Consider the following 57,671-nt stretch of genomic DNA (forward strand, 5'->3'; position numbering starts at 1 on the left):
CGATAAATTTAAAAAAGCTGTAAGAGAGGCTTACTTGGAAAAAAAATCTCTTGAAGTATTACCTGATGAGTTAAATACGCCATCACCTGCAAACTTGCGGGAGTATAGTTTGATACGCTTACATGAGCAATTGTCTCAGGATGATATTAACGTCTTTAAAAATTATTTTTCTCGTCCAAATAAAGATGAAAGTATAGAAACTGCTATCAATAATGCTGACCTAAGTAAACTTAGATCTTTACAAAATTTTATCATAGGTGAAACGCTAAAACCTAGTGAAAGAATCGTCAAAATGGTCGCTATTTTAATCGATTTTCCAAAACGGCCTTATAAAAGTGCAGATTGGATAGAAACAAACATATCCGGCGACTCAGATGAATTAATCTTGTATGAAGGAGATGACGATACACAACAAATTGAGCAAGTAGATGGACCTGGTATTTCTGAAGAAAATAAAGATTGTGAAGAAACGGCTATTTCCCCAGAAGGTGAAATAAAACGTGAAGAAGAATTAATTAATCCAGATACTCTGGTAATACATAACAGGGATATGGGAGGGAAAACTATAGATATTGTTGATACAGTATCTAATCTGGTAAGTAACCAACCTATCGATAAAGATTCACCAATCATAAAAGATCAGAGAAAATATAGTAATGTTGATAATGGAAAAGCTGAAGATACACCACTATCAGGAGACAATTTATTTAGGATTAAAGGTCTTTATGGAGAATCAAATGGGGATAATAAACTATCAACTTCTAGCGATGGATCTGGAGGAGTTAATACTATAGCAGTTTCTAAACCAAATACTATAAAGGGTAAAACTTTTTTCAGGAACAAAGCAAATTATCCATATGGAGGTTTAATATTGGTTATTATTACAATCGCCATATTTTCATTTATAAATAAGGAGTGTATGTGCTGGAATGGGATTAAGTATATAAAGGTAGATTGTAGGGATAATACACAATCCAACCAGATCATAGGTTTAAATGAGGATAAGCTTAATAATTTTGAGAAAATCATGAAGCCAGATACTTTGACTAAAACAGATGTAGGTAAAGTTTGGTATTCAAAAATTGATAATGAAGTTGAGTTTTTTACTCATGCGGGGCATCACCCTATTCTAACCCGTAAATCATTAAAAGCGGCTACAGAACATATTATTAGAACTCATTCTGGTAACAAAAATTTAGATTAGTACCGTCAATAAATTAGTTAGTAATATGATTTAACATCAATAATAATAGCATGATAAAAAATCTAATTTTAATATTCACACTATCGCTAATTGTAGTGACTTTATTTGGTCAAAGCCAGTATGCTACTACAGCTAGTGGTCAGAAGGTGATTTTAAAATCGGATGGAACATGGGAGTATGTAAAATCTAATTCATCATCTATAAATAAACTATCTTCTGGAACTGGTAACTCCAATTTGAAAGAAAAATCTTCTAAGAAACAAAGAAATTCTTCAGCCAGATCATATATCAGAGGTCCACGTGGTGGGTGTTACTACATTAATGGTAATGGAGGGAAAACCTATGTAGATAGAAGCATGTGTGATTAAGAATTGGAAAAGGCTATATTTAATAAATCTGCTTTATTTATAATTAATTTGGTCATAGTTCCTGTAAGTTAACCTTTTCAGAAACTATGACTTTACTTTTTTAAAGTCCTATATTAGCACCTTCTTAAACACTCCGATCACTTTCAAATCTAACAGCTCTTCATCTCTTAATACAATTGGCTCATAAGATGTATCGGTAGATTTTGGTAAAAGCGTAATCTCTTGATGCTCCCAACCCTCTTCACTGATGGTTTTCTTGCTGCTATATTCTTTTATCGTGTAGTTGGATCCAAATTCCCGATCAACAAAATCATTGGACTCAACTAAACAGATCAATCCATTGCGGGAACCGCCTTGATATTTCTCGAATAGACATATAGCGCCATTCGAGATAATCTTGTTCATAGACTCCCCCACGACTTTACATGCAAAATAACTCGCTGGATCTACTGTGATTCCATTTACCTGAATATAACGAGTGTTTTCTGCTTGTTGGAGCTCAGAGAAACTCCCTGCTGCAATCTCAAGGTCATAGTATGGAACTGAATTTTCAGATTGGGTATCGGTAATGCTATATACTATTTCTCTTTTGTCCGCTATAGACTGCCTTTTAATGTACTGTGCCAGATACTTTCTTAGATTGTCATTACAGACGTACACATAACTTCCCTGAATACCTCGAAACAGGATGGTACGATAAATATTGAGGATATAATTTTTAAGAACTAATGGATCATTAATCGAGTTCTTACCATTTTTGTCTTTATATCGATCTTTATATACAACAAAAGCATTCGTATCGAAATCGTAATCCAATTCTGGACCGATAATAAGACCTGTAAAGTTGAGATCATAGCCTTGTGTGGTATGAATGCAGCCTACTTCATGAATTGCATTGACAGAGTTAACCCAATCAACATCGGTACTATTCCAGCGCAACTCATTATTGCCAATAACAATGTCGTAAAGTGACTTGTCTTTCTTGGAGATCCAATCCCAGGCGAAACCTGCGACCATACGACACAGGCCTTCAGAATCATCCTTACGCTTAATCTCCTTGACCATGGCATCCAGATCATCAAATAACTGAAAATCGTATTGCACGCTTTCAAAAGGTTTTGGTGATAGTGCATTGTTATCTGAGAAGAGCTGATGTACAAACTCCATATAATGTGCTCCTCCTTTTACTCGGAACTGAGAGCGCAAACGTTCAATCCGTGTACTTTCTAATGCCTGCAAATCGAGAAAACGTTGCTTATCCGCATCAGATGGCTTTACGGACTGGAACTCGTCATAAAAAATAATAGATTTATCGGACTGCAACTGCACCCAATCCAACTCCGTACAGGTTAATTCATCTAAACCCAATTGCTGTGATACTTTACGAAATGTACCATAATAAGCGGCAAGATTTTTCCATTGGCGTAAGCGATGGCCTTCATCTACGATCAAGAGATCATATTTCTGTTTAACCACTTCTGCTGGTCCAATGACCATCATTGGTGATAATCCTTTAATGTTTTTGAAGACCTTGCTGATAGTTTTACGAAATGACTGCATTGGAATAACGAGAGCCATTTCCAAGTCACCATATTTTTGACGGACATTTGCTACTAGCTGAAATAGCTCCTCATCTGACTCATCAAAATCTGCTTTATTGAAATCCTGTAAATCGGTCTTCAATAATTTAAAAAGAAATATAGCCAAGATGGACTTGCCTGTTCCTGCTCCACCGTGAATAAGGCTCACTTTAGCACGCTCATCAAGCAGGCATCTAAGAATCATCTTTAATCCATTGGTCTGTTCTCGCGATAAGCTTTTGTAGGGAGAATATTTAAAAAGATCTGAATTATCGATATGCTCAAGTGAATGACGAGCTATACCCATTTTTCTTAATTCTGACCAGATATCACGAAACAGTTCCCAATAAACTTCTTTCTGTTGATAGAACTTATGATTGGAGATCCCCAGATTACCATTTTGTAAATCAAACTGCCCATCGGCGGCGATATAGCGAATCAAATTGGATTCGATATCTAAAGTTGCTGACTTATTGAACAATTCACTCCGGATAAGGGCTACAGACTGTAACTGTTGTTTTCTGACAGTCTTAAGATGTGCTTTCATGCGGGTAACCATATCGGTGGTTTCACCAACATAAGCTTCCTTTTTATCCTGAAGAAAATAGACAATTGGCCATGACAGATAATCACGCTGCTGTTGCAATAAAGTAAGTTCCAACTGCGCATCAAATGGATAAGGAATAATCTGGAAAGGTTTGATCATTATAATTCGTTATACTTCTTGGCCGTTCCTTTTGCTTTCTCTACAGGGTACTTTTCATTATTAAGTTTCATCTTTTCCTCAACAATCTCTTTTATATCCAACCCATGCTTATCGGCAAGCAATAAAGCATACATCAAAACATCTGCTAGTTCTTTTTTTAGTTTATCGGGATCAGCATCTTCATTGCCTTTCCATAAGAAAAGCTCAAGAAGCTCAGAGGCTTCAATACTCAATGCCAAAGCTAAATCTTTGGAATTGTGAAACTGCTCCCAATCTCGGGCATCTCGAAACTGACGGATCTGATCTAATAAATGTTGAATGTCGGACATGATGAAATCTTTTAACTGCTAAGGGTTCTACCCAAATATCTGAAATATTGTTTGAAATACAATTAGGGAGAGGATTACTCCGACAAACTTATAATTGATAAATCTTATAAAATATTGGATCACGCTGCTCCGTGAGCTTTATTGCTAAATAAAACAATTATTAATAGAAGCCAAACCAACATCAAATGGCTACCATATTGGCATGATCTGTTGCGAAACCGTCGGTCAAATCGTTTTTCACTTCAATTATCATCTTATACACCGTTTTAGTGGATATATGGAAAATTACTAGAAGTGGCGTAAGATATGCCATAGCTCATAAGTGGAATTATTAATTAACATTACTCTTTAGCAATATCCCAAATTCATTATAGTAAAAAACTCACGCATTTATCAATGGTATGTGGGGCCCTAATAGTTATAGTTAAAATATCAATTATTTTTAATTAATAAAGCTCCAAATCGTCCAAAACTATCAATCGTTTCTGGAAGGTACACTAATCGGTATCCATTAATTTTGCTTTCTACATAATACCTATAGGGCAAAATGTGAAAGTCGTCAAGATAAATATATTTAGCTCCTAAAGAAAGTATTTGGGGGAAATTATAAATTCGATCTTCCAAATTTCCCAAATCATAAAAGATAAAATCATACTGATTATCCTTGATATCTCTTAAATTTGTATTTACATTAAATTGAATATTTAATAAATCACGGATAATTGCTTCTGTTTTATTAGCCCATTTAGGGTCGGTATCCATAGATCTAATATTATCATATTGGGATAAGAATAATAGGGTACTCACACCGCTCCCGAGATCTAAGATATTTGTCAAACCAAATGTATTAATTAATTTGACACAATAAGTTATCGATTCTAAACTACAAGCCATAGCTCTTTGACTATCATCAAAATTTCGCATATACTTCTCATATAGCTGTTTCATATATTTATTTTTTAAGTATTTTTTATTAAAACTATACTCCTATGCAAGGAGGAATATTTGAATTTTCTTTTGATCAGAATTTTAAACCCGGCAATCTTTTTTCTCTATCTGATATTAACATTTTATAAAGATTCTTCACCACTCTTTTGATTATAAGTATGCATATGCAAAAGAGAAATCTACTGTACAAATTGATGATCAAAATAATCAGGAAGAATTTTATAGATTTTCTTAATTCATTTAAGTTTATTGATTATTATAAGTAGAAGCATAAAATTAGCCTCATTAGAAAATGATAGATTTATCATAATTAAAAAAGTAATATTATCGCTCTGAAATTCTATTAAATTTATTTTGAAGGGCATTTCACAAATAAACACCCCCGAGAAATAAATATTTACAACTCAATAAACTAGGCATATATTCCCCAAAGTTTAAAAGAGCGCTAGAACGAATTTACAAAACATATTCTAAAATTAAAAATATTATTTTCCCATATAACATAAACACATTTTTTTAAAAAATTATAAAGTTTCACATACTAAATATTTTCATTAACATTAAACTAAGTTTTCGAATGGTTTTATGCTATTCATTTGTGCAATTATTTTTAATTTACTGAAAACATAATGAATACTTTTAGTATTTTAGATCAACGAAAAATTAATATCATTTACAGCTTATTTAGGAATAAATATTCTAAGATTTCGAAATCAATGAAAAAGTCTTCAATAAGTCATAAAGCAAAAATAACATATATAGACGTATAGCTGGCAAGCTTTAAATAAATCCATAAAATGAGAAATTTCTATAAAAACAACATATTAAAAGATCATAGAATCAATACCTTGGACAGAATTGATGATTTGGAATTATTAGAACCAATTACCCGACAAAAAATAATCAAGATTATTGCCGAAGCAAAACAAAATGGGGTTGAACTGATGATTTTTGAAACATTTCGAAGCACAGCGAGGCAACAGTTTTTATTTGAGCAAGGAGTGACAAAATTAAATGAAGTTGGAGTCCATCACTTTGGCCTAGCATGTGATTTGGTATTGAATATTAACGGAATTCCCTCATGGGAAGGTGATTTTTCAATCCTAGGAGAGCTTTCAAGAAAGCATGGGTTAATATGGGGAGGAGATTGGGGGAAACCATATGAGAAAAACGATTTTGTGGATGCTGCCCATTTACAAAGATGCTCTATAATTAGACAGCCATCATTATTTTCATTCGAATGGTATCCACAAAACGATTACAATCCATTTAAAGAGGTGTACTAATTTACATCTCTTATATAAAACTAATTTCGCGATTATATCCACTTATTAGTAAGAAAATATGAATATTTATTTTACAAATTTTTACGTATAAAGAGATGCAATACTAGGCTTAATAAGTCCAAATTCATTAAATAATATCGTATTATTATTTAGCAAGTAATATTTATTATTTAAGAGCCTAAAACCTTTGGACTCCCATTTTCTAAAAAAAACAAATCAACCCGGTTTTTCACCACATCTTTATCTAATAAAAAATGATACATACCATTCTTTAGATGCACATCAAAGTTCTCATCGTTAGTTTGATAAAATTCATATTTTGCCACCCTATCACGACTATTTTTCATACCATGATGCAATAATAGCAAATTAGATTTCGCGGTATTTTGTAAATAAGGAACAGCAGTAAAGTGCAATTTCTTATCAGCAATAATTTGCATTGGACCAATATTTTTAAAAATTCTCCATCTAAATATCGCTCCATCTCTCGAATTCATATTTCCATCTTGTATATCTGAACGATAATCATAATCACTATCCCATAAATTTACTAGATAAACTCCCCAAATATCTATTTCAGGCCGTTCCACAAGATCAAATAGGTTATTATAACGCTTATCTAGAACTTCGTCACCATCAATAAAAAAATAATACGAAGATCTAACAAATGATGCCAATCGGAGGAGTAGATTTCTATTACTCAAATCATTAAATCCATTTCGTCTTTTCTTTGCTTTGAATAAAACCTTTTCATCATCAATCAATTCATAAGTATTGTCATCGCTGGAATCATCAAGACAAATAATTCCATCAACAAACTTATACAGACTTCGGAGTGTTTCTTTAATATATTGTTCTTCATTATAGGTCTGAATTAAAGCAATAACTTTGTAAGTTCCTGTAAAAAAGTCACTATTTAATATTTGATAATCAATAAAATTGTCCAAATAACCCATTAAGCAATTGTACTTAATATCATTCCAAGACTCCCAGTCATACTGTATATTTACAGCTAACGAAGAGTTTGTTATTTTTAGATCTTTTGGAAATAATGCTTTCGCTATTTCAATATCATGCAGATTTAAACCCTCTCTGTAAAAAAAATGCTTAAACCTTCCTTCGAAATCGATACTAAATTCTCTAAATCCAAGAATATCGAACCTCGCTTTTATATTTTCAAAATAAAATTGATTGAATTTCTCATCAAAACCTCCAACATAACGAAAAGCTTTTCTTCGAATAGCAAATCCATATACATGTATGCATTTCTCGTTTTCATAAATGATAGAAAAATAATTTTTTTTATATTCTATCAAGATACTTTTTAAGCGAATCAAAAACTCTGTATGAATGTTGGCTCTTCGATCTAAAATGCATACATGCGTTTTCCGACATTTCAGAAGACAAAGATTAAGAACTGCACTATAAGAACTTGAAAAATCAAAACTTATAATACTAAGATTCAAAAACGGGAATTGCAATACCGACTCCTTTAGATCCGACCATGAAACTTGCTCAGGAATCGCGACTATAATCCTTAAGCCATTATTCGTGAAAATATGAGAATTTAAATACAAAAAATCAATCCAATCATGTAACGAATTAATTCCTGTAACAATTATATCTAAATCAATATTATTCCAAAGATCCGACATTCATTATCATTGTTAAGTCCAAAATTTTATTTTTCCATAATTCCTCGAGAAAGCCAACAGCTGACTCATAGCTTTCTTTATTAATTTCTACAAATTGCTTAATCGATTCGGACAGACTATTTTCAGATAGTAGCAATCTCAGAAAATTAGATTCCGCCACCTCTAAATAGTACAGGAGTTTATTATGACTTTTTAAAATAATATTTGCGGTACCTGTAGCAGTATATGTTAACTCCAAGCCTTCGACTAATCTAGCTGTTAAACTAGAATAGTCTCCTTCATGAAATTTAAAAAAAATCCAGTTTCGATATCGCACGTGGTCAATAACATTATCAAAAAGATTCTCTATTGAGACAAGCTGTCTAATTCTTTCAGAATTTTCATAAATTTCAGACTCAGATAATGCAAAAATTGAATTTATCTCTTGAAAAACTAAATTTCCCGGAATTTCCTCGCCCAAATATCCTCCTAATCTCCCACTTATTCCACTCTCAAGATGATCAAATAAATTATCCGCTAACAAAATGCCTCCAAATCCTTTATCCCCTACTATAATAACAGGAATTCCTGACACAGCAGCATGTAACGCATTTAAAGAACTACTTAAGAGAACACCATCATCCTGGAAATACAAATCTTCCTTTATAATATTAATAAAGGAAATATTACTATTAAAATATGGCTCTAGCTTTCTCCTATCGGAAGGCCTACCATACACATTTAACCTAAATTGTGGGAGAGTGTTGAATATCTTAACAATTTGATGCGCAAATTCCTTAGAAGTATGAAAAAGATCTAATCCTATGGATGGATTAAAAAAACGTTTTTTTGATGGTTGAAGATTTGAAAAATAAAATGTTTTTTTAAAAGGAAAAATAGCCGTTATTTTCTCTGTAGGATTTAAATAAAAAACACCAAAAACATTGTGTTTGTTATGCGCAATACCTGCAAGAAAATTTACGTGACCATTCTGGTTACAGAAAAATAAATAAATAGGAAGATTAAATCTCCTATTTAAAAAATCAATTTTAAAGTCACCTTTCCCTGACCCCAAAATAAAAACACAGTCCCACAGAGAAGAATCTATATCAGCAAGAGGCACAAGGGCCATATTTTCTGACAAGGAAGGACCTGTAGCATTAAGATGCAATATTTTGCATCGTTCAGCCTTTAATTTCTTTTCAAACGCGAAAAATAATTCACGCTCCTCAAAATTTGAACTTAAATGTAGTATCAGGATATTCATAGGCTAAAGCTGCAAGTCAGATATATTATAAAGAGTTTCAAATTTGACATCAATATTGTCTTCCCCACTCAAAAATGGAATGGAAACAATAATTTCTTCAGTATCATACTTTTTTTGAAGTTCAAGAAGTCTTGATTTACATTCAGATTTATTACCTATAATAAACCCCTCTTTATAGATGTAATTATTCTTAGACTTCCATCCCTCAAGATCCTTCTTATCTTCAAGACAGATACATTTAATAGCAATATTTTTGAGAGGAAGAAAACCATTTGTAGAGTAGAATTTTTCTGAAAAAATCCTTAAAAGATCCTTATTATCTTTTTGATATGATGTATCATGAAACAATGATAAACTAAAATTGGACTTGTGGGTTACAGCTTGTTCAAAAACTGCATCTGATGTTCCCAAAAACCAATAATCTGGGTAGGCTCCCCCCACTGGAGCAATGTACCCTCCTGTATCATTCCCATTTAAAAATTTTTGATCATTTTCAATAATTTTAAATACTTGGTTAATTTGGTTTATGAAGAAATCCATGGAATCAGATGCCGCCAATTTATGTATGTAATCCTTCACAAAGTCAGGCACCCCACCTCTGGCAAATCCCAATTCAATTCGATTAGGAAACAAAGTAGATAACATTTTAAAAGTCTGAATCATACGATAAGGATTATGATAATTTAAAAGAACCCCAGCAGCCCCAACTTTTATTGCTTTTGTTTTAGACACTATCAAACTTAGAATTACTTCTGGACTGGACCATGTTGAATACTCATTATAATGTTCACCAATCCATAACCTGGAAAATCCCAATTCTTCAATTTTTACAGAATTAAGGACCGTTTCTTCAATTACTTTTGTGCTATTAATCTTGTTTAGTGCGTAACCAAATTCTAGAATCCCAAGTTTAATCATAACAAATCTAAAAAGAAAATCTTATCCCAATTTCTAAGACCAGAATTTGGATATTTTAGGTTTAGATCAATTAAAGAGATACCAGTAACTCCCTCTAACAATCCTTGATTTTCAGACATTAAATATCCATTTTCTTTAAAATTATTTTTTGAAAAGTCAGCCCAATATTGATATGCATCAAATAATTCGTTATCTTGGAATACATGATAAAATTTATTTAAAATATAAGCGATCCCATAACCTCCGTGACAAAGAAATAAGTTTGGAGCACCATTTTCTTCGTTTGCGACACTATAGCCTGTCGTGTGCAACTGAGCGGATATTTTAATCATATCAAATGTTTTGCGAAGGAGCTCTTTATCACCTAAAGCTGTTGAGGCAACCAAACAGGCCGTTGCAATTGATAAAATTCCGTAACACCAAGAAAGCACATAAGGCTGTCTTATAGACTTTTTCCCATCAGGCCAAACGACAGATGGAAACACATAATTATCCGCATCTTGTTCTAACAGCCAATCAACACTCCCTCGAATCATCCGTAAACATTTATCGCGCTCGATATCGTACTGGACACACTTACTCAAAAAACAGATAATACTCGGAACACCATGAGCAAGACCTAAATTAAAATACGGATTTTTATCGCCATCTGGATTGTGAAGAGAAGTATAAAAATCTAACCACGAGACACTAGTATTCAATTTTAAAGATGTATCATCTAATCCATTTACTATGTCTCCCAACATTTTATGCATTTTGGCGTTATCCCCCGAATCCAATCGCTCAAATAAATAGTGAGCTTTTCCAATAGAACCTATAAACGGATCATAAATCTGGTCTTCTAAATCCCATTTTAAAGAGGCAGGAAGATTATCATCAATATCATCCAAAAATTCATCATAATCATCCCCTATTAAGTTATTATTTTTTAAAAATTGTATCAACCAAGCCAAACCTATTACTCCATATGCAAACTTAAAATTTAAAGGATATTCGGAAGCAAACTCAACATGTTTATACAGTAAATCTTCAGCTTGTTGTTTTACTTCTTCATCATTACCAATTTTATAAAGATTAAAAAGCAAAAGAACTTTACTTAATTCTCCCGTTAAAAGACCACAATTTTCAACTTTAACATCAAAGTTAACGAATGGAACAATAGGAGACATATTTTCATTAATTCGAAGCATAAAATTTTATCAACAAAAAAAGCATCATAGTTTTACGAATAGTGCACATAAAACCATGATGCAATTTTTAAAATTAATTCACTAGAAATTACTTAACATTTAATTGCAGAACAAAGGGCAGCGCTAGGATCAACAGTAACTAATGCAGCACCGGTTGCGACTCCTGCAAATGAAGACTTACTACATGAGTAGTCTCCTCCGCAACAGCTATCGTCTAAGGCTCCTAATCCAATACCCCCTCTTAAATTACTAAGGGCTTTCTCATCTAAGTTACTAATAGATTGTTTGTTTAATTTCAGTTTCTTTTTCATTTTAAAGAAAATTTAGGGTTTAAAAAATTGTTATTTATATAATTATTCGAATTATATCAGCTATTAATCACCAAATCACCACAGAAGTATCTTAATCTAATATACCAATTTTTTTTATACAAACAAAATTTAATAAACTTTTTTACAAAAAAACATTGTTAAATTACATTAAACAAAATGAATATCAATAAAAATAAGTAAATTAATATCAATTTGAAACACTTTATTTAATATTTAGCTACTTTTTTAAAACATATAAACTACCAAAAGCAGGTGCAAAATCTATTTTTAATCCAATATCTTTTATATAATCTAAATCCACAGCCTCTAATCCGACCTTTTTTAACCTATATATCACTGAATTAATATGTTTACCGAGATTTTCTATCAAAATAGGAGATTTTACTTTTAAAGCTTCCAAAAAATGATATGGTCGAGGAATAATATATATAAGAGTAATTATTTCTATTAAGTTTAGATCTTTCGAATTCTTTGAAAAATAAAATATCGCCCCACTTTCTATTCCTCTGATATTTGGTGCAAATTCGATTATATTTAAGTAAACTTCTAAAATTTTATCTTTAGATACGGATATGAGATTTTCTATAATAAGTGCTATAACTACTTCCTCAACCTTTCTATAAATATTTCTCTTATGATTTAAGAATAAATTTCTTGAAAGTTGCATAGTGATTGTACTGGCACCTCTCGATATTCTTTTGGAATTTATATTATTAGAAATTGCAAAACCAATATTCTCAAAATCAATACCACTATGCGTATAAAAAGAGGGATCTTCACACATAACTACAGCCTGTTTCAATAATGGAGTAAAATAATTACTTTCTTTATATAATTTATAATCACGCTCATCTATATTTAACCCAAATTCGTTTACCACATAAATTAGTGGGCCAATATTCCCAGAAATCTCAAATGAATTAAGGGAATTGATTTCAAATTCGGAATCCATAAAGTCTATATCTAAATTAAATCTGTCTCTGAATTTAAAATCGAGTTTGTATACTCCTGAAAACTCTAATTGTCCAACTAAATCAATTTCATATATAGAGCGATTTACAAAATTCCCAAAAAAAGCCTTTAAATGATCAATACTCATTTTATTCAATCCAAAATTTACTTCCAAAAAGTTCGAGTCAAACGTAATATTGCATTTTAGATTCATTCCATCTATAAAGAAAGTTTTAATGTTTATATTTTTATTATCATCATTTTCAATAATTGCTAGATCCGCATTAATCTTATTAGCATTTATCTTTTTATCAGCGAATAAATCCGACAATATCGATACATTGTGACATTCAAAATTTATTGTAAGTTCCCGCTCAAAAAAATGATAAAAAGTGACGACGTTATCAGCATTCATTGCAAAAATAGACTCACTGCTTTTTTGAATAAATATTGAAAATTCAGAAATTTCAGCTTTTCCATTTTCTAGTATATATTTTCCTTCACAGTTTATATTTAGATCCCGAAATCCAACAACTTCAAAATCAGAAATGATTATTTTATGAATGAACCTATAGCTTTTTGAAAGTATTAATTTAATTCTTTTCAGATAATTATCTTTTTTTTGAAATGTATTGTCCGATTCTTTCCTAAATCCAGCATTATGTAGAGAAAGAATTATAGATTCCAATTTTAGACTCTCAAACAATTTCCCTCTTTTAAAAGCCGCGCTCCGATGTACCTGTATGTAATCAATCGACAAATCTAGATTTCTTTGCCGATTACTAACACTAATTCCATAAATCTCTAATATATTTATATTTGTAATTCTAAAATTTTGGTAATGCAAATCGATATGATATTTCCCTGCTATTTTAGCTATGATATACGAAAAAATCTTCTTGGACAACGACGTGCTTGCAAAGACTTTTAAGCAAACAAAAAAAAGATAACAAATTATTTTCATTGGATTTAGGTATATTTTTTCAACATTTTTTCTGCTATCAACCGAATGGATTCTGATTTCTCCTCAAGGCTATGATAAGCATTCATCAATACAACTTCTTCAACATTTAAGGTATCTGCAATTTCTAAAATCCTATCATTAACTTCTGATGGCTTTCCACAAATAGCTTTATGGTTATTTTTCCAAGATTTTGAGGCCATTTCCTTGTTAAACTTGCTAATAATATAATCCGAATGAGAGCAATTAACCTGGAGTGCAATTGAAACTACTGGTAAATGACCATATCTCTTAAAAAACAACTCACGAAAACGTGATAGTGTTTCTGATAGCTCAGTAAGCTTTCGATCAGTATGAAACAAAGATAGACAGAAATTGGTTTTATAATCCACCGCCAATTGTATCAAACTGGGTGAAGAGCCTAAAAGCCAATAATCCGGCATTTTAGCACCATATGGTTGTATCTGAATATCTTTATATTTAAACTCTTCTGTCTGATCATGCTGCATAAAACCCATTAATTCCTTCACCTGAGAATAAAAATATTCTTCGTTAGGGTGTTTTTCAAAATCACCAAACGGTTTAAGATATATTTCCTGAATATCTCCTTTCGCCAATCCCAAATCAATTCTATCGGGATAAATTGAAGATATCATGGTAAATGCTTGAGCAATCCTAATGGGAGTATGATATTTCATTAACACACCTGCAACTCCAATTTTTATGGTACTACTATATCCTGCGAGCAAAGGTATAAGATGTTCGGGGGATGCCCATGCAATATTACTATCAAGATGTTCGCTCATCCAATACCTCTTATATCCTAAGTCCTCAAAAACTTGTATATTTTCGAATAGATGATTTATAACATCATGGGCATAAACGTTAGGAGGATAAATATTACCAAAATCTAACAGACTTAAACTAATCATAATTTACTATAATAAATACTTTAAATATCACTACTTGTCTTGAATTTTACGATTCATTATCAAGTTCATAAAAACTTCACTTTCTTGTTTAATTAAATACATATTAGTTTTCTTTATTTCCTTAGAAAAACTTGAATCGATATTCATTGATAAATATTGGTATGAACCGATACTATATATTGAATCAGTATTTCCAAAAAATGAGATATTCTTATCAAGCAATGAAACTATTTCAACTTTTTCTCCCGAATGGAATAATTTTAATGAATTTGTCTTTAAAGTAATTCGCAAGGAATCTACTCCCAAAATTTCTCGTCTTGATACAACTACCCATTCTGAAGTTGGAGTATATTTAATAAAAATCAAAATTAAAGTACTAATTATTAATATTGAAAGAACAAAAGGACCACCATATCGCACCCAAAAAGAAGGGCGCACTTTCAAAATGGATTGAGCACTCTCTGACAAAGCGCTATTGTTTATTAGAATAGATTTTTCACTTTCCAAATTCATAAATTGAGTTGATTTTTGACTAGATTAAAATAATATTTACTTTTTGAGATTAGTTCATTATGATTACCAATCTCAACAACACGCCCTTTGTCTAGGACTATAATTTGGTCAGCATCTTTAATCGTACTAAGCCGATGAGCAACAATTAAAACAGTTCTATCTTTAAAAAAAGATTTGAGATTTAAAAGTATTTCCCTTTCGTTAATTGAATCCAACGAACTTGTCGCCTCATCCAATATAAGAAAAGATGGATCCTTATATATTGAACGTGCAATCAACAACCTTTGCTTCTGCCCAGCACTCAGATTAACTCCTTCATTCCCGATTTTAGTAGATAATTTAATTTCCCCCCCTCCAACGAAATCTAATACATTCGAAAAATCTAATGCTTTAGCCAATCTAACTTTGTTTAATGCTCCATCACCACCAATGGTTATATTATTAAGTAGTGTATCGTTGAATATGAATCCATCTTGTAATACTGCACTACTCCTTTCTCTCCAAGACTTTTTATTAATTTTTATAAGTGAAACATCATTCACAAGTATCTCGCCCTCATAATCACTGTAAAAATTTAAAAGAAGTTTTATCAATGTGCTTTTTCCGCTGCCACTCGCACCCACTATTGCCGTTACTTTCTTATTGGGAATGTTAAAATTTACATTTTTTAAGATATAGTCATTCGCACCAAAATACTTAAAACTTAAATTTTTTAAAACTATATCACTTCTTTCCTCATTGATCACACAGGAATTGGACAAACCTTGTTCTTCATCTTCTATCTCATATACCTCATTTAATCTATTTAGACTTATTTTTGTATCTTGGAAAGATGTTATAAATGTTAATAATTGTAAAATAGGTCCACCCATTTGACCTATTAAAGATACAATTGCCAGCATCCCACCGAGGGAAATATTCCCTATAATAACTAAATAGGTCGCAATGCCTGTTATTAACATGTTTTTAATTTCATTAATTAATGACGATCCTAGATTTAAGGACTGTTCTAAACGAAGACTTTTTAAATTTACCTTATAAAGTTCATTTTGAATTTCTTCCCACTCCCATCTTTTTTTAGTTTCAGCATTATGAAGTTTCAATTCTTGCATACCATTTAAAATCTCGATTATTTTACTTTGATCTTGGACGGCGACTCCGAATCGTTCATAATCTATATTTTCTCTTTTTTTAAGGAAGAAAATTATCCATAATCCATAAAAAAAAGTGCCCACAAAAAAAACCACGAAAATAAACAAGCTATAATATAATAACACACTTCCCAAAACTAAAATTGAGATTACTGCGAAGAATGTGTTTAATGCATTCATCGTAACCAAGTTCTGTATTCTATAATTATCATTAACACGCTGAAGTGTATCTCCAGTTTTTCTACTATCGTAGTACGATAATGGTAGATTCATTAGTTTAATAAAAAAACCTGATAACATAGAAATATTGATTTTAGAACTTAAATGAAGTAAGATCCATTTCCTAATTGCTTCAATTGCAAAGCGGGAAAACAAAAAGAATAATTGAATAATCAAAATTATTAGTACAAAATTTATGTCTTTATTTTTGATACCAACATCGATTGTACTTTGTGTAAGAAAAGGAAAGAGAGTTTGAAAAAAAAGACTAGCTACCAACCCTATGAATAGCTGGAACAATAGTTTTTTGTGATCCTTGACATATTTTTTAAATAATGATAAGGTAGTTACAATATTAGTTTTATCTGTATGATAATTTTTTATACTTGAGGTTGGTTCCAAAACTAACAATGAACAAAATCCTTCATTGCTCATGCATTTTTCTTCAAATTCCTTTTTACTGTAGTCCAACAACCCTCTCGATGGATCAGAAATATAAACTCTGTTTCTCTTTATCTTATAAATCACAACAAAATGACTATCCATCCAATGAAGGATCGCTGGAAGGTGAACTTCGTTAAGCAATGTATCGTAATCTAAAGCAACACCATATGCGTGAAAACCGACTTCCTCCGCTGCCTTCCTTAGATTTAACATCGTAGTTCCATCTCTGGAAGTATTGCAAAGTCGTCTGATATCATCCAACTTACTCCATACTTTATAATGTAATAAAACTATTCTTAAACAAGTTGGACCACAATCCATCTCATTAACTTGTCTAATTGTAGGAAACCTATTCAACATTGGCTATTTGGGCATTTAAAGAAACATAATAATTTAATAATAAAGAATAACAAACAAATTCATGCGAACGCTGTTTGACGTTGAAAATTCTATTCATTGACATATGTAGCAGACTACTTTGTATACTACCCAAATCGTCCTCATCATTTTCTAGTATTTTTGTCTTAATGATCTTACATAATTCTAATTTTTCCTTCAGAAGCTCTTTTAATTGCACATTTTGCCCAATATTTTGCTTATACTGCGATAACTCAAATGAAATTATCTGCTTTTTTTCCCTATACATAGAAGAAAGCTGATGTCTTAATTGCTTGTCAGCAAAATGCTCATTAAAAAAATAGTCATAGAGCTTTCGAAGCATTTCTATTCTTTCTTTCAATGTTAACTCAAAACCTTCAAATGTTTGATCCAATACTATCAAAGAAATTAACCAACGCTCATCCTCATTTCCCGATTTAAATAGTCTTGACAATATTTTTTCACATATCTTCGTATCGTTGAAGAAGAAATCTTCAACAGTTTCTATAGCATACGGCTTATACCTTTGAATTTCTCTTTCATAAATATCGGTTTGAATTGTTCTGACGATCCCACTGTTGAGATAACTAGTTATTTTTTGATTAAGTAAATTTACTATATACGTCAAATCATCGCTGTTTTTCAAATGAAATCTTACTCTTAAATGCGTTTTTGGATCAGCATATCTTATGAAGAACCATTTATCAATCTTTTCTGTCTTTAAAAGCTTTTTCGCTAGTGGGAAAATTACTCTAATCAAAATCTCATCTGTTGCGCCTTCAGAACAATAAATTTTATAAAACAGCCATTCAGAACCGATAGAGAATTGCTTTTGGACAAACTTCTTACTAGATTTTTTTTTAACGAATGGAACTATTGATAAGTTTTTAACAGGCTTTTCTTTATATAAAAAAGTTAAAATCTGATTGGTATACGAAGCCAAGTTATTGTCGGTCACATAAGAATTTTTGGAATCAAATAAATACTCTGTAAAAGAAATATTACTTTTCGTCTTTATTTCCGAAAGGAATGTTAAGAAACTCAAATCGTTCTCAAAATCGATAAATAATTCATCATCTCCTCGGTCAAGAAGTATTATTCTAGTGGGAATATTAAAGGCTTTCAAAAATTCATTCAAGGCATTTTTGCCATGGTGTATCAAATTTAGAAAATCCTCCCTTTTAAGATTCCAACGTGCGGCTTGTAATATAAAACTCTTATATTGTACTCTTGGTAAATATGTTCGTCCTTTCAAAAAGTCTCCCCAACTAAAACCAATATATTTTCTGTAATTATAGTTTTGAACATCTCCTAAAAAACGATAAATAGGTGTCTTATCGAATCTATAATTGTGGGCACTTGTAATTCTTGGAACAATCTCTTTTTTTAAGGATTTACTGTAAAGAATAATTCGACTTTCACTTACGCCTACAAAAATGTCACTTAACATGATTTTGTTTTTAGCAACATTAACATTCCCCAATATCGAAGTTTGCCACTCTCTCATCAACGGTTTAACAAGAATATTAGAGACCTTATCGTTTGGAGAATAATCAATCTCCGCTATGATTTTTTCGGATAAAAGCTCTTTCTCAATAAAATTAAGATCATTTACAATTTTATTGATCGCATTTGATGAATTCGAAAACCTCGCTATAAGATTTCCACTAGAAGATCCCCCGACTGATTCCACTAAAATTTTACCGTCGCGGTTTAGCATCCTAAACACAAAATAAATCGTTTCGGGAATATCTGACCAATCTTCTAAAAGAAGATCAATATCTTTATCATCAATTTCAATACTATTCGCTCCAGTTTTTACCGCCTTCATATATTTTTCGAAAATAAATTCCTGAAGGGGATCCCATGAAAAATTTCCAGGTCCACGAACCACAGGAAAATCAAGTCCATCAAGTAATTCTGAAGTAATTTGATCCCTCTCCTGCCCATCAAAATAGCCTACTCCGTGTTGAGGATCAAGTGCAACAGATAGTGGAAGAAATTCGTCTTGAAACTTTTCAACAAACCTGACCTTAAATTCTTCTAGACTATTATTTTTTCTATGTGGACTTATTTTGTTCAATAACTTAAGTACCTGTATTAGCTCCTTCTGAATATTTGTTGAAATGGAAAACTCATCGAAATCAATGAATGTATCGATCTTCAAAACATTACGTTCAATTAACTTCAATCCTATTCGCTTGAGAAGATCTTCTGAAAACTTTTGAATACTTAAAATCTGATCTATATCGTCAACTTTTGAAGATATGCTCAAAAGCTTATGAAGATCTTGAAACCACCAGCGATTTTTAAGTTGTGGATTTTTCTTTAATAATTCATAAATTTGATTTTCTATATTATCGTGCACTCCAAGTTTTAATTCACTAATTAAAACACTTGAATCTTTTAATTCATTTAAAAAATCTGTTATTTCTGAGTTGGAAAAGTTTTCGTCACTCAATTCTTCAGAAATAGAAGCTAAAGTTCTTCCGGATTTCGACAAAGAAAGAATTTTTTTCAGAAATGGACTAGCATCGACACCGCTTAGTTTATGTTTCTTTACTTCTCCATCGTATACTTCTTCAATATACCTAAATTGGCTTCCAACCTGATAAATAGTATTATTTGGATAAAATCTCACGCTTTCTTTGATAATATCATCATTTTCTAAGAAATTTAGTATCCTTCTTAAGTAGGTATAATCAAGATTAACTACATATTTCTTTTTACCGTTTAACGTACACTTGGTGTCAGTTCCCCATTCCCCAATGGATAAACCTGATATAACACTAAAAGGCGCTGGCTTAAAAGATAAACGATTAATATATTTATAGAGTGTTTTAGATTCTCTACCGAAATTGTTAGAAAAATTAATTTTATTTTGTTTTAGATGGTTATAAAAATCCTTAGAAACTATAGAGAGTGAATTATCAAAATCTCTCGTTGCTATAATCTCATCTAATTTCCCGCTAACTAGATAATCACTAGAAAGAGTAGGGGCTCTCATCACAATTTGTTTATAAAATAAATAAGGTATTTTTTTCATATTTTTTATCTATCCATCCAAAGTTTGAAGGCTCTTACTTTATCTTTAGGAACTACGATTTCAAAGTCGGTCTTAGTATTCAGTTTCAATAATAAACTATTTTTAAAATAAGGTATTACTATTGTTATTGCATCAACATTAACGATTACTTGTCTGTTGCATCTAAAAAACTTTAAGGGATCTAACTGATTAACAAGTTCATCAAGTGTACTTCCTAAAATAAACCGCTCACCTTCGAGGGTTTCAAGTATCACTGAGTTATCTATATAGATATAACAAATATTAGAAGTTTTAACCACGAAATACTTTTCACCTTTTTTAAGGAGAAACCGTTCACGTAAAATATTTTTAGAATTATAAGTATCGAGTTGCGTAATTAACCGGCGTAAAGAACTATCGATTTTATAATTTGAACTATTCTGAAATACCTTTTTAATCATTTCATCAAACTGTGTTTGTGAAATTGGTTTTAACAGATATGACAATGCATTATAATCAAATGCTTTTATAGCATAATTATCAAACGCAGTAGTGAATACAGTAGGGCAATTAATCTCTAAATTTGTAAATAGTTCAAATACTAATCCATCACTCAGTTGGATATCCAACAATAATAAATCTGGCTCACCGTTTAGCATTAACCATTTTTCAGCTTCTTCAATACTTTTCAGCCATGCTATAACCGAAAGAGATTCAATTTTAGTATTTCGAACTAGCCTTTCAATATTATTGTAAGCAGCGATTTCGTCTTCAACGACTACAATTTTCATATGCTATTAATTTAATTTTTCCATTGGTTTGATGGGATTGTAATATGGGTACTTTGACAATGAAGAAATTGTCAATGATATCAACATTCACTTCCTTTGTTGAAAGCATAGCATATATTTTTCTTAAGCTTGCCAAACCAATCCCATTGTTTTCCTTTGTAAAAGAATCCTTTTTACCAAACATATTATTTGAGACTATCACAAATTGGGAGGTTACATCAATCGTACATGTCACGCGATGACTATCATCAATAATGTTGTGCTTTATTACGTTTTCAACAAGATTATATATTGACAAAGGAGGAATAAGAGCTTTCTCATCAATTTGTTGTGAATAACTTATTGATAATATTAAATTTGAACCATATCTTTCTTCAGTCATCTTTATGAATTTATCTACAATCAAAAGCTCTTCTACTAATGATACAGTCTGGTTGTCGGCGTTCTTTAAAAGATATCGATACAGTTCGGAAAGATTATGTAAAAAGTTCAATGCTTTTTGGTTAGTATCATCTATCAGAGAATAGAGAGTATTGAGATTATTAAATAAGAAATGGTGTTCTAACTGGCCTTTTATAGCATTGATACTGGCAGTTTGAAGTTGCTCTTGTAATAGAACATTTCTGCGCATATTAGAGATAGACACAGTCACAGCTCCATAAATTATAGAATAGATATTTAGTCCAAGCCAAGTGGGAAAAAAACGACTCGTTAAAAAGAGTCCAAAAGATTCTTCAACGTTCCAGGTTCCTAAATAAAACTCCAATAGCTTTTCGATCAGTGTAACAGCCGCACCAATTAAGAGAAATAATACAATCTGAATAAATCGATTAAGTCTAGGTTTTTGAAAATCAAATTTTCCACAGAACCACATTAAAAATGCCACTGGGATACTATAAATTAAAGATCTTGGAAAAATCAATAAAAAGAAATCCGTGATAGAACCCAATACGTAACTAGAATTAAACTGAACTTCACTTGAAAGAATAATTGCAAACAATAGAAAAGCAAACAGGTAAGCCCTAAAATATGTATTCAAAAATCTCTTCATTACACCTTGCATTATGAAATAGTTTTAATTTTCTAATTATTTAACTTATTAATTAACTGGGATCGATGCACCTCCAGCGTTTTTATCTTCAATCACATCCGAATTATCCTGTTTCGCACTCTTTTTAATTTTTCCAAATTGATAACGAAAACCTATACGTAATTGTCGTATTTGTGCTACTATTGTAGAATTTTGATTAAAATTATGTCCTGAAACTTCAGTATGTAATTTTACATTTTTATTGAATGGCTCAAGTATCGAAAGGGAAATGCTTGAACTTTTATTTATTATACTTTTCTTAACACCAATCATTGAATACGAGAGCGCATCTGAATACCCCTGTAAATTAATTTCTCTCGTATTATAGTTGGAATATAAGTCTACCGAGATACCTTTACTGAATTTTGCAGAAGCAAAAATACTGGCATTCATGATAAACCCCTTATTGGAATAAGCATCACTTGAAAGTTTACTATAAAAAATGTTTAAATTTGGTGCAACAGAAAATTTGGAATCCTGATATGAAAAATAGATATTTCCTCCTAAAGATCTACTTTTTCCTATATTTTGAAAGGTAACAGAGTTTGTGCCATCTGAACCTACATCTCTTTTCTCTTGAATGGAATTATTCACGATTGTAAAAAAAGGTGACAGTGTAAAAAACAATTTGTCAACTGAAAAATTTGAATATGCAACCTCTATTTGGTGACTTTTTTCAGGTTTCAAGTTTGGATTTCCATAACGAACATTATTTACATCAGCACGATTTATAAAGGGGTTTAGGAATGTAATACCCGGCCTCTGTAACCTCTGATTATAACTTAATCGTATAGACTGCTTGTTCTTTCCAAAAGATTTCACGAAAGACAAACTTGGCAAAAGATTGCCAAAATCATTTTCGAAAGAATGCAATCGGTCAACTCTTCCATCATTTATTGTATTTTCGTAACGCAATCCCATAGCGGATCGGAAACCTTTTCCTAATGAAACATTGTAACTGTTATAAACAGAAATAATCTGCTGATCATAATCCATTTCATTCAATGAACTGTCCATAAGTTCAAAACTTTGGCTAGCATTATCAAATGCCGACATCTGCGAAGAACTATTAAAAGCTCTTCCAATATATTTCATTCCTAATTCAAAATTGATCCTTTTAGAAAGAGGTTTCGAATAATCTATTTGTGCCGACAGTTCTTTACGCTTTTGTAAATTAAAACTTCTATCATCATAAGCACGAGCTTGATTAAGATAATAATGGTTATTATCATCCGATGAACTTAATATAATTGATGAAATCAAAGCGTGATTTTCACCCTTCAACTTCAAATTGTGATCCAGATGTAAAGAATAACCTGGTTTTTTAATCTTATTATCTATTGATCGTGAATTTTCATCCGTTCCCACTCCTTTAACCGAGGACCAAAAACTTATATCCTCATACCTATCATTATTAACATCATTCACCTGAATTCCGGCAGATAAAATATTTTTTTGAGAGAAGCTATAACTTGATGATAGATTGGCTCCATAAGACCGTCCAATGGCCTTTATATCACTTTCTTGAAATAAATACTGTGTTTGATCTCCATAGCTATTTCTCTCTAATTCGGAATGAATTTTATTCCTATAATAATTGGAAGTTAAAGAAACATTTGATGAAAACTTCGTGTTACTTATACCGCCCCCTGCTGCTATATTCGCATTTCCAATTGATCCCGCCGAAACATTCACAAATGCATTTATGCCTTTAAGATCTTTTTTTGTGACTATATTGATTATGCCCACAGTACCCTCTGCATCATATTTGGCACCTGGATTTGTAATGACTTCTACACGTTTAATCATACTTGCTGGAACTAATTTCAACGCATCCGAAACTGATCCAGCAATAAGAGTAGAAGGTTTGTCATTAATGAATACTTTTACGCTAGAACTTCCACGTAGTTTCACCTCCCCATTAAAATCAACGCTAACATATGGTACTTTTCTTAGTAATTCGTCTGCAGTAAAACTATCCGAATTATTCCCTCCATCAACGTTATAAATTAGTTTACCATCTTTTTCTTCTACTAGTGGAACTTTTAATTCCACAGTAACCTCATCAATGGCTCGGCTCTTTTGAAAAAGCTTAATTATTATAGGATCTTTTAAGATGGACGAAGTTTTTAAAAAAAAATCCAAACTATCGTAACCAATATGTGAGATTTTAAGTAATATTGAATCACTGAGAACTTTGCGCATCTGAAATCTTCCCGCCTGATCAGATGACAATCTATCGATAATTTCTCCATTATTAATAGAAATTACTTGAATCGTCGCAGACGGGATGACCTTCTCTGTTGTTTGTTCTAAAATTTTTCCGTAGAATATTACGCTATCTAATACCATTCTCTGGGATATTACATTTTCTACATTTTTCATGGATCCCCCTTTTGATAGTAAAACAAATGTCAATGAAAAAAATATTACTAAGGAAATTCTTCTTATGCTCATATTAAATTAGTTTATAAAATCTAAACTATAAAAGCATCTTCATAATCCCATCAAAAATACGATGAGGTCGAAATTCCATAATTTAAAACCGAATTTTTGCATTTAATCATATTTTAGATTTAAACATGAGGATGAAAGAATTGACCATGTTAAATTTTAGCACATTGCAATATTCGTATTTTGTAAATTTCATTCTTCCCCACAAACTATTTCGCAGAAAGAACAATCTTATAAATTAATATACTATTTATTTCAATTTTAATAAATATACAGATTTTTACCATTAATAGGAATATTTAAATGAAAATATTCGAAATATTATTTTATAAAAAAATTAATAATATTAATTTTAACACCGCTAATATTAATAAAACTGAACTTTCGGCGCAAGCGCGTTTTAAGTTGCACTGTTAAATCTCATAAAATATTTGGTCTAGTGGTTTTTACTTCACTTATAAGAATATTCCTATCAATTGTTCTATGTTTTTGGTGAGTTAACAATACATGATGACCTTAATTTGTTTTAAAAAGTACAGGATATCAAAAAAAATATAAGCGGATTCAACAAAATTTAAAACATATCAACTTGAAGTTATTGTAACTTTCTCTAAAACTTATGAAGCTTTAGAGGAGCCGTGCAATATATTTTCTGGTTCTCCCCTATTTATTAATGCTATTGTAATCACTAGTTGTCATTCTTTATATCCAGTTATGCGTGATGCTCTTTTTCTGGAGGTTCAAAATGAGATTATCGTTAAAAAAAGTACTATGACTACAAGATTGATAAGTAAAAAATTATCTTTACTTATCAAAACAAGATTTGTACTTAATAAAACTGAAAATTATGCGTTGGGTAATGGAAGTTAAATTATCTGAACTGGAATAAACTTATTTTAATCAATGAGAATTATACTGATAAATCTATTGTTGAAATTTCACATAAAAATCAATATTCCGATTTTAAAATAACAAAAACTATGAAAGCTATTCCGATTATAATTAGCCCCTCTTTTATTCCATATAATTATTAAAGATTTATGGCAGCATTTCATATTTTCATTTTCTAAATTATCATTCATTTTGTCTATAAGTCTGGTTAATTATTTTGAACCTTAAATATAATTAATATTTACGATGATGAAATAACAAAAAATGAGTGTATAAGAAAGAATCCCTCCTATACCATGCTAGATATCCTATTTGCTCTAATTAGCAGTTCATGACAATTGTTTATCTTGGCTACGAAATGAAACACGAAATGAAAAAAAATAAACTTTGGATTTCGATAAGTATTTTGTGTGTCATAGTTCTGGGCACTATGGTTTATTATAGTTGCTCTAGAGATGAAAATAAATATTATCAAGTATCATACACTGACATAAAAGATTGGGAAAAGGATAAGCGAAAAGATTGGTCGAATAAAGATAGCTCTGTGATCTTTTATAGCCTTTTTAAAAACCTGTCATTTTTAGACGACTATGTTATGAATTCTTGTATTGAAGTAAGAAATAAACAAGATACCCTATTTTACCTTAGACAAACAAAGTATAACATGCAAGAAGAGGTTACCGGGGACGGTTTAGTTGTTGCACATCAAGATAATTATTCTATTGGCGGTTGGTGGAAAATAACACCTAGGTGCCAGCACCGTTTAGATGGTGATAGTCTAGAATGGAGTCAAACATTAAAGGAAAGGAAAGATATTGCAGCACAGCTAGTAAATGCCAGTGAGTTGAAACATGCGGTCTATAAACTGGAAAAATCGGGCCTAGTAAAAGTAAATGACGATGAGAATCCTTTAAACCGTCAGAACAAGAAATCTTACGATATCGAGGGAATATATTATGTTAGCCCATTTAGCTTTGCTCCTGTCAGTATGTACAAGCTAGATTCGAACAGCAAGCGACTGTTAACGGATAATTAGCTAATAACTTTGAAAGCGAATCAGATCCTTAATTAGCACCAGCTACTTTCAAGTGGCTATTAAAGATTTAATTTCTAACATTTTGATTATTTCTTTCCAAAACCTACTTTTGCAACATAATTAACCCATATTTAATGAAAGGAATACTAATTTCTTACCTAGCTTGTTTATGCTTTTTTGTGTCCTGTAAAAAGGTAGAAAAAATAGTCGAAACAGTGCCTGACAGTAAGGCAATACAAATTGAAACGCTAATCAATGAAAATGCAGATGAATCGTCTATTACTTTCTCTGGCCGTTTATTGTACCTCAATGATGAAACAATTCTTGATCATGGTTTTGTTTTAGAATACGAATACCAGAACAACGTTGAGAAAAAAGAAATAAGATATTCGCTAGGCAACAAAGCAATTACAGGAAAGATTAACCATACGATCAAATTCCCCGCTGAAATCGAGAATGCCACTCTTATTAAGTATTACTATTATGTCAAAACAGATAAAGATCTTTATAGAGGAGAATCTACTAGCGTTGCCTTTAATTGGTACGATATCGAATACAATAATGATTTTACCGCTTCTCCTAATGATAAAATCACAATCAACGGAGACTTTAAAAAAATAAAAGACAAATATACGCTGTATGCTAACTATGACAGTAAAGAGGAAATACCTTTTACAGTAGGAAATGATCTAAATACATTGACATATACTATTCCTACGGATCAAATACATGGCAATACAATGAACCCAATACTCCTAAATAAGTCTCATGCTACGGGTGTATATGGAAGTGCATCACTGCCTTCGGTCAAGATAGTCGGAAAGCTAGAAGAGCCCACAAATTACAGCTACATGTATAGTGAAAAGATAACTTTGAAGGGCCTTGGCTTAAGCGGTACCCTAAAAGAACCTTTTTACATCTTGTTTGGCAACAATTCATTGCCATATCAACCTGAAATGGACTTATCAACCTTGGCTTATAAGCAACCTGCTAAAAGTTATAAATTAGGCTATTTCAACGGAAAAGACTCGGTATTTTTTAAACAAAAAATTACAGTCAAACAACCCCTGGCAAACGCATTACAATTTTATGTCGCAGAAGTCCACCCTGGTAGTTCGGGAACATTTATTGGTCTAGATTTCTCCCAATATGGTGAATCTGACCTCACGACTTATTCGGTTGGTAATAAACCAGCATATGTCAGATCTAATTGGACGGGGATTCATGAATTTACTATTGACAACATTCCTGAAGGTGAGTATCCTTTATCGGCAACGAGTCCCTTTTTTACGTATACAAGTCAAGCTAAAATTAAGGTCAAGAAGTTGCGACCAACTACTATAGCGCAAAATAGAGGTTATTATGATCATTTAGTAAAGATAACCGGTAATTTTAGAGCAGGTATCCCCTATCTGGTCAAACTTGGTAATCATGATGCTGGTATATCGTCACAATCTTTACGTGATGGTCAAATTAATGTTCTAATTCCGCCTATTCCTGCAGGTACGTATCCTGTTTCTGTCGGTTACCGTGGCAAAGATGATCAAGAATATATAAGTAAAACCAACTTCAATGTGGAAGTACTCGCTCCTGAATTTACAGATTTCTACCCTAAAAAAGGCAAGGCTGGTGACCAAATCACACTGGTAGGCAAAGGTATATACTATGGTATGATTTATTTTGGCGGTAGACTAGTATGGCGCGAGTCTGGTTTTGATGAAATTAAATTTACCATACCACGGGATATACAATTTAAAGGTAAGATCGAAATCAACCTTCTTTTTGGAGATAAATGGATAAAAGGTAAAGAAACATTTGAATTAATCTAATAGTTGAATATTAATATGCTCCTACATAAAAAACTGCAATATATCCTCCTTCTACTAACGATAAGTAGCGTGATGCTATCTATATCGTGTAAGAAAGTAAAGGAAGTCGAATATGTGCAAACGACCGAAGACAAGATTGTCGTACAAACGCGACATATGGAACAGCTGAGTAAAACTGGTGTTACGCTCTTTGGATCTATCGATACGATACAGAACCAAAAAATCTTAAGTTATGGTTTTATTGTGAAAACGATAGATCAATCCGGAACAGAGCGCAAAGAAAAGGAAATCGAGGCGGGTAAAGAAAACGCAGGCCCTACGATCACATTTCAATATAAACCGAACGAACCGTTCTCTTTGGATATCACGTACGCATATTGCTTTTACGTACGTACGGCAAAAGGATACTATAGGGGTGAATTCAACTCCTTTAAACTGGATGGATTCAAAAGCCAGACACAAGCATTTGAAAAGTCAAAATCTGGAGACGAACTGGTTGTAAAAGGTAATTTCGAAAAGATAGACGCTAATTATAAGTTTAAAGCGTACTTTCATAATCCCAACACAAAAAATATAGAAAGTATTGAAATACCTTATACATTAGCCGCGGATAAAAAAACAATCCGATTTAAAGTACCCCATGCAAAAGGGTTATACCATGGTGCGGAAATAGGCTTTTTATTCGAAAGAAGAGAGTTCCCATATGGATCTTTTTATGCTGATGTGGCTAAAACAACTATCCTAGGAGAGGTCCTCCCACCAACGAAAACCGTATTTAGTCCATATGATATGATAGAGATCAAAGGGATAAATGTACCGCATCATTTGCATCCATCAAAAGATTTCATGTTAATATTCGGTGATATGAGGATACCCTTTGCCAGTGAATTGCAGTTTAATCAAATACAAGATCTACAAGTAAAAGGAAATCGTCTTAAATTTGGGTATACAAATGGTGTAGAAACGGTAATCTTTAAAGAGGAAATTGAATTTTATGTACCGGATCTATTGAAAGTGATGATTGACCATCCATTTGTCCATCCAGAAGGTTTGGTCAGCATGCGGTGGGCAGGTTTTTCGGATTTTACCACAGGAATGTATTTTGATTTTACTGTTGGTGGTCTACCTGTAAAACATAATGGTGTAAATGGGGATAACTTTGACTTTACAATCGGTGATCTAAAAGCTGGAAACTATACTTTAAATATTAAAGATTCGTTCTATGATATCACTATACCTAATCAGATTACAGTAAAAAACTTTGACTGGACCTCGAGTGATAAATCTAGTGCCTATGAAGGCGAATCGATTACCGTTAACGGAACCTTTTTTAAAGGCGCGATGTACACCATACAAGGTAAAAATAACCTCTCTTCTGAAATCATGTGCCAAAAAGATGGAGAGATAACGTTTACCTGGTACCTCAACAATTTTGAAACAAATAAAATCAAGGTTGGTTACATAACAGGAAGTAGAGAAAGTAGACTAAGCGACAAAATACTCGAAATAAATTCACTAGGAATCACATTAGAAAGTTTTGCTCCTGCAAGTGGCCTCACGGGTTCGGTGGTCCACGTAAAAGGTAAAAATATCAAATATGCACGGAGGATTCTTATGGGGGATATCCAAATTACACCGATACCGATTAGTAATGACGAAATCATGTTCACCGTACCCATGATGGCCAGCAAAGGGAAAGTTAAAATATCAGCAGAAGCCGCGAACAAAATCTATCAGTCTAGCGGTTATTTTGAAACCTTATGATGAAAAACTATATTGCTACTGCACCCATTTTTCCACTTATTTTGAGTTTAATCTAATGAAATAACAAAAAAATGAGTGTATAAGAAAGAATCCCGTTATTAACCAATTTGGGATTCTTTCTTTTTAGGATGTCTTAGCACGACGATCTACACATCTTTAAACACCCTCTCCTATGCCATGCTAGATATTCGATTTGTTACCATTAGCAGTACATAACAATTGTTTATCTTGGCTACGAAATGAAACACGAAATGAAAAAAAAGAAATTTTGGAATTGGAAAAGTATTTTGTGTTTCATAGTTCTGGGGACTATGGTTTATTATAGTTGCTCTAGAGATGAAAATAAATATTATCAAGTACAACACAGTGAAATCAAAGATTGGGAAAAGGGTAAACAAGCAGATTGGTCAAATAAAGATAGCTCAGTGATCGTTTATAACCTTTTTAAAAACCTGTCATTTTTAGACGACTATGTTATGTATTCTTGTATTGAAGTAAGAAATAAACAAGATACCCTATTTTACCTTAGACAAACAAAGTATAGTATGCAAGAAGAGGTAACCGGGGACAGCTTAGTTGTTGCACATCAAGATAATTATTCTATTGGTGGTTGGTGGGAAATAACACCCAGGTTACAGCACCGACTAGATGGTGATAGTGTAGAATGGAGCAAAACATTACGGGAAAGAAAAGATATTGCAGCGCAACTGGGCAATGCCAGTAAGTTGAAACATGCGGTCTACAAACTGGAAAAATCGGGTCTAGTAAAAGTCTCTAACAGTGATAATCCTTTAAACCGTCAGAACAAGAAATCTTACGATAACGAGGGAATATACTATGTTAGTCCATTTAGCTTTTCTCCTGTCAGCATGTACAAGCTAGATTCGATCAGCAAGCTGTTGCTAACGGATAATCGACCAAAGACTTTAAAAGCTATTTCGATTTTGGATTAGCATGTGCTATTTTTTAAGAAGATGATTAAAGATTTTAAGAACTTGATGTAGATCCTTTATAATTAGAGATTAATACAAATCTAGCTGATTCAGATCTCCAAATATTAATCCTGTAATAACGCTATACCAACAAACAATGCCTATAATTATAAGTATAATCTGTTTTGTTGAGAAAGATGATCGGTACTCACTTTTGAACCGGCTATCTTGAAGTTTTGCATGATTGGATGCTTGAAAAGGTGGTATCATCAAGAAAATCCATACTAAGGAAAACACGCAAGATAATATGGATATAAGGGATGTCAAGTTAAAAAATATATACAACACTAAAAGTTAAACTGGATTATAGCTCTTGTTGTAACCAAACGATTTGGCGTAATCCAATATTCTTGTAAAAAGTGAATAAATGAAGAAAACGGAGAAAATAGTACGTCCTGCAGGCTGAAGATGAAGATTGTCTTTCTCTTCGATAAAGCGCCATTCTTTGTATACCCACCAAAGTGCATATACTCCACCTGTAGCAATATTAAGTATTGTAAATTGTTTTGCAGTGATCAGCTTTTGATCTGCTATCGGATAGTCCAATGACAGGTTCTCATTTGCTAAATTTTCATTCATATTATTTATAAATCTGGTTTATTATTTTGAATGACAAATATGGTTAATATTTACGGTATGAAGTGAAAGTCATTAAGATTACTACCCTATTACCATTGCAATTATTAACGATTCATGTATTTTTTATATTCAAACCGTGTTTCTATAACGCAAAATGTAGGAAACATGTAAAACTTAAACAATGCAATTCTTAAAAATACACAACAAAAATAACTCCTGAAAAAAAAATACCAATCTATTCAAGATAAATCAAGCACCTAAAGATAAATAAACATTAATTTAAATAAATTCTCCTTAATAAGAATTTATTATTATCTTTAGACAACTAATTATAATACATAATTAAAAGACAGAGCCATTATTATAGCTAAAAACGAGACCAATTCTTGATATGAATAAAATAATATCAGTACTATCTGTAATTTTATGTCTGACCTTTTTTTAAACAAAACTATATTAATTCACAATGTTTATTTAAAACTTAAATTTCATTAAATGAAAAATTACTTTTTTTTATTCGCCATCATGATTGCCCTCATGTTTGGTTGTGCAAAAAATATAACCGACCCTCTCGTTGAAGAAGAGCAGGTAGTTACGGATAGTATTTATCAGGAACCAGAAGACCCATTCCTAGGAACTCCAGATAAAATGTCTGTAGTTATGGTTTCTGCGAGTAAAGTTATGTATAACCAATGGCAAAAATTTTTCGTTTGGAACGAACATTCTTATATCATGGTTTGGCCAAGTGAGAACAGAAAGTTAGTTATAAAAGATATTGACAAAGCATTAAAAGGCATAATAACAGATGAAATAACAAAAACAGAAGTTACAACAAATTTTGTATACAAAGGAATAGGTGTTACTTTTCAAGACTTAATTCCTGGAAAATACGTGGTAGCCGTAATTCTGAATGAAGATGTGGAAAAAGGGAAACGAGCATACAGTACCAAAGAGATTACGGTAAAAGAATATGGGAAGATCTATATGAAGAAGATTTTCTCTTATAATGCAAAAGATGATGAATTTGAAGAATGGACAACTAAATTGATCGAAAAATGAAAATTAAATTAGTAATAACGGCAATGCTAGCCATTCTTTTTAGTTCCCTCAAAGCACAAGATGTAATATTGGGAGAAAAAAAACCGTGCCCAGGTGAGACATATGAATATTTTTTTAATGGCGCGTCTTGTGATGGAAATCTAAGCTGGTCTCTTATAGATGGAGTGGTTATGCAACAAACATCTAATAGCGTTAAGGTAAGATGGAATGAAGGGATTGTAGGAAATGGGAGATGGAAAATTCGCGTTATATATAACCCTCGAAAATCTGATGGATCATGTGGTACTTCTACATTCTATGATCTACCTATAGAAGTAAATGCTGTATCAGAATTTAATATCGTCGGCGACAGAGAGATTCCGGGCGGATTTAGGGGAGTCAAAACCTATACTGCTCAAATCAAGAATTCATTTTTTCCTGCAAGTTCATATATGTGGACAGTATTTTCAGAAGGAACCGCAACCAACTATACTACAACGTTACCAAGTTTCAATTTGAATATTACGAATGATGGACCGAAGTGGATTTCGGTACGAGGTAAAAATTCAACATGTTCATCTTGGGGTCTAAGTATAAAAGCAGATATATTTACAACTACAACATTTATAGGACCGGATAATTTATGTTCCGAAGCAACTTATACCTTAATCAATCCGGGAACGGTCACCCTTGAAAATGCGGTTGGCATAGCTACACTTACTCCTTTGGGTAACAACCAATGGAAGGTAACGAACAATGGCCTAGGTGGAGATGTAACACTTAAATCAACAAATGGTTCGAAATCTTATACAAAAAAGATACGTGTTGGTGCATATGCAAAAATTGTTTATAATGGAGGAAATTCTATGCCTGGTGGTGCAAACGCTGAAATTTATGCTGATGATGTTACAGGTGGTACCTATACTTGGTCGGTTGTGGGCGGAGTAATTGTTTCAGGAAAATATAGCCAGACTGTCATTGTTAGACCAAATGCAAATCCATCAAATAAGGTTAGCAATAATTTTAGTGTTTCACTTACTTATACCAACAGTTGTGGAACAAGTTACCTCAATGCTTCCTATGCTATTCCTCCAAATTCAGGTACAGAAATAGATTACGGAGAATAACTCAATATAAATAAATAAATTACTGATAATCAATTATAATTGAATTTTTAAGTATACAAAATTCAATTAGATTTAATTCATTTGTTCGAGTTAAACCCAAAGAAACATTGTGTTGGAAACTTCTAAATACACAATAAAAACAGTTACATTGAGAGGAAATATATAAGAAGGATGAAAACCTAGATTTACTTCTAGGTTTTCATTTTTAAGAAAATAATATTACCAAAAGTCGACGCTTGATATTTTATATTTTTCATATACAAAGATGCTTTAATTATAATTGATTAAGCATTTTGGCAGCTTGATTATAAAGTGATGTATTTTCTTCTCTAATATCAAAACATTGGGCTATACATTCAAACATGTTATCGTGAAAGGTTAATATATAATGTTTATACATTTTCCATTTTTTAGGATTATACTGTGGATGTACTTGATCTATATCCTGCAGTGATTTAATTAAATCAGAGTTTTTAAGTTCATAAAATGAGTAAGACTCCATACCCAATTTACTATACGGATGTCCATGTATGGTTTCATCTCCAGGAATCCCAAATGAATACTTTAAATACATGTTAAATTTCAAGACACAAACACTCGTATCATCAATAGTATTCCGCTCTTGTGGAATGGCAGATAAACTTTGTTTATCTACAGAAAAAGTAATCAACAACTCATTATCGTTTGACAATAGTATTGGCGATGGCGAACCACAATCCATCTCAAAAAGATCCTTTATTTCTATTAATTCCATTAATTTGTTATGTATTTTGATGAAACATAGACTAAATATTCATATGCCAATTCATTAACGATCATCACTCCTTCCCTAACATGCTGGTTAATGATGATCATAACGGTATTCAACACGATCTAAAGATTGAATATTTCCCTTATTATCTATACTATAGAAGATCGCCATTTTTTTATGACAAAAAACAGGTCTACCGCCCATTATGGCCGGAGACCAGACACAGGCATTTTTTTTTATAGCAGATAGAATGTCTCCATGACCAGGTTTATCTGATTCGACACTGCTTAGAGCGGTAATCATACCATTCTTCATCACGATAAACTGAACGGTAATCGAATCAGTCTGTGTAGCCGTACTCGGTTTAACTGCAAGAAGTTCCATTGTCGATGATAATTTCTTTAGGTAAAAATTTAGACCATGATAGACTATCGGATCAATTTCTGCGCGAGTAAAAATACTATATTCTTGCATATCATAGTCCGAAACATAACAGGGAAATACCGTATCAAGAGCCAAAGGCTCTTCAAAGAATAATGCAGCTTTAGATTTACTCCATTTATAACTGTAGTCACTAAGATGAACGACATACCGCTTACCCTGAGCGAAGTGGACACGATCTACCTCTATTTTCTCAACGGATAAATTACCGATTTTGAATGAATACAGTGGAAAATTACTTCGGATTATCGTACCCGTATCATTTTCACTATTATATAGGTTTTGAGAACCGAGCCAACGAACGGTGACCAGTTCAGGTTTTAAACCGGTATACTTTTCAATAAGATCGGGCAAGGCAATACGGTCTGCAAAAAAATCTTCATCGGTATCTACATGTATAGAACCCCGGTAAAGGCTACCATTTATCGTTGTATCCTGTGCTGACTTCGAGATCCGCTTATAGAGTTCCAACTTGATCAACCGGATCTGATAAGGACTAACCTGTCTGCCATTAATGAAATAGGCCGGTTGATCGGCATATCGGACATGAGGAGCATACCGCTCTTCCGTATGAAAATATACGGCTCCGGCATAACGTTTACCTTCCAGCGTAATGCTGTTCGAGAAAACATTATTCAGCTTAGCTTCTGGATTATTAAGTAAAGCCTTTCGCTTGATAAGCTTTCCATTAAGCAAAAATGCGTAATCTTTGAATGTCCCATATTTTTTCGGGTATAACGCGGCACTGTCAGGAGTATTGGAGTATGTGGACTGGGAAAAGACCTGTAATCCAGATAGAACTATAATAAAAACTAGGATATATCTGTTCATTGAAAACATGTTATTGTTTGTCCGATGTTTGCTATACAGCACGAGCAATCAAATAAGGGCTAAATAATATCTTGTTGGTTAATTGCATAATGGTCTATCATTAATCTCCTCCTAAAATAACATTAATAAGTTGATGATGCTATATCTATCAAAAAATGATCACCACATTTGCGAAAATACCCTTCTCTCTTTTGTTATTTTAGACGATCAGATCACAGATAAACTTTTGGATATCGGTGGGGGGATGGATGGCTAGCGGGATAATAAGACTGCAAGTAAAAAGTCCATATGAAATCGGTAAAACATTTGAAAAATGAAAATATACTGGTAAATATGATGTACTTTTTCTAAAGAATTAATAACTAACCTACCACTAAAATCGGCACAATACTAACTACATATTGTGCCGATTCTAAATTTGACCTCTTTATTTCATTCGATACGAAATTGTATCTTCGATTGCGAATGACAAGAGACGACCGCTTCCGCCCCGTGGTAGGGTATCACGTTTGATGATATGAATAGGACTTTTATCTGAACAGACATATTGAAGTGCTTGCGTAAGCAATATCATGGAAAAGTTTCTTCCTGGACAGCTTCTTTTTCCCATACCAAATGGCATATATTTAAAACCTTTGGCGACTTCGGGCTGCAAAAAACGCTCAGGATAGAATTTTTTAGGATTTTCCCATATATCACTGTTACGGTGCAACTCAAATATCGGAATCATAAATTCGTGAGAAACACCTCCAGCTTTATCATTACCTTGCGTAACATCTGACTGCTGATAGCCAAATTGACGAAAAGGAGGATAAAGACGTAAAACCTCCATCACAAAATATTTTGCAAAACCCGGATCTTCTTGGATTTTTCTCTGGTATTGAGGCCTCGCAGCTAAACATAACAAAGCATATCCCATTGCTGATGCCAGACTAAACGATGAAACCAGCATACTGGTAATCTCACCCCTGAATTGCAACCTCGTAATTTTACCAGACTCTTTCAATTCAACAAGCGTCGAGAACCATGAATTTGGTCTAGGAATGCTAAAGTCATATACCATCTGTTCTAATTTGGAAGAAACGCGCTTCATATACAGTGACTTTTTGAAAAATAAGCAATCTAAAAAATACCGTACGGGACGCATGAATGGCATATGAAGCCTTAGCGAATACATCAGCCCCTCAAGCACCATGGGTCGTGATCCATGTGGAAATTTGGTGGTTTCAATATAATCATCCAGTGGTTTCAGTACGTTTACCTTTAACATTTTGTCGAGCATGATGCGATATATTTCGCGCACGAGCTTATCGGTGACCTGGAAGCTCTGTTGCTCCTGATGAGATTCGAAAGTGGGAAATACATGATCCATGAGGTCATGTGCTATCAATGGGATTGCCTCATCGGCAGGCATGTGTGCACGGGATATCCTCTTGAGCCACATGGCGTGATCATCTTCACTCACCACAATGGAATTTTTACTGAGGTGAAATTCTGTCAGCATTTTCATCACAAACCGCGAACGTGTAAAGGATGTTTTTGCATATTCCCCTATTCGTTGCGGATCTGAAGAATACTCCAGACGATTCCTAAGCCATGGCAGGGTGTAGACTTTGCCACTACCCTGCCATTTAAATAGATTGAACTTTAACATACTACAAGTTTATTTTTTCATCAACCCGACGTTTCAAAAACCATAGACGAATCGAATTATAGAATAAACCAATCTTGAGACTTATTTTAAGGATAAGGAATCGAAGTGCATATGGAAGCTTAATCTTTGAGAAAGATCCCAGACCGTATGAATATACTGCATTGACGAGTTCAACATCTTTAAAAGTGGTTACTTTTTTATTAATCAGTTCTGCTGTAGCAAAGGTATATAACTCTTTTGCCAAACTGAATTCTTTCAGTTTTATCAACGCGGTAATCTGACGCAAATAATCGGACCAGAACTGATGCCATTCTGAATCTGATGAACGCTCAACAATACGTGGTGCCACCAGATAATAAAGCTGAACGGCGGCTTTTTCTTTTGTGCTACTCATTTTCTCGTCACGTATAAACCTAGCGAGCATAAGAGGTTCACTATCATCCGACATACCTAAACTTTTGACAACTGCTGTAGTTAAGAAACAACTGCTGTCATCATTGTTGTCATCGTTATTGTCGTCATTATTGTCATCGTTGTTATCATCATTATTGTCGTCGTTGTTATCATCATTGTTATCATCGTTGTTATCGTCGTTATTATCATCATCTCCCTGCGGATCATCCTGATCATTGAATTGATCTGCATTCTCTTCATTAACAGGATCATTATTCTCATTATTTTCAAGATCATCAGCCTGTTGTCTATAATTTCTAATTGCACTGCTGGCGGCGTTAAATCCTGCCCCTACCGCTTTCTTAATACATTCAAAAATTATCATACCAGCAACTGCAATGCCGATAGAGATTCCCGCTTTCTCCCAAGTTTCTCCACTTTGCTGTTGCGGCGAAGGTGTTGGCGGTGGTGTAACTCCGTAATTGCCATGGATGTTTGGACTTGCAGGCTTAGTGCCCGATGTTGGATAGATATAACCAAAGAAGTTTTGACCTGTAAAGGTATTATCTGCATAAATAGAGAAGTAAGTCCACTGCATATTGATAACCAAGGTCTGGTTTCCAATTACACAGCTAAAGTAACTATAGAAAGGATTAAAAGTCGCCTGTACCGTAGTGCCTTGAAAGGTAATTGTCGAGCCATCTGATGATATGGTCAGTGTACTTGGTGTTGTACCATCTCCCAGATTACAGCTATAATCACCTGCCCATAAAGTGGGACTATCTACTGTAGCCGGCTGCAGGGCAGCTTTCGAAGAATATACATTACGCCGTCCGCTAGAAGTGATGTTGCTCCCTTGAGATAACGGAGTCAACGAAACTTCAACATCAAAATTCAGTGTTTCTGTTCCGCCATTATTTACATAACAAGATTTAAATGTCAGCCTACCGTTATATGGAAATGTGTCGGAAGGTGATATGATAAATACTCCTGTCACATTATTGAAAGCGACATCGGTATCGGGAATTACAATAAGTTTACCGCTATTGGGCAATGCCAGCTGTATCTGATAATTTGACTTATTATTGAATATTTTGATAAGTAAACTGGGGTTATTACTGGAGTCGAATGTTTGATAAGTCCCATACAGAATGGATGGATTGGTACCAAAGGGTGGATAATTAACAGTGGGTATATCTGAACTTACAGTATTAAATGCAGCGTAATCTCCCCCGGTTACCGTTAAGATTGCACTGTCAACCTGAGCAGTAGTTACGCCTGTAAAACCAGATGTGTTGATGAAATTCTGGACTGCGGCATCTGCTTGTTCTGCTGTACCATTATTTGCAATTACAGTATTATAAGTAGAAAATAACTGTAAAGTTGTACCATTTTCCAATAAACTGTTTAAGAAAGAATTAGCTCCGCCCTGACTTACAGAGTCTGCCAGAGAAACATGTGACACACGACTGGTAGAGCCCGATAAGACGGCACGCGCCTCCTCTTTGCTCAGCGAATAGGATTTAACTAATTTCTTAGGATCGTACTTCAATGATTTTAAAACTGTTACATCGGTAGCTAAATCATGCATGAGTTTTAATAAGGGTGCGCTTGCACGACGTAATATATATCCTTCAGGAAGTTGGTGGTTATTTAGATTTTCAGCTATTTTCTTAGTTTTACTATTATTATCTATTTCCCAAGAGGTAGGACCTATTATAACTTGAGCACCAGCTTTGCCATATCCAGATGTTTGTACACGTTCTTCGTCGGCACCTAACAATGTTTGCGGTGGAATGTATAAGGTGGTAATACCTGTTACGTGTTTACGTTGCACTTCGGGATCCAAAAGATCAGAAAGTTTGAGTTTAACTTTTGACGAAGGGATTCCCGGAAAATTTGAACCGCGAAAGAGTACACATGCATTATCTCCTCCGTAATCTGCTAAAAGCGTATTAACCAGTAAATTGAAATTTTTACGTTCATAACCTTTGAAATCAAACTTACCGTCTGCAAAAGCGCCAATCTGCAACATAATAACCTGACCATCTGTATTCAATCTGCGTTTTCTGATATAGTAATCTGTTGCATCAAGTATCTGACAGCCATTTCGGGATGGATCAACTTCCAATTCTGCAAAGATATAATCCATAGTCGTAATTCCTGGATACAATAAACCTTCGTACCCCTCCTGACGACTCTGGTAAAGCACGCGCCGGACGGCTTTTACAAAAACACCTGGATGACCATAATAAACGCCACAAACGGATTGTCCTTTCCGCACCGCTGCCAGCATAACTTCGGCCATCTGCAGATAAGTTTCATTCCTGTTTTTTCCGATTCCATAATACTGATAAAGATCGTGACAATGTTTGTTTAACGACCGAATGTAGGCCGCTGTTACTCCATCTGCCGCATGATAAAATACGCGATCTGCAGATTTAATTTCTGCAATTGACTCAAGTGTCATGTGTGAAATTGCTTTGAGCCCTGTACCTACAAAGACAATACGACCTTTGTTTTCAATAGATGCTCCGTTGGGATTCATTTCATTTTCCATAAAAGTTATTTTAATTATTTTAAAACTATTTATTATATTAAGAAACTTCAGTAACAAGCAACATTAAAGCATTAGGTAAGGATATTTTGATAAAACACCTATCATCACAAATAAAAAATCACAATAACAAAAAAGACATAAAACTAATAAAGAAGAAGTTACAGGAATATTCGCGATTTAAACAGACAGACAACAAGTATAATTAAATAAATGTTTGACTTTTTTTTTAATTATTTTTACCTTTCCTGAAAAACAATAAAATAACTTATAAAAAATCTAATAATTCAATAATCATTAATATTCTTAAAAAGATATATCAAATAAAAAAAACAGTAAAATCAAAAAAAGAAATGAAAAAAATCATCAATAATTAACATATAGTATATTTAAAAAAATAATTAAGTAACAATTCGGTTACAACTAGAATTCAACAAGTTTTATTTTAGCTGATATTTTTAACCTAACCAAAATTAATCTATTGTGCTGTTCGGCCATTGAAGCTCAATTGAGAACAGGCTCTTACATAATTGCATACTATTATGATATTTAACAAATAAAAGCCATTCTTGGCAGAATGGCTTTTCACGAGATTGATAAAAGGTGATATATCTTATAGTCAGTTCATTCGAATCCTTGCAACTTTACTTTTCGAATAAGATTTCCTTACAGATATCGAACTTCGCTTAATAAATTAAGTATCTTCTGGTCTTCCCATTAGAAATCTGTTCTATTATGGCGTCCGTGTACATAGACTGCCATCGCTTCTAAAGTATTTGCGGTAATTACAGCTATTATTTACCGCAATAAAAGCGGAGATTACGTCTCGCCAATTTTTCTTCCATTTTTTCCGTCAATTGAAGCGTAATCCGCACACTTCACAAATCTTCGAAGCTAAGTTGGCAGGCATTTATTGTTTAAAATTTTTATAGTGATTGATGACGATATTTTGTGCTTTCAGATCGTGCATCATATTGTACAATCCAAAAAATGTACGGTTCAGATAAATAAAATGTTTCGAACCTCTATTGGTGTTCATCCCTTTTATATTGCTCAGTTTCGCATACCGCTGACCTAAATCTGCAATTTCCTGAAAGAAAGTTTCATCAGAAAAATCAAAATTCACGACATTGAAAGGTCTTGTAAATAATTCCAACAATTCGTAGAATAATTTAGTAAAAAACTCCTGTTCCTCTGCTGAATCCTGATCACTCAGGATCTCAAGCTCGTATAATTTTTCTTTGTAAAATTTAGGGTTATCCAGATTCTTACGTTCAGCCAATTCAAAGTAAGGTTTGTAAAAGTCATTCGGAATTTCCTTGATGCAACCAAAGTCAATGACAAGCAACTTTTTATCTGCCGAAACCAAAAAATTTCCGGGATGCGGATCAGCGTGCACCTGCTTCAGAACATGCATCTGGTACATATAAAAATCCCAAAGTGTCTGTCCGATCTTGTTCAAATCATCCTGAGAATTGCCTTGTTTTGTAAACTCTGAGAAATGCTTTCCATTCATCCAATCCATCGTGATGATTCTTTCGCAGGAAAATTCTGGATAATATGTAGGAAAAGCGAGATTCGGAAGATGAGCACATTTTTCAGAAATTTCCTGACTTCTTTTCAGCTCGAGATCATAATCTGTCTCCTCAATTAATTTATTTTCCACTTCCTGAAAATACGATTCCGAACCTTCCTTTTTGATGTTAAACATCTTCATCGCAATCGGTTTTACCATTTTCAGATCGCTTGAAATATTTTCTCTCACGCCCGGATATTGAATTTTGACTGCAAAATCTTGACCATCTTTCTTGGCTTTATGAACTTGTCCGATGCTGGCCGCATTAACAGATTCATCTGTAAACTCATCAAATAGGTCTTCTGGATTTTTTCCAAAATATTTTCTGAAAGTTTTTTTTACTAAAGCTCCGGAAAGTGGCGGAACAGAAAATTGAGATAAAGAAAATTTCTCTACATAGGCTTGCGGAAGAATATTTTTTTCCATGCTCAGCATCTGAGCAACTTTCAAAGCAGAACCTTTCAATTCTTTTAAAGAGTCGTAAATATCGGTCGCATTATCTTCATTTAAAGTTTTTCGAGCTTCGTCCTCATCTTTATCTTTTGTAATTTTATTTCCGTAATATTTGATGTAATTAACGCCAACTTTGGCGCCTGCTTTCAGCAAACTGCTCGTTCTTTCTAACTTTCCTGTCGGTATTTTATGGAGTGTTTTCATTTTTAAAATTTCATTGCTAATAGACGTCAAGAATTTCCATCATTTCGATTGAAAAATAGTCGGATTTTAAATGCAGATGTGTCATTTAACTTTTTCTAAATTTCTCTTTGAATAGAAACTTGCCGAGGTCGACTACTTTTCGCAATGGTTCATTATCCATCAATTCAAAACCTGTATCAATTGTTTTTTCAATGAAAATATCTGTTTTTTCAAATGATGGCGAGGTATCTTTTTTCCAAAACTCGATGGCAGAAACCAAATGAAGCCAAAATGCTTCTTCTCTAGCCTTGTCATGAAAATTTTTCACGTCATCCTTTGCTTCTTTAATTATGCTCCAATCGTTAAAATCGAGTGTTTTGATGAAATTTCGATGCGCTTCTTTGAGTTGATCTGAAATTTTTGCAACATGTAATTTATCATTCGCCAGAATCATCAAAACCAACGAACGGTTCATCGTCATGTTTTCAAAAAAGATAAAATATACGTTCAAAAGCTTTTCTTTCGAAGTGATCTTATCAGAAATATTAACTTCTGACGCCAATGCTACGGACTTTTCAAAAAGATTGACCAACATTGATTTTTCAATCTGCTCGAAACTTGTAAAATAATCGTAGAAGTCTTTTTCTTCAAAATCATTGTCCTTTGCAAAACGGTAAATATTTTTTGGCCGCTCACCGTGATTCAAAATGTACTCTCCGTACAATTCAAATATTTTATCTGCTGTAATTTGATTTTCCTTTTCCATCTTTGTATTTATATCTTACCATACACAATTTAGTTATATTTTAAACCAACTTAATAAAATAAGGTGTAATTTTACACTATATCAATGAACCAATAAATGACTAGTGGTAAAATATAGGTTTAATCTAATTTAAGGCCGATTTTGGAATTTTAAAGGTTTACTCATTATCTGAACATGAGCGGATCCCAAATATGGGTTAGATTACGCAAATGTATATTTTATCTATTTGTTTTTATAAGTTTCTATATCGAATCTCATGAGTTTTGCCTATGGTTTATGAACAGTTTAGCCCAATATTGACCAATAGCTTTTTCAGATAAGTTATTTCTCCCCTAGATAGCCCAGGTTCTCTTTCTACACGTTTGAACGGGATATCTTTAGATACGATATCAAAGTCTGTTATTTAGCTATCCTTGAGGGGGGATGAACATTTACATATCAGGATTGTTATAATCTTATAATATCATTTGAGCACTTTATCGATATAAATAGATACTCCGTCAATATGCAGAAAACTCGTAAAATACTTAAGATCTTTCCATCGCTGAAGATGTTGCTAGCTCTGATCATTTCATGTGTTGTTACTGCATGTACAGATCGAGCAGATTCTGATAGAAGCAAAACAGATACAACTACTCATAATACTGATACACTGTCACCCACAAGATCAACAGAAGAGCATACACCTCTTCTTAATATCGATGCTATAAAAAAGGCTTATGCAGCTGTCAATAAACAACTAGAAGATGGTCAATTGGATTCCACAACATTTAAATATTCTTGCAAAGATGAAAAAAATGGGACGGTGAGTTACTTTACAAAAAATGGTAACCTTAGACTAATTGTCCACAGATATAATGAATATGATCATTATGAGGCTGTAGATCGTTATTTTGTACAGGACAGCACTTTATTTTTCACTTACAGTACAAGTACTGCGTGGTCTTTTGAGGATGGTCCAGAAGGCTCAACGAAGGATAACATCAAAGAAAATCGAACTTATCTCATAGCGGAGAAGCCGGTTAAATGTTTGGAGAAAAATTTCACAATACGATCAAAAGCATCCACTAATCCTGATCCAGAATCAGTTCCTAACCGAGATGTTAATTGCCAATCTGCCGCAATTGTATTAAAACCGTATCACATATTGACAAAATACAGATTTAAATCTACTGCAAATTGCTTGGAATGATCATAAATATCTTTTATTTAGATATAACGGTCAAATCCATAGCCATCAACAGCTAGTCAGTAATTACCCAAAATTAAATATATACATATGATTCGTCCCTTCTCTTTCTTAATTCTTGCAGCTATATTAATGACGGGCTGTCAAAATCAAAAAAATGTTTCTGACACAGCTGAAGTTAAACAGGATACGTCAACGTTAATTTCTCTGGAGACACAACTACAGGCGATTGACCCTAATTTTTCCACAGATTCCGTACTACTATCGTTCTCGGTGTTCAACCATTCAGATACGGTACAGCGGTTTTGTAAATGGGAAACACCCTTTGAACCGATGTTAGGAAAATATATGGAGATTATCGATGAACAGGGAACAGAAGCGCAGTTTACTGGTCCGATGGCAAGAAGGGTGATGCCACCTCCTGCGGAAAGCTATATTCTAGTGCAACCACATGATTGCGTCAGTACAGTATACAACCTTGCAAAAAACTATACGATCAAACCGGGAAATTATACTGTTAAATATACTGGCGGAGGTGTGAGTGGTCTACAAGAGGTAAATGAAGTGAAAATTACAGTAAATGGAAAGTAATGCGTGGCTATGTCGATTGTGAGGATCAAAACTTATAATACTACGCCCCTCTTTTAAATCACAAAAGCATATTTCTTGATCGAATTCATAATATGGCAATCGATGGATTTTTGAATCATGATGACTATACATCAATTTTAACATAAACAAGCAGTACTTTTAGCACTGCTTGTCTTGTAATTAGCTTCAGTAAAAAAACGATAACAACATGATCACTAAAATAATTTTGAGAATAAACCTGGTTTTTTCCAGTTCTTTTTGTACTCATCTGCCAAAGCAACATGATCACTGTAGCCCAATACAATGTCAAGATGTTGATGTGCTTGCTTCAAATCGCCACTGACATACAAAGCTTTTGCCACTAACAGATGAACTTCTTCGGAGGTATCATCATATCCCCGATCTTCGGTCTCATAAATATGCTTTAATTTATTGGAGTACCTAAGCAAGGGTTCCAGTTGATTGTCAGCTGCAAATAATTTGATACCATATAGCAACCATTGTAGATATTCCGGCGCGTCAAATGCATCTTCACAATAAGAATCATGTGCTGTAAAAAAGTCAATTCCTGCTGAATACTCCTCCATGAAATAATGACTTTTCATAATCATATACAACGTTTTTGCTTTATCAAAGGCATTAATAATAAATTCCTTCTTATTGCCTAAGTATAGGCGAGCTGTATGGTTGACATTTTTGTAGTCTTCTACTTCATTGTAAATTTGCATCAGCACATAGGGCGCATGTGCTTCATGCGGATACTGCTCAATAATATGCGTATAATAAGCGATCTTTACATCATGTGGTTCGTCGTCATAAATATCGTATAGCAGTCCTTCAACAGTATTTTTCGCGGCTTCATAATCTCTAAAATCATAATCGGAAATATCAGGATTCTCGATATAGTGTTGATAGATTTTAATTAGCAATTCCTGTGCTTCATCAGCAATATTTTCAGTCTCCCCTAAGCCATTCTTGACAACTAAATAATCGGATTGGTGTTTTAGATATAAATAAAAGTTGGAATCTTCTGCCGTATAAGTATGAAAGAATTTTGTTAACGCGGCTTTTGCATCGACATAATTTTCTTGTTTTATCAGTGCATCTAATAAAGTATGATGGAGTTCCTCAAATTCACTATTTTGCAGACCAATATGGATCACATTGGCTGCAGTCCCATAACATCCATTTTTAATAAGTTCTATACTATAGTTATTGCAGCACATGGCCCAATTGTGTCTGCTGCCGAGATAGTCACTTTCATAACTACCTTCTTCGTAATATGCCTGGAAAGCATGAAAAGATTGTTCATAAAGACCCGATAACATTTGCTTGAAACAACGCAAGATCTTCCTGATCTGTAATTTCCTCCGTAATAAATTCGCTAAGTTCAACGCCGTCATTGTACAGGTCCCGAGGCAAATCTTCAAATGTTGGAAGTTCCAGATCGATTGCTCCCGTTACTAAATATTTGGATATAAAATAGCGTCTCCAGGTTATGGATGCCGATTTAATTTCTAGGGCTTTGCTCAGCAGTGGTAATGCCTCTGCGTGGCGTGCTGCTTCATGTAAATAGGTGCCTGCAAAATGATACAACGAAAATTTATCGGAATGCGTCTCCAACAGCCTCAGTGCGTGATGATAATAAAAATCGGCCTTTAGATGCATCCTCTCAAAATGATTCCGCTCAACGATTAACTGGAAATAAAACACGTCATCATCGACAAGTCCATTCTTAATGAGCTTATCAAAACGTTGATGCCATTTCACCAGCCCATCCAAAACGTCCTCTTTACTATTTATTCCTCTGATCAATTTCAATAAGATGGCCTTTGTCAAGGCCATATCTGCATTTTCAAAAGCTATTTCTGCAAGATACAGGTAGTCGCTATCATCATCGCTGGCAAATTGCTGTATGTGATCTGCTATAACCTGAATGATTTGATCGGGAGGTATTAATTTATTTTCCTGTAGCAGATAAATCTTCTTCATCAGGAAGATCGCATTATACTGATCCCGCTGTTCTCTATCTGCTGTAAAATATGTGGTAAAGAAAACCATTGCTTCATCCAATGTTTTCAAAACAGCCGCTTTTTCTCCGACAGATTCATAAATCCTAATTAAGAAATCATAACCAGATGTTGCATGGTTAGGATCTTGAATTAAACGCTGTGCATAACCGATATAATCGTTCCTATTTTCGGACGTGATGTGTCTTTTGGAAAGATTAATATAAGCTAAATTATAATCGTTATTCAATGCATAACTTAGTATATGCTGTAATGCTTCTGAATTTTGGGGCTCAAGGCTTATAATTTTCTTAAGATAAGGAACCGTAAATTGATTCATCGTGTCATAGACAAGCTCCGGGTGACCAGGGTATACATAATCGTAATGTGCAATGGCCATTAAAAACAATACCGCTGTATCGTCAGGATGATTTTTAAGATGCTGCTCTCCTTCTTCTATACATAGTGCAAGATCACCTGAATAAAATAAATTTTCTAACTCCTCGATGTTCATCTATATAATTATTTTGTCGTGTTGTTTACTTTTTAAATATCTAATCAAAGTTAGTGTATGAACAACCTTCAAAAAATCCCCGGTTTCAGCTACTATTTAAAAAGGTGAATCATTCCATCTTTGATACAACGCATAGGTTTCATCTGAATAAATTGTTTTTTAAAGGTGATTCAGCTATCATGAGTGATTTGATCCATTGCAATTTGCAGGTTTTTAAAACTCATGATGGTTTCATCTGAAATAAACTGTTTTTTAAAGGTTATACAGCTATCATGAAAGATTTATTCATTGCAGATACATGATAATTATCATCATTAAACTTTTATTTTTGTAAAATAGAGAATCGATGTTTACCTTTGAACGAACAGTACACGCCACGCTACACATAAGAACAGCGTCCCAGGGCGTGTCTTTTGCTTTATAGACCTTTTTTTAAGCCACATTCTTTGTATGAAAAGAAAGCGTTCACGATAGAGGAGCAAGTTCAACAATTAAAAGATCGCGGATTATTTATCTCTGAATCAGATAATATGAAGTCGGTAGCAAATGCCATAAAGGGGTGGTATGAAGCTGATATTTACCTGTAAAAAATTAGCATTTTTTATTTTAAGTCTAGCTTCACATCATGCTTTCCCGAATTGAGTATAATCTACATAAGCAGAAGTTCAATAAAGAGCAATATAATTTAAATAAATAGTCCAGCTAGAAGTACAAAATAGATATCAAAAATGACAGAATTAAATTTTAATACTGAAAGACTATATTTAAGACCAATTTCAGAAAAAGATATAGAAAATATTCACCACTTACACAATTTAGCTGAAACCGATGAATATAATACGCTCGGAATTCCCAAAGATATGAATGAAACAAAAGAAATTGTTGCGGGCTGGACTTTAGAAAACAAAAGATATGTATTTGCCATCGAACTAAAACAAGGGAATGAATTTATCGGGTTAATCGGTATTACTTTAGGTAAAGAGAAATATAAAAATGCGGAAGTCTGGTTCAAATTGGATCCCAGATTTTGGAATAAAGGTTATGCAACAGAAAGTTTAAAAAGAATAATAGCTTTTGGTTTTGAAGATTTAAACCTTCATAGAATAGAAGCTGGTTGTGCTGTGGCAAATACGGGTTCTATTCATGTATTAGAAAAGGTTGGAATGTTGCGAGAAGCGCACACACGAAAATTATTGCCCTTAAAATCGGGCTGGTCTGATAATTATGGTTACGCCATTTTATCAACCGATTAATGATTACGCTAAATAATGAAAGCAACCAAATTACTTGGATGCTTACTGAGCATAACTTCTATCGTTTTGTGTCAGGAAAAGATTATCGTTAAAAAAATAGCAATGGCTGAAGAGCTAAAACAGTCGATCCCAATAAATATTCTGAGAACGACACTAAAATTAAAATATTAATAATAACATTTAATGAAACATCAATTTACATTACCGGCCTTTCCTGAATCAAATTTTGAACTTGATATTGCTTTTTGGACGGGTAAACAGATTATATATAAAGACAATGTGGCTGTTGAGCGATCAACTGAAAAAGGAAAACCCTTTCTAATACCAGATAGCAATGGAGAGATCGTGAAGGCCTACGCTAAACCTGCATACCCTGACATTGTACCTGTATTGGTAATCGATAATAATAAATATAATATCGTAGAGAAACTTAAATGGTATGAAGCTGTACTGGTTATACTTCCCTTTTCAATCGTATTTATTGGTGGTGGAGCGCTAGGCGGTCTCATTGGAGCTGTTGGTTATATATATAATATACAATTACTAAGAAATGATGACGGCAAAAGCCTTAAATATTTAAAAGCAATTGGTGTCGCTATTGCGGCATTTGCAGTTTACTTTTTGGTTAGCGCTGTGATTTGGACGTGGATCAACCCCTAATATTTAGCAAATCGCTATACTCCGAAGGAATATCATTTCGAAAATAAAAAAGACATGATGCTATTACAGGTAAAAAAAGAAGATTAATATTGTAATAATAAATAAACTCATGGGTATAACTAAAGTATTATGCGGTCTTATTATAAAGGATCAACAAATTTTGATTTGCCGTCGAAAACCCGAGAAATCTTTAGGTGGATACTGGGAGTTTCCAGGTGGAAAATTGGAAGAAGGTGAAACTTATGAGGAATGCTTAGCGAGAGAACTTAAAGAAGAACTAGATTTGAGGGTGACAGTTAAAAATCATTTTAAAACGGTCATCTATCAATACGATCAAAAGACGATTGAACTGATATCCTATCGCTGCGAAACAGAAGATGCTGTAATCAAATTGGTGGATCATGATCAAATAGAATGGATCGAAGTTCCAGATTTATTAAAATGGACGCTAGCCTCTGCTGATGTTCCTATCGCAGAAGCATTAATAGAAGCGTATAAGCTATCTAAATAATTCATTCTTAAAGACGTGCCCAAGTATGCGAACTTAAATTTTAGGATTAAGCGAAGAGTTTGTAATGCTTTTTTTGACTAAAAAAGATGTTTGGTACGAATGACGATGATGCCAAAGATGATCATGATGATGCTGATGATCGAAAAGATAGCATAAGTAACGGTGAAACCATCACTAACACCAATGTCTTCTGCATAATATATTTCCATATGAGCAGGTACATTTTGGGGATCGACACTCTTTAAATCCTTTACTAAACGAACTTGTTGTTGCTTATAATTAAATTGGAGGATCGGATAATGTACGTATCCGAATCGCTTGTTTTTTACACTGTCTACCCCAATGACATCCGCTCTAATTTTACTACCAAAAAGCATCAATCTGCTGTCTTTAAGTAGACCGAATGCAAGAAACAAACCTAGTAAGAGCAAAATAACACCGAAAGTTTTTTTGATGATCATGCTTGCAAATCGTTTATATTGATTGTCTAATAAGACGAAGATAGTATTTTTATTTTATGTATAATCTTCATCTCTGATACGGAACTGCTCTTTTAAATTATTTGCATGCATAATGACTTTTTCAGTATCGCTGAACCGTATATCCCCTTTTGGAAAATCAAGGGAAGTTAAATGCAGTGGTTGACAAAGTGCTGGTAGCAATAGGAATTATACCAATATTGGAGCATATTGAATTTGAAGAACTTTTATTAATAGTACCACTAACAGAATTGGATCCATTGCTCTACAGATGTTAACTTAAATATTATTACCTTCGACTATTGTTTAAAGAAATAAACGCAAGTTAAAAAAATAAAAATTGCATTACTTAAATTAAAATAATCTTTACATGAAAAGAACAACCAAATTCATCATATTTTTATTTCCCGTTGCTGTTTTCATTTATGGATGCAGTAAGACTAACGATACGCCCGAGTTACCGGAAAAACCTGAAGAAAAACCGAAGGCTATGTTAGACACCTATATATACTTGCGAAAAGAAGTCATCGATTTTAAAGCGTTTAAAGGTTCTTCCAAAGGCGGTATAGATGTTTCTGGCTCTGAAAAACCAGAATCGTATTGGAATTCAACCAAACTTGCTGATTACTTTTACGATACATTAACTGTTACTAAAGATAGTATTTTAGAAAGGCCATATGAGTATGAAATCAATGATTTCAGATATGAACAACGAAAGGATAGTGTTTTCCGCTGGAATCGTTATGCAGATTTTTGGGAGTTTTACGGCATAAAAAAAGGCGATACTTTAGAACATTATGTATGTTTCTATAATTTTCAGAAGAACACTCCACCTTTCGCATCTGGTGTAAATGGTCACAATTCAGGTGAAGTAAAATATTCACAGTATTTTAATAATGAAGCGCCCTTTTTTAAAGGGCCTGAAGATATGAAGAATGAGCATGATGAAGTCGCGTGGTACAATATCAAATACATATTTGTTAAAAAGAAATAACTTGTAAGTGCATATTGGCTTTATACCTCTCTTTGATATTGTAATGTTATAATACCAAAGAGAGAAAGCGCCAGATTTTTTGATGTACAATGAAAAATTAATTCTATTAACATTTCATATTAATTGTTTTACCGGACTCCTTAAACGACGCATATCAGGGATGAATGACCAAATATCAGGGATGAATGACCAATATGAGTAATGGTATGACCTATATCAGGGACGAATGATCAAATCCGAATAAAAAACATAAAAACGATTGAAGAAATTAATTTTTTTTATCAAATAAGAAAACATCATTGGTTTATTTTCTAAATGGTTCATGATCAAAACTGTCTTACTTTGAAGTTCTCTACCTTAATAGATCTGATATGTCCAAAGCATGTGGATTAAAATTACTTTAAGTATTGATGCAGTACTAGATCTTCTATATTTTGTACAGACTTAAGCGAACCACCTGTTAGTAAAAGCAATCTATCACTGACATCCATCACATGTGTATAATAATGATCTGAAATGAGTATTCCTTTTAAATGTTTTACAGCTAAAATATGTTGTTTAATCATGTCAATATAGAGTGGACTGAGTCCTGAAAAAGGCTCATCAAGAAGGCAATAATTAGCCTTAGAATAAAGGACCAACAAACACTCAAACAAACGAACGAGACCGGTGGAAAGATCACCTATTTTAGATAATAATCTCTCCTTTACAATATCGATATCCATAATTAGTGAATCTTCCAAATCAAAATATTGAATAGCACGTAATAAAGTCAAGCGCTTTGGAATAAAGCTATACTGAGTTAGATAAGTAATCTTCTTAGTTTTATACCCTTGATTAAAGATCTGCCCATCACATTTCATATACGCAAAATCAGGATTACAGTTGCCAAAAATGCAATCCATCAAAGTTGATTTACCAGTACCATTACGCCCCAGTAAACCAACTATAGTTGACAGTTCAAGTTCAAGGAACAGACTGCTTAGTATCATGCGTCCTCCTCTACTGTAACAGAGACTATCTAAATATAAAGAACGATCAAGAGGCATAGCAATAAGAAAAGTATAAAATCTAATGAATAAATACTGATAAGCAGCAGTTTTGGAGATTGTTTGATGTTTTTCAAAAACACTACTTTTGATTTGAAATTAAAAATATATTCTCCGATAAAAGATAAGACGCTACCAATAATTTTGAACCAAAAAAAATATAAAAGGACTTGTGGACCATATCGCTCTACTAATTCGGCCATTTGTAAGGTCAATATTAAAGTCACAAAAAGATTAAAAAGGATTAAAAACCAGAAAAACGATAAGGATAATTTCAGTTTATTGGGATGCATGTTTATTAATTGGTCTTTTAGAAATATATAATCTAAAAATACAGATTAATAATTATAGCATAATGATAAAAAAAGTTAAAATATTAGCTTTTGATCTTCAATTAGATAGTTCAATGACATGTCCTCATTTTCTAGATTTAATTCACATTATCTAATAAATCCGATCAACTATTTTTCAAATGGCAAATAGGCTAACATTTACAATGATTTAGCTTCTACTATTGTCGCAATACACATTAATTAAAGGGAATTTTCTCCATTTGAAAGTTAGATTATAATACTTCATAAAATTTAAGATCAATTGGAGAAGTTGTTCAATTAAAAGCAATTCAAATTGCTTATTTTAGCAATGCTAAAAACTAAAAAAGGATCAGATATTATTTCGTGAAAGGTAAATGAGCAATAGTCATATTTATATATTAAGTGGTTTAGGTGTTGACCGAAAGGTATTTTCAAAAATAAATTTTGAAGGGCTTAAGGTATTCCATATCGACTGGATCGCCCCGCTAAAAAAAGAGACTATGGAAGCATATGCTGAGCGACTGTCATTGCAGATCAATGATGAACAACCGATACTAGTTGGTCTCTCTTTTGGAGGAATGATGGCTATGGAAATAGCTAAAATAATTAAGGTGCAGAAGATTGTACTGCTTGCCTCTGCTAAAGGTGAATATGAACTTCCTTTTCTTTACAAAATAATAGGTGCTCTAAAACTTAATTATGTTCTACCGAAGACTTTTCTAAAGCAGCACAATAGGTTGGTCGATTATTTCTTTGGGATCAGCTCAAAAGAAGATAAACTGATGCTCAAACAGATATTGCAGGATACTGATGTCAAATTTTTAAAATGGGCGATCAATCAAATCTTAAACTGGAAAAATAACGTGGTCCATTCCTCTGTCATCCATATTCATGGTAACCAAGATCGTATCATCCCCATTCGTAACATTAAACCAACTTATGTGATTGAAAATGCAGGTCATTTTATGACCATGACTCATGCTCGAGAAATTGAGTTGTTGCTTAAAAAAGTATTATAATTTAATGGAATTATAGTCCGATACTCTTAATTAATACAAATTTTAAAATCAGCACAATAGTCATAAATATGCGACAATTTAAAATATTTTTCTACCTGGTCATTGGACTTTCTGTATTGATTATGATACTCCCCACTTTCTTGTTAGAATTTACGGAGTTTTCTCTGGCCATAAAATGGACCGTTAACTTTTTTGTATTACCGATATTAATCGTGATGATCCCAAGTTGTTCCTTCATTTATTTGAAATTTATGAAGCAAAACGAAACCCCAAATTATACAACACAAATACAGACAAACTTAAGGTCAATTTTTAGAATATTTTTTATGACACTAGGTATGACATTTATTTTTAGTGGCACAGTTGTTTCCTTTATAATTCTTAGCAACGCTTATTTTCAGGGCAGCAAGAGCATAGATATAAGTGGAAAGATTATCGACTATTCGTTAGGTAGCAGGAATAATAAGCATTATATTGAAATTAAAGACAATCATTTTGAAAGAATAATTAAACTGCAGGTTCAACAACCATATGAAATCGGTCAAACATTTGAAAAAAGAATGTATATCGGAAAATGGGGACTGTTATTTCTAAAGAAATAGCAAAGCAATGGGTAATCACTCATTTAAGGATAAATTCTTCCGTAATTACCGCTAAAATTTAATATTTGTCAACTACTTATATAGGAACGCTATGTATATTGAAAGCACATTTCAATCAAAAGTGTTACTACAAAAGATAATACCTCATTATAAAAGTACTATCTTCTATAAATCATGAATATGTTTTTTATTTTTACTTCTGATCCAGGTTTTGATAGACAGCTCTCCCACCGACCCAGATTCCGAGTACGGGTATATTCCGTAGTTTCATAAACGGATCGGTTAGAGAAAGTGGATCTTGAGTTATAATTATAACTACGCATAACGGAATTTCAACGCGGATAGCCTACCTCAAGAAGTGCATTCATTGAGAAACATAGCCATCCTACTTGTTTATTTCCTCCACCTTAATTCCTGGTTTTGCATAAGATAAACGACCTACAAATTCCGGAATAAAATAACGGTCCAATCCGGCTACAGCCATTGATCTTGCCTTTACATGATCGACAGTACCATCCTCTTCAATAATCAGATCATCCAGTAAAATCTGGACGATTTCGCCAATGACAATCGTTGTTCCATTGAGCGGTACATCCATGATTTCTCGCAACTCCAAGCCTATCCTGACAGTTGATTCTCTGACAAAAGGAGCTTTAAATCCATCGGTATAAAACTCATTGAAATGGCACTTTTCAAATTCAGATACCCCAGAACCATAACTGGCGCTAGTCTGATGGGCCTGTTTATACCAATCTGGCAATACATTGTTCAAGGTATATTGGCCGGTAGCTTGGATATTTTTAAGGGTATCGTTATGCTCGCGTTGAGGTCTCATAACGAGTCCTATCAAGGGCGGGTTGGCTCCTAAGTGAAATGCTGAACTGATAATACTTAAATTAGGTGATCCATCTATGCTACAGCTACCCAAAAGATTGACTGGTTTAAAACCGATCAGACTATTGATCAGGCTGATCCGATAGAATTTTTCCATCTCATCGATCTGATTTCTTTTTATTGTTATCATCCTATTTTTTATTTAAACAATTGTTTTCGTGAACTACTTCAATCTTTTTAATAAATAAGGAATAAAAATAAACTAATTTATCATAAAAATTTTCAATAAATGATATAAAAATTCATATAAAAGGCCATTTTAGAATCATTATCTACTAAAAATATATTTATAAATTTTATGGTCTTTATTATAAACCTAGAATATGCTTATATTCGAATATTGCAACGATTTAAAAAGAATACCTCAACACGATGATCAATGGGAATCGATAATTTAATAGCTTTAATTTCAGCTTACGCCAGATTTTCTGAGGCTGATATTGCGATTATCAAGTCAAAATTTACAAAACATAACTTTAAGCAAAAAGAATATATTCTTCAAGAAGGTCAGGTCTGCACCCATCTACATTTTATTGCGATTGGTTTGTTACGCATCTTTTACGTAAGAGATGGCAAAGAGATAACAAGCTACTTATCGAGTGACAATGGTTTTGTTTCCTCCTATTCAAGTTTTATAAACCAGTCAAAGTCTTATGAATATATCCAATGCCTGGAAAAATCGCAAACGCTCGCCATCACCTACAAGGATATGCAGGAGCTTTATGAAACTGTTCCCCAATGGGAAAGAATAGGAAGATTTTTCTCAGAACAGAATGTGTTATGTTTAGCAGATCGGCTGTTAAAACTCCAATCTATTCCAGCCAAAGAAAAGTATCTTGAATTTTTAAAAACATCTTCTGAAAAAATAGTGCAACGGACACCCCTTATCCATATTGCATCGTATCTAGGTATTACTCCTGAATCGTTAAGTAGAATCAGAAGCGAGATTTCTTAACATTTATCAAGGAGAAACAATAAGCGATTAGACATTTTTGTATAAAAAAATACAAGAATGAAAGAGATCGCTAAAAATGTATTCCAAATTCCGGTGCTACCAAGAAACAGTATCAACTGCTATATCATTGACGATGTACTGATTGATGCAGGAATAAGAAGTTCAAGCAAAACCATACTACAGGCACTTAAATATAAAAAAATAACCACCCATGCCTTAACTCATGCCCATGCTGACCATCAGGGAAGTTCTGCTGTGCTATGCAACACGGTAAAGATTCCGCTCTGGACTTCTGAATTGGAAAAAAACAATGCTGAGTCTGGAAATGTCATCAATGAATATCCGAATAAAAGGCATTTTATTGCTCGGTTTCAGCAACATTATTGGGCAGGAGCAGGTCATCATGTGTCGCGTATTCTGAAGGAAGGCGACACGGTTGGTAGTTTTACTGTTATTGAAACTCCTGGACATTCACCTGGTCATATTTCATTTTTTAGAGAGGAAGATCGGGTTTTAATTCTTGGGGATGTGCTTGTGAATATGAATTTAATAACGACTGTTACCGGATTAAGCCAACCACCCGATCTATTTACTAAGGACAAGAGATTGAACCTAGCATCTATTCGAAAAATCTATAGCCTAAAGCCCAAGATCATTTGTTTTGGACACGGACCTGTTTTATATGATAAGGGGGAATTAGAACAGTTTATGACGAATCATTATTCTTAACAGAAAATGTCTAATAAACTTATTATCAATAAGCATTGAAAACATATAGCGAACGGAATTATTAATCATAAACTTAGTCATCGTTCACACTACTCCTCTTCGGTTCGCCAGTCTCGTTTAAAATCATAAACATACAACTATCAACCCCATAAGTACAATGCATATTGTTAAACTTAATGGATCCTGGAAAATTGTTCATGTGCTTTGGAAATTTAACAACGCAGAACAGCATTAAATATCCATTTGAAATGAATGGTTGTTAAAAAGGTCGGACAGAAGAAAAAGCCTATCGGCGAGATCTCAAATCCTACTGCTTTTCATCTGTTCTAAAAAGGCTCTAGAAGGTGCTCTAGAGCCTTTAATGATCGGAATGGGGT

48 protein-coding genes (1 of these 48 only partly in view) are annotated in these 57,671 nt (G+C 33.2%); 19 read left to right on the top strand and 29 right to left on the bottom strand.

Annotated features, from left to right (window positions below):
* On the top strand, positions 1-1,204 hold the 3' portion of the coding sequence (locus ACFS6I_RS01335; protein ID WP_380917599.1) for a hypothetical protein. Its footprint begins 11 nt before the window's first position; 1,204 of the gene's 1,215 nt are visible here — the last part of the coding sequence; the start codon falls outside the window, past its left edge; it ends in the stop codon at positions 1,202-1,204.
* A 95-nt stretch (positions 1,205-1,299) separates the two neighbouring features.
* Positions 1,300-1,572, top strand: a complete 273-nt coding sequence (locus ACFS6I_RS01340) for a hypothetical protein (protein WP_380917601.1) — start codon at positions 1,300-1,302, stop codon at positions 1,570-1,572.
* Positions 1,573-1,680: 108 nt separating this feature from the next.
* Here the strand turns inward: ACFS6I_RS01340 and ACFS6I_RS01345 are convergent, their stop codons facing one another.
* The 3 genes from ACFS6I_RS01345 to ACFS6I_RS01355 all read right to left on the bottom strand — a co-directional run bounded on the left by ACFS6I_RS01345 (position 1,681) and on the right by ACFS6I_RS01355 (position 5,135).
* Entirely contained in the window at positions 1,681-3,858 is a 2,178-nt protein-coding gene (locus ACFS6I_RS01345) for a DNA/RNA helicase domain-containing protein (protein ID WP_380917603.1), read from the bottom strand.
* Entirely contained in the window at positions 3,858-4,187 is a 330-nt protein-coding gene (locus ACFS6I_RS01350) for a nucleotide pyrophosphohydrolase (protein WP_380917605.1), read from the bottom strand. Before ACFS6I_RS01350 ends, ACFS6I_RS01345 begins: the two co-directional genes overlap by 1 nt.
* A 432-nt stretch (positions 4,188-4,619) precedes the next feature.
* A complete protein-coding gene (locus tag ACFS6I_RS01355) occupies positions 4,620-5,135 on the bottom strand; it encodes a hypothetical protein (protein ID WP_380917607.1) in 516 nt (171 codons plus the stop codon).
* Between the two features lie 797 nt (positions 5,136-5,932).
* Between ACFS6I_RS01355 and ACFS6I_RS01360 the strand changes: the two genes are divergently transcribed.
* Entirely contained in the window at positions 5,933-6,421 is a 489-nt protein-coding gene (locus ACFS6I_RS01360) for a M15 family metallopeptidase (protein WP_380917609.1), read from the top strand.
* A gap of 170 nt (positions 6,422-6,591) precedes the next feature.
* Here ACFS6I_RS01360 and ACFS6I_RS01365 read toward each other — a convergent pair whose 3' ends face one another.
* The 13 genes from ACFS6I_RS01365 to ACFS6I_RS01425 all read right to left on the bottom strand — a co-directional run bounded on the left by ACFS6I_RS01365 (position 6,592) and on the right by ACFS6I_RS01425 (position 24,602).
* Entirely contained in the window at positions 6,592-7,737 is a 1,146-nt protein-coding gene (locus ACFS6I_RS01365) for a glycosyltransferase family A protein (protein WP_380917611.1), read from the bottom strand.
* 319 nt (positions 7,738-8,056) lie between these two features.
* Positions 8,057-9,322 (bottom strand): hypothetical protein, encoded by a 1,266-nt coding sequence (locus tag ACFS6I_RS01370; protein WP_380917613.1) that lies wholly within the window; start codon positions 9,320-9,322, stop codon positions 8,057-8,059.
* 3 nt (positions 9,323-9,325) lie between these two features.
* Positions 9,326-10,240 (bottom strand): LLM class flavin-dependent oxidoreductase, encoded by a 915-nt coding sequence (locus tag ACFS6I_RS01375; RefSeq protein WP_380917615.1) that lies wholly within the window; start codon positions 10,238-10,240, stop codon positions 9,326-9,328.
* Positions 10,237-11,430, bottom strand: coding sequence for a lanthionine synthetase LanC family protein (locus ACFS6I_RS01380; protein WP_380917617.1), 1,194 nt, complete (start codon positions 11,428-11,430; stop codon positions 10,237-10,239). The genes ACFS6I_RS01375 and ACFS6I_RS01380 overlap by 4 nt, the downstream gene beginning before the upstream one ends.
* A gap of 92 nt (positions 11,431-11,522) precedes the next feature.
* Positions 11,523-11,741: a class I lanthipeptide gene (locus ACFS6I_RS01385; RefSeq protein WP_380917619.1), complete on the bottom strand. Its 219-nt coding sequence runs from the start codon at positions 11,739-11,741 to the stop codon at positions 11,523-11,525.
* 238 nt (positions 11,742-11,979) lie between these two features.
* Positions 11,980-13,677, bottom strand: a complete 1,698-nt coding sequence (locus ACFS6I_RS01390) for a biosynthetic peptidoglycan transglycosylase (RefSeq protein WP_380917621.1) — start codon at positions 13,675-13,677, stop codon at positions 11,980-11,982.
* 5 nt (positions 13,678-13,682) lie between these two features.
* Positions 13,683-14,606 (bottom strand): LLM class flavin-dependent oxidoreductase, encoded by a 924-nt coding sequence (locus ACFS6I_RS01395; RefSeq protein ID WP_380917623.1) that lies wholly within the window; start codon positions 14,604-14,606, stop codon positions 13,683-13,685.
* A 30-nt stretch (positions 14,607-14,636) separates the two neighbouring features.
* Positions 14,637-15,119 (bottom strand): hypothetical protein, encoded by a 483-nt coding sequence (locus tag ACFS6I_RS01400; RefSeq protein WP_380917625.1) that lies wholly within the window; start codon positions 15,117-15,119, stop codon positions 14,637-14,639.
* Positions 15,116-17,293 (bottom strand): peptidase domain-containing ABC transporter, encoded by a 2,178-nt coding sequence (locus ACFS6I_RS01405; RefSeq protein ID WP_380917627.1) that lies wholly within the window; start codon positions 17,291-17,293, stop codon positions 15,116-15,118. Before ACFS6I_RS01405 ends, ACFS6I_RS01400 begins: the two co-directional genes overlap by 4 nt.
* A complete protein-coding gene (locus tag ACFS6I_RS01410) occupies positions 17,283-20,357 on the bottom strand; it encodes a lantibiotic dehydratase (protein ID WP_380917629.1) in 3,075 nt (1,024 codons plus the stop codon). The genes ACFS6I_RS01405 and ACFS6I_RS01410 overlap by 11 nt, the downstream gene beginning before the upstream one ends.
* Before the next feature lie 5 nt (positions 20,358-20,362).
* Complete coding sequence (locus ACFS6I_RS01415) at positions 20,363-21,127, bottom strand: LytR/AlgR family response regulator transcription factor (protein ID WP_380917631.1); 765 nt, start codon at positions 21,125-21,127, stop codon at positions 20,363-20,365.
* Complete coding sequence (locus ACFS6I_RS01420) at positions 21,108-22,190, bottom strand: sensor histidine kinase (RefSeq protein ID WP_380917633.1); 1,083 nt, start codon at positions 22,188-22,190, stop codon at positions 21,108-21,110. The genes ACFS6I_RS01415 and ACFS6I_RS01420 overlap by 20 nt, the downstream gene beginning before the upstream one ends.
* Before the next feature lie 36 nt (positions 22,191-22,226).
* Positions 22,227-24,602, bottom strand: coding sequence for a TonB-dependent receptor domain-containing protein (locus ACFS6I_RS01425; protein WP_380917635.1), 2,376 nt, complete (start codon positions 24,600-24,602; stop codon positions 22,227-22,229).
* Positions 24,603-25,932: 1,330 nt separating this feature from the next.
* On the opposite strand from ACFS6I_RS01425, the gene ACFS6I_RS01430 reads away from it, so the two are divergent.
* From ACFS6I_RS01430 to ACFS6I_RS01445, 4 genes are all read left to right on the top strand, one after another.
* The gene (locus tag ACFS6I_RS01430) at positions 25,933-26,598 is read left to right on the top strand and encodes a hypothetical protein (RefSeq protein ID WP_380917637.1); all 666 of its coding nucleotides are present in this window, start codon (positions 25,933-25,935) and stop codon (positions 26,596-26,598) included.
* 134 nt (positions 26,599-26,732) lie between these two features.
* Complete coding sequence (locus ACFS6I_RS01435; protein WP_380917639.1) at positions 26,733-28,427, top strand: hypothetical protein; 1,695 nt, start codon at positions 26,733-26,735, stop codon at positions 28,425-28,427.
* Positions 28,428-28,496: 69 nt separating this feature from the next.
* Complete coding sequence (locus ACFS6I_RS01440) at positions 28,497-30,191, top strand: hypothetical protein (protein WP_380917641.1); 1,695 nt, start codon at positions 28,497-28,499, stop codon at positions 30,189-30,191.
* A gap of 251 nt (positions 30,192-30,442) precedes the next feature.
* Positions 30,443-31,144, top strand: coding sequence for a hypothetical protein (locus ACFS6I_RS01445; RefSeq protein WP_380917643.1), 702 nt, complete (start codon positions 30,443-30,445; stop codon positions 31,142-31,144).
* Positions 31,145-31,477: 333 nt separating this feature from the next.
* Here the strand turns inward: ACFS6I_RS01445 and ACFS6I_RS01450 are convergent, their stop codons facing one another.
* Positions 31,478-31,762, bottom strand: a complete 285-nt coding sequence (locus ACFS6I_RS01450; protein ID WP_380917645.1) for a hypothetical protein — start codon at positions 31,760-31,762, stop codon at positions 31,478-31,480.
* 495 nt (positions 31,763-32,257) lie between these two features.
* On the opposite strand from ACFS6I_RS01450, the gene ACFS6I_RS01455 reads away from it, so the two are divergent.
* Together ACFS6I_RS01455 and ACFS6I_RS01460 are read left to right on the top strand one after the other, a co-directional pair.
* The gene (locus tag ACFS6I_RS01455) at positions 32,258-32,821 is read left to right on the top strand and encodes a hypothetical protein (protein WP_380917647.1); all 564 of its coding nucleotides are present in this window, start codon (positions 32,258-32,260) and stop codon (positions 32,819-32,821) included.
* Positions 32,818-33,927 carry a hypothetical protein gene (locus ACFS6I_RS01460; protein WP_380917649.1) on the top strand — a complete coding sequence of 370 codons (1,110 nt, stop codon included), beginning with the start codon at positions 32,818-32,820 and terminating at the stop codon, positions 33,925-33,927. The genes ACFS6I_RS01455 and ACFS6I_RS01460 overlap by 4 nt, the downstream gene beginning before the upstream one ends.
* Positions 33,928-34,201: 274 nt before the next feature.
* Here ACFS6I_RS01460 and ACFS6I_RS01465 read toward each other — a convergent pair whose 3' ends face one another.
* The 6 genes from ACFS6I_RS01465 to ACFS6I_RS01490 all read right to left on the bottom strand — a co-directional run bounded on the left by ACFS6I_RS01465 (position 34,202) and on the right by ACFS6I_RS01490 (position 43,532).
* Positions 34,202-34,681 carry a hypothetical protein gene (locus ACFS6I_RS01465; protein ID WP_380917651.1) on the bottom strand — a complete coding sequence of 160 codons (480 nt, stop codon included), beginning with the start codon at positions 34,679-34,681 and terminating at the stop codon, positions 34,202-34,204.
* An 87-nt stretch (positions 34,682-34,768) separates the two neighbouring features.
* On the bottom strand, positions 34,769-35,950 hold the full coding sequence (locus tag ACFS6I_RS01470; protein ID WP_380917653.1) for a hypothetical protein: 1,182 nt from the start codon (positions 35,948-35,950) through the stop codon (positions 34,769-34,771).
* A 427-nt stretch (positions 35,951-36,377) separates the two neighbouring features.
* Complete coding sequence (locus ACFS6I_RS01475) at positions 36,378-37,604, bottom strand: cytochrome P450 (protein WP_380917655.1); 1,227 nt, start codon at positions 37,602-37,604, stop codon at positions 36,378-36,380.
* A gap of 1 nt (position 37,605) precedes the next feature.
* Positions 37,606-40,557, bottom strand: coding sequence for an SAM-dependent methyltransferase (locus ACFS6I_RS01480; protein WP_380917657.1), 2,952 nt, complete (start codon positions 40,555-40,557; stop codon positions 37,606-37,608).
* A gap of 907 nt (positions 40,558-41,464) precedes the next feature.
* The gene (locus ACFS6I_RS01485; protein WP_380917659.1) at positions 41,465-42,787 is read right to left on the bottom strand and encodes an ABC1 kinase family protein; all 1,323 of its coding nucleotides are present in this window, start codon (positions 42,785-42,787) and stop codon (positions 41,465-41,467) included.
* An 85-nt stretch (positions 42,788-42,872) separates the two neighbouring features.
* On the bottom strand, positions 42,873-43,532 hold the full coding sequence (locus ACFS6I_RS01490; protein WP_380917661.1) for a hypothetical protein: 660 nt from the start codon (positions 43,530-43,532) through the stop codon (positions 42,873-42,875).
* A 505-nt stretch (positions 43,533-44,037) separates the two neighbouring features.
* Between ACFS6I_RS01490 and ACFS6I_RS01495 the strand changes: the two genes are divergently transcribed.
* Entirely contained in the window at positions 44,038-44,724 is a 687-nt protein-coding gene (locus tag ACFS6I_RS01495; RefSeq protein ID WP_380917663.1) for a hypothetical protein, read from the top strand.
* A gap of 87 nt (positions 44,725-44,811) precedes the next feature.
* Positions 44,812-45,312 carry a protease gene (locus ACFS6I_RS01500; protein WP_380917665.1) on the top strand — a complete coding sequence of 167 codons (501 nt, stop codon included), beginning with the start codon at positions 44,812-44,814 and terminating at the stop codon, positions 45,310-45,312.
* 215 nt (positions 45,313-45,527) lie between these two features.
* On the opposite strand, the gene ACFS6I_RS01505 is transcribed toward ACFS6I_RS01500, so the two are convergent.
* Together ACFS6I_RS01505 and ACFS6I_RS01510 are read right to left on the bottom strand one after the other, a co-directional pair.
* Entirely contained in the window at positions 45,528-46,640 is a 1,113-nt protein-coding gene (locus tag ACFS6I_RS01505; protein ID WP_380917667.1) for a hypothetical protein, read from the bottom strand.
* Positions 46,621-47,835 (bottom strand): hypothetical protein, encoded by a 1,215-nt coding sequence (locus ACFS6I_RS01510; RefSeq protein ID WP_380917669.1) that lies wholly within the window; start codon positions 47,833-47,835, stop codon positions 46,621-46,623. The genes ACFS6I_RS01505 and ACFS6I_RS01510 overlap by 20 nt, the downstream gene beginning before the upstream one ends.
* Before the next feature lie 728 nt (positions 47,836-48,563).
* Between ACFS6I_RS01510 and ACFS6I_RS01515 the strand changes: the two genes are divergently transcribed.
* The 3 genes from ACFS6I_RS01515 (at position 48,564) to ACFS6I_RS01525 (ending at position 50,259) form a co-directional block, all read left to right on the top strand.
* On the top strand, positions 48,564-49,088 hold the full coding sequence (locus ACFS6I_RS01515) for a GNAT family N-acetyltransferase (protein ID WP_380917671.1): 525 nt from the start codon (positions 48,564-48,566) through the stop codon (positions 49,086-49,088).
* A gap of 183 nt (positions 49,089-49,271) precedes the next feature.
* Positions 49,272-49,748, top strand: coding sequence for a hypothetical protein (locus tag ACFS6I_RS01520; RefSeq protein ID WP_380917673.1), 477 nt, complete (start codon positions 49,272-49,274; stop codon positions 49,746-49,748).
* 109 nt (positions 49,749-49,857) lie between these two features.
* Positions 49,858-50,259 carry a (deoxy)nucleoside triphosphate pyrophosphohydrolase gene (locus ACFS6I_RS01525; protein WP_380917675.1) on the top strand — a complete coding sequence of 134 codons (402 nt, stop codon included), beginning with the start codon at positions 49,858-49,860 and terminating at the stop codon, positions 50,257-50,259.
* Positions 50,260-50,336: 77 nt separating this feature from the next.
* Here ACFS6I_RS01525 and ACFS6I_RS01530 read toward each other — a convergent pair whose 3' ends face one another.
* Positions 50,337-50,720 carry a hypothetical protein gene (locus ACFS6I_RS01530; RefSeq protein ID WP_380917677.1) on the bottom strand — a complete coding sequence of 128 codons (384 nt, stop codon included), beginning with the start codon at positions 50,718-50,720 and terminating at the stop codon, positions 50,337-50,339.
* 388 nt (positions 50,721-51,108) lie between these two features.
* Between ACFS6I_RS01530 and ACFS6I_RS01535 the strand changes: the two genes are divergently transcribed.
* Positions 51,109-51,732, top strand: a complete 624-nt coding sequence (locus ACFS6I_RS01535; protein WP_380917679.1) for a hypothetical protein — start codon at positions 51,109-51,111, stop codon at positions 51,730-51,732.
* 395 nt (positions 51,733-52,127) lie between these two features.
* On the opposite strand, the gene ACFS6I_RS01540 is transcribed toward ACFS6I_RS01535, so the two are convergent.
* Complete coding sequence (locus ACFS6I_RS01540) at positions 52,128-52,724, bottom strand: ATP-binding cassette domain-containing protein (protein ID WP_380917681.1); 597 nt, start codon at positions 52,722-52,724, stop codon at positions 52,128-52,130.
* 745 nt (positions 52,725-53,469) lie between these two features.
* On the opposite strand from ACFS6I_RS01540, the gene ACFS6I_RS01545 reads away from it, so the two are divergent.
* Positions 53,470-54,114, top strand: coding sequence for an alpha/beta hydrolase (locus tag ACFS6I_RS01545; RefSeq protein WP_380917683.1), 645 nt, complete (start codon positions 53,470-53,472; stop codon positions 54,112-54,114).
* 91 nt (positions 54,115-54,205) lie between these two features.
* Here ACFS6I_RS01545 and ACFS6I_RS01550 read toward each other — a convergent pair whose 3' ends face one another.
* Positions 54,206-54,352 carry a hypothetical protein gene (locus ACFS6I_RS01550; RefSeq protein ID WP_156169672.1) on the bottom strand — a complete coding sequence of 49 codons (147 nt, stop codon included), beginning with the start codon at positions 54,350-54,352 and terminating at the stop codon, positions 54,206-54,208.
* 88 nt (positions 54,353-54,440) lie between these two features.
* Between ACFS6I_RS01550 and ACFS6I_RS01555 the strand changes: the two genes are divergently transcribed.
* Positions 54,441-54,716 (top strand): hypothetical protein, encoded by a 276-nt coding sequence (locus ACFS6I_RS01555; protein ID WP_380917685.1) that lies wholly within the window; start codon positions 54,441-54,443, stop codon positions 54,714-54,716.
* A gap of 385 nt (positions 54,717-55,101) precedes the next feature.
* Here ACFS6I_RS01555 and ACFS6I_RS01560 read toward each other — a convergent pair whose 3' ends face one another.
* A complete protein-coding gene (locus tag ACFS6I_RS01560; protein WP_380917687.1) occupies positions 55,102-55,740 on the bottom strand; it encodes a flavin reductase family protein in 639 nt (212 codons plus the stop codon).
* Between the two features lie 249 nt (positions 55,741-55,989).
* On the opposite strand from ACFS6I_RS01560, the gene ACFS6I_RS01565 reads away from it, so the two are divergent.
* Both ACFS6I_RS01565 and ACFS6I_RS01570 read left to right on the top strand, forming a co-directional pair.
* A complete protein-coding gene (locus ACFS6I_RS01565; RefSeq protein ID WP_380917689.1) occupies positions 55,990-56,565 on the top strand; it encodes a Crp/Fnr family transcriptional regulator in 576 nt (191 codons plus the stop codon).
* 57 nt (positions 56,566-56,622) lie between these two features.
* On the top strand, positions 56,623-57,294 hold the full coding sequence (locus ACFS6I_RS01570) for an MBL fold metallo-hydrolase (RefSeq protein ID WP_380917691.1): 672 nt from the start codon (positions 56,623-56,625) through the stop codon (positions 57,292-57,294).
* Positions 57,295-57,671: the final 377 nt, after the last annotated feature.

This window comes from Sphingobacterium anhuiense (assembly GCF_042686355.1).
GTDB classification, from domain to species: Bacteria; Bacteroidota; Bacteroidia; order Sphingobacteriales; family Sphingobacteriaceae; genus Sphingobacterium; species Sphingobacterium anhuiense.

Excerpts from the sequence above, each read along its gene's own strand:
- ACFS6I_RS01550 (WP_156169672.1), bottom strand. The coding sequence starts at position 54,352 with ATGAAGGAACAACTTGGGATCATCACGATTAATATCGGTAATACAAAA.
- ACFS6I_RS01390 (WP_380917621.1), bottom strand. The coding sequence starts at position 13,677 with ATGAAAATAATTTGTTATCTTTTTTTTGTTTGCTTAAAAGTCTTTGCA.
- ACFS6I_RS01560 (WP_380917687.1), bottom strand. The coding sequence starts at position 55,740 with ATGATAACAATAAAAAGAAATCAGATCGATGAGATGGAAAAATTCTAT.
- ACFS6I_RS01370 (WP_380917613.1), bottom strand. The coding sequence starts at position 9,322 with ATGAATATCCTGATACTACATTTAAGTTCAAATTTTGAGGAGCGTGAA.
- ACFS6I_RS01570 (WP_380917691.1), top strand. The coding sequence starts at position 56,623 with ATGAAAGAGATCGCTAAAAATGTATTCCAAATTCCGGTGCTACCAAGA.
- ACFS6I_RS01510 (WP_380917669.1), bottom strand. The coding sequence starts at position 47,835 with ATGAACATCGAGGAGTTAGAAAATTTATTTTATTCAGGTGATCTTGCA.
- ACFS6I_RS01355 (WP_380917607.1), bottom strand. The coding sequence starts at position 5,135 with ATGAAACAGCTATATGAGAAGTATATGCGAAATTTTGATGATAGTCAA.
- ACFS6I_RS01455 (WP_380917647.1), top strand. The coding sequence starts at position 32,258 with ATGAAAAATTACTTTTTTTTATTCGCCATCATGATTGCCCTCATGTTT.
- ACFS6I_RS01540 (WP_380917681.1), bottom strand. The coding sequence starts at position 52,724 with ATGATACTAAGCAGTCTGTTCCTTGAACTTGAACTGTCAACTATAGTT.
- ACFS6I_RS01490 (WP_380917661.1), bottom strand. The coding sequence starts at position 43,532 with ATGGAAAAGGAAAATCAAATTACAGCAGATAAAATATTTGAATTGTAC.
- ACFS6I_RS01495 (WP_380917663.1), top strand. The coding sequence starts at position 44,038 with ATGCAGAAAACTCGTAAAATACTTAAGATCTTTCCATCGCTGAAGATG.
- ACFS6I_RS01380 (WP_380917617.1), bottom strand. The coding sequence starts at position 11,430 with ATGCTTCGAATTAATGAAAATATGTCTCCTATTGTTCCATTCGTTAAC.
- ACFS6I_RS01545 (WP_380917683.1), top strand. The coding sequence starts at position 53,470 with ATGAGCAATAGTCATATTTATATATTAAGTGGTTTAGGTGTTGACCGA.
- ACFS6I_RS01410 (WP_380917629.1), bottom strand. The coding sequence starts at position 20,357 with ATGAAAAAAATACCTTATTTATTTTATAAACAAATTGTGATGAGAGCC.
- ACFS6I_RS01475 (WP_380917655.1), bottom strand. The coding sequence starts at position 37,604 with ATGTTAAAGTTCAATCTATTTAAATGGCAGGGTAGTGGCAAAGTCTAC.
- ACFS6I_RS01400 (WP_380917625.1), bottom strand. The coding sequence starts at position 15,119 with ATGAATTTGGAAAGTGAAAAATCTATTCTAATAAACAATAGCGCTTTG.
- ACFS6I_RS01430 (WP_380917637.1), top strand. The coding sequence starts at position 25,933 with ATGAAAAAAAATAAACTTTGGATTTCGATAAGTATTTTGTGTGTCATA.
- ACFS6I_RS01500 (WP_380917665.1), top strand. The coding sequence starts at position 44,812 with ATGATTCGTCCCTTCTCTTTCTTAATTCTTGCAGCTATATTAATGACG.
- ACFS6I_RS01345 (WP_380917603.1), bottom strand. The coding sequence starts at position 3,858 with ATGATCAAACCTTTCCAGATTATTCCTTATCCATTTGATGCGCAGTTG.
- ACFS6I_RS01555 (WP_380917685.1), top strand. The coding sequence starts at position 54,441 with ATGACACTAGGTATGACATTTATTTTTAGTGGCACAGTTGTTTCCTTT.
- ACFS6I_RS01435 (WP_380917639.1), top strand. The coding sequence starts at position 26,733 with ATGAAAGGAATACTAATTTCTTACCTAGCTTGTTTATGCTTTTTTGTG.
- ACFS6I_RS01420 (WP_380917633.1), bottom strand. The coding sequence starts at position 22,190 with ATGCAAGGTGTAATGAAGAGATTTTTGAATACATATTTTAGGGCTTAC.
- ACFS6I_RS01425 (WP_380917635.1), bottom strand. The coding sequence starts at position 24,602 with ATGAAAAATGTAGAAAATGTAATATCCCAGAGAATGGTATTAGATAGC.
- ACFS6I_RS01360 (WP_380917609.1), top strand. The coding sequence starts at position 5,933 with ATGAGAAATTTCTATAAAAACAACATATTAAAAGATCATAGAATCAAT.
- ACFS6I_RS01460 (WP_380917649.1), top strand. The coding sequence starts at position 32,818 with ATGAAAATTAAATTAGTAATAACGGCAATGCTAGCCATTCTTTTTAGT.
- ACFS6I_RS01445 (WP_380917643.1), top strand. The coding sequence starts at position 30,443 with ATGAAAAAAAAGAAATTTTGGAATTGGAAAAGTATTTTGTGTTTCATA.
- ACFS6I_RS01405 (WP_380917627.1), bottom strand. The coding sequence starts at position 17,293 with ATGTTGAATAGGTTTCCTACAATTAGACAAGTTAATGAGATGGATTGT.
- ACFS6I_RS01520 (WP_380917673.1), top strand. The coding sequence starts at position 49,272 with ATGAAACATCAATTTACATTACCGGCCTTTCCTGAATCAAATTTTGAA.
- ACFS6I_RS01375 (WP_380917615.1), bottom strand. The coding sequence starts at position 10,240 with ATGATTAAACTTGGGATTCTAGAATTTGGTTACGCACTAAACAAGATT.
- ACFS6I_RS01505 (WP_380917667.1), bottom strand. The coding sequence starts at position 46,640 with ATGTTATCGGGTCTTTATGAACAATCTTTTCATGCTTTCCAGGCATAT.
- ACFS6I_RS01385 (WP_380917619.1), bottom strand. The coding sequence starts at position 11,741 with ATGAAAAAGAAACTGAAATTAAACAAACAATCTATTAGTAACTTAGAT.
- ACFS6I_RS01395 (WP_380917623.1), bottom strand. The coding sequence starts at position 14,606 with ATGATTAGTTTAAGTCTGTTAGATTTTGGTAATATTTATCCTCCTAAC.
- ACFS6I_RS01535 (WP_380917679.1), top strand. The coding sequence starts at position 51,109 with ATGAAAAGAACAACCAAATTCATCATATTTTTATTTCCCGTTGCTGTT.
- ACFS6I_RS01350 (WP_380917605.1), bottom strand. The coding sequence starts at position 4,187 with ATGTCCGACATTCAACATTTATTAGATCAGATCCGTCAGTTTCGAGAT.
- ACFS6I_RS01415 (WP_380917631.1), bottom strand. The coding sequence starts at position 21,127 with ATGAAAATTGTAGTCGTTGAAGACGAAATCGCTGCTTACAATAATATT.
- ACFS6I_RS01450 (WP_380917645.1), bottom strand. The coding sequence starts at position 31,762 with ATGAATGAAAATTTAGCAAATGAGAACCTGTCATTGGACTATCCGATA.
- ACFS6I_RS01480 (WP_380917657.1), bottom strand. The coding sequence starts at position 40,557 with ATGGAAAATGAAATGAATCCCAACGGAGCATCTATTGAAAACAAAGGT.
- ACFS6I_RS01530 (WP_380917677.1), bottom strand. The coding sequence starts at position 50,720 with ATGATCATCAAAAAAACTTTCGGTGTTATTTTGCTCTTACTAGGTTTG.
- ACFS6I_RS01515 (WP_380917671.1), top strand. The coding sequence starts at position 48,564 with ATGACAGAATTAAATTTTAATACTGAAAGACTATATTTAAGACCAATT.
- ACFS6I_RS01470 (WP_380917653.1), bottom strand. The coding sequence starts at position 35,950 with ATGAACAGATATATCCTAGTTTTTATTATAGTTCTATCTGGATTACAG.
- ACFS6I_RS01565 (WP_380917689.1), top strand. The coding sequence starts at position 55,990 with ATGGGAATCGATAATTTAATAGCTTTAATTTCAGCTTACGCCAGATTT.
- ACFS6I_RS01485 (WP_380917659.1), bottom strand. The coding sequence starts at position 42,787 with ATGAAAACACTCCATAAAATACCGACAGGAAAGTTAGAAAGAACGAGC.
- ACFS6I_RS01525 (WP_380917675.1), top strand. The coding sequence starts at position 49,858 with ATGGGTATAACTAAAGTATTATGCGGTCTTATTATAAAGGATCAACAA.
- ACFS6I_RS01465 (WP_380917651.1), bottom strand. The coding sequence starts at position 34,681 with ATGGAATTAATAGAAATAAAGGATCTTTTTGAGATGGATTGTGGTTCG.